At 70.5% G+C, this 52,838-nt stretch carries 53 protein-coding genes, 2 tRNA genes and 1 pseudogene; 19 read left to right on the top strand and 37 right to left on the bottom strand.

From position 1 onward, the window contains the following. Window positions 1-91: 91 nt before the first annotated feature. From AB0J97_RS47180 to AB0J97_RS47165, 4 genes are all read right to left on the bottom strand, one after another. The gene (locus tag AB0J97_RS47180; protein ID WP_357706345.1) at window positions 92-937 is read right to left on the bottom strand and encodes an aldehyde dehydrogenase family protein; all 846 of its coding nucleotides are present in this window, start codon (window positions 935-937) and stop codon (window positions 92-94) included. Window positions 938-1,116: 179 nt separating this feature from the next. Then, window positions 1,117-2,535, bottom strand: coding sequence for an aldehyde dehydrogenase family protein (locus AB0J97_RS47175; RefSeq protein WP_364102631.1), 1,419 nt, complete (start codon window positions 2,533-2,535; stop codon window positions 1,117-1,119). 84 nt (window positions 2,536-2,619) lie between these two features. Further along, complete coding sequence (locus tag AB0J97_RS47170) at window positions 2,620-5,475, bottom strand: AAA family ATPase (protein ID WP_364102628.1); 2,856 nt, start codon at window positions 5,473-5,475, stop codon at window positions 2,620-2,622. Window positions 5,476-5,579: 104 nt separating this feature from the next. Further along, window positions 5,580-5,726 (bottom strand): hypothetical protein, encoded by a 147-nt coding sequence (locus AB0J97_RS47165; RefSeq protein WP_357706342.1) that lies wholly within the window; start codon window positions 5,724-5,726, stop codon window positions 5,580-5,582. Between the two features lie 209 nt (window positions 5,727-5,935). Here AB0J97_RS47165 and deoC point away from each other — a divergent pair, with 209 nt between their 5' ends. Beyond that, a complete protein-coding gene (deoC, locus tag AB0J97_RS47160) occupies window positions 5,936-6,865 on the top strand; it encodes a deoxyribose-phosphate aldolase (protein ID WP_357706341.1) in 930 nt (309 codons plus the stop codon). A 2-nt stretch (window positions 6,866-6,867) separates the two neighbouring features. Further along, window positions 6,868-7,563 (top strand): hypothetical protein, encoded by a 696-nt coding sequence (locus tag AB0J97_RS47155; protein WP_364102625.1) that lies wholly within the window; start codon window positions 6,868-6,870, stop codon window positions 7,561-7,563. Here AB0J97_RS47155 and AB0J97_RS47150 read toward each other — a convergent pair. From AB0J97_RS47150 to AB0J97_RS47115, 8 genes are all read right to left on the bottom strand, one after another. Continuing rightward, entirely contained in the window at window positions 7,560-8,126 is a 567-nt protein-coding gene (locus AB0J97_RS47150; RefSeq protein ID WP_357706339.1) for a TMEM165/GDT1 family protein, read from the bottom strand. The two genes, AB0J97_RS47155 and AB0J97_RS47150, sit on opposite strands and share 4 nt — an antisense overlap. 226 nt (window positions 8,127-8,352) lie before the next feature. After that, complete coding sequence (locus tag AB0J97_RS47145) at window positions 8,353-9,405, bottom strand: UDP-N-acetylmuramate dehydrogenase (RefSeq protein WP_357706338.1); 1,053 nt, start codon at window positions 9,403-9,405, stop codon at window positions 8,353-8,355. Between the two features lie 282 nt (window positions 9,406-9,687). Next, a complete protein-coding gene (locus AB0J97_RS47140; RefSeq protein WP_357706337.1) occupies window positions 9,688-10,593 on the bottom strand; it encodes a hypothetical protein in 906 nt (301 codons plus the stop codon). 99 nt (window positions 10,594-10,692) lie between these two features. After that, the gene (locus tag AB0J97_RS47135; RefSeq protein ID WP_357706336.1) at window positions 10,693-11,121 is read right to left on the bottom strand and encodes a MaoC family dehydratase; all 429 of its coding nucleotides are present in this window, start codon (window positions 11,119-11,121) and stop codon (window positions 10,693-10,695) included. A gap of 1 nt (window position 11,122) precedes the next feature. Next, entirely contained in the window at window positions 11,123-11,572 is a 450-nt protein-coding gene (locus AB0J97_RS47130; RefSeq protein ID WP_357706335.1) for a MaoC family dehydratase N-terminal domain-containing protein, read from the bottom strand. A gap of 231 nt (window positions 11,573-11,803) precedes the next feature. Further along, complete coding sequence (gene rpmG, locus AB0J97_RS47125; RefSeq protein WP_019632658.1) at window positions 11,804-11,968, bottom strand: 50S ribosomal protein L33; 165 nt, start codon at window positions 11,966-11,968, stop codon at window positions 11,804-11,806. A gap of 71 nt (window positions 11,969-12,039) precedes the next feature. Continuing rightward, window positions 12,040-12,113: transfer RNA gene (locus tag AB0J97_RS47120), tRNA-Met, on the bottom strand. Between the two features lie 732 nt (window positions 12,114-12,845). Next, window positions 12,846-13,166, bottom strand: a complete 321-nt coding sequence (locus AB0J97_RS47115) for a hypothetical protein (RefSeq protein ID WP_364102619.1) — start codon at window positions 13,164-13,166, stop codon at window positions 12,846-12,848. 1,981 nt (window positions 13,167-15,147) lie between these two features. Here AB0J97_RS47115 and AB0J97_RS47110 point away from each other — a divergent pair. Continuing rightward, window positions 15,148-15,714 carry a hypothetical protein gene (locus tag AB0J97_RS47110; protein WP_364102616.1) on the top strand — a complete coding sequence of 189 codons (567 nt, stop codon included), beginning with the start codon at window positions 15,148-15,150 and terminating at the stop codon, window positions 15,712-15,714. Between the two features lie 321 nt (window positions 15,715-16,035). On the opposite strand, the gene AB0J97_RS47105 is transcribed toward AB0J97_RS47110, so the two are convergent. Continuing rightward, window positions 16,036-16,800: a GntR family transcriptional regulator gene (locus tag AB0J97_RS47105; protein ID WP_364102613.1), complete on the bottom strand. Its 765-nt coding sequence runs from the start codon at window positions 16,798-16,800 to the stop codon at window positions 16,036-16,038. Window positions 16,801-17,626: 826 nt separating this feature from the next. Between AB0J97_RS47105 and AB0J97_RS47100 the strand changes: the two genes are divergently transcribed. Further along, complete coding sequence (locus AB0J97_RS47100; protein ID WP_364102643.1) at window positions 17,627-18,313, top strand: phosphotransferase; 687 nt, start codon at window positions 17,627-17,629, stop codon at window positions 18,311-18,313. A 65-nt stretch (window positions 18,314-18,378) separates the two neighbouring features. Here the strand turns inward: AB0J97_RS47100 and AB0J97_RS47095 are convergent, their stop codons facing one another. After that, window positions 18,379-18,609 carry a hypothetical protein gene (locus AB0J97_RS47095; RefSeq protein WP_364102609.1) on the bottom strand — a complete coding sequence of 77 codons (231 nt, stop codon included), beginning with the start codon at window positions 18,607-18,609 and terminating at the stop codon, window positions 18,379-18,381. A gap of 415 nt (window positions 18,610-19,024) precedes the next feature. On the opposite strand from AB0J97_RS47095, the gene AB0J97_RS47090 reads away from it, so the two are divergent. Continuing rightward, on the top strand, window positions 19,025-19,435 hold the full coding sequence (locus AB0J97_RS47090; RefSeq protein WP_364102607.1) for a hypothetical protein: 411 nt from the start codon (window positions 19,025-19,027) through the stop codon (window positions 19,433-19,435). Between the two features lie 185 nt (window positions 19,436-19,620). On the opposite strand, the gene AB0J97_RS47085 is transcribed toward AB0J97_RS47090, so the two are convergent. Beyond that, a tRNA-Thr gene (locus tag AB0J97_RS47085) sits at window positions 19,621-19,693 on the bottom strand. Window positions 19,694-19,733: 40 nt separating this feature from the next. Next, on the bottom strand, window positions 19,734-19,964 hold the full coding sequence (locus AB0J97_RS47080) for a transposase (protein WP_364102604.1): 231 nt from the start codon (window positions 19,962-19,964) through the stop codon (window positions 19,734-19,736). A gap of 144 nt (window positions 19,965-20,108) precedes the next feature. On the opposite strand from AB0J97_RS47080, the gene AB0J97_RS47075 reads away from it, so the two are divergent. Beyond that, the gene (locus AB0J97_RS47075) at window positions 20,109-20,744 is read left to right on the top strand and encodes a hemerythrin domain-containing protein (protein ID WP_364102601.1); all 636 of its coding nucleotides are present in this window, start codon (window positions 20,109-20,111) and stop codon (window positions 20,742-20,744) included. An 86-nt stretch (window positions 20,745-20,830) separates the two neighbouring features. Here the strand turns inward: AB0J97_RS47075 and AB0J97_RS47070 are convergent, their stop codons facing one another. The 3 genes from AB0J97_RS47070 to AB0J97_RS47060 all read right to left on the bottom strand — a co-directional run bounded on the left by AB0J97_RS47070 (window position 20,831) and on the right by AB0J97_RS47060 (window position 25,667). Then, entirely contained in the window at window positions 20,831-24,037 is a 3,207-nt protein-coding gene (locus AB0J97_RS47070) for a BTAD domain-containing putative transcriptional regulator (RefSeq protein WP_364102598.1), read from the bottom strand. Window positions 24,038-24,048: 11 nt separating this feature from the next. Next, window positions 24,049-24,582 (bottom strand): NlpC/P60 family protein, encoded by a 534-nt coding sequence (locus tag AB0J97_RS47065; RefSeq protein ID WP_364102640.1) that lies wholly within the window; start codon window positions 24,580-24,582, stop codon window positions 24,049-24,051. A gap of 74 nt (window positions 24,583-24,656) precedes the next feature. After that, window positions 24,657-25,667: a lysozyme gene (locus tag AB0J97_RS47060; RefSeq protein WP_364102595.1), complete on the bottom strand. Its 1,011-nt coding sequence runs from the start codon at window positions 25,665-25,667 to the stop codon at window positions 24,657-24,659. Window positions 25,668-25,919: 252 nt separating this feature from the next. On the opposite strand from AB0J97_RS47060, the gene AB0J97_RS47055 reads away from it, so the two are divergent. The 3 genes from AB0J97_RS47055 to AB0J97_RS47045 are packed head-to-tail and all read left to right on the top strand — an operon-like array spanning window position 25,920 to window position 28,101. Next, window positions 25,920-26,861 (top strand): ATP-binding cassette domain-containing protein, encoded by a 942-nt coding sequence (locus AB0J97_RS47055; protein WP_364102592.1) that lies wholly within the window; start codon window positions 25,920-25,922, stop codon window positions 26,859-26,861. Then, entirely contained in the window at window positions 26,842-27,585 is a 744-nt protein-coding gene (locus AB0J97_RS47050; protein ID WP_357706322.1) for an ABC transporter permease, read from the top strand. The genes AB0J97_RS47055 and AB0J97_RS47050 overlap by 20 nt, the downstream gene beginning before the upstream one ends. 9 nt (window positions 27,586-27,594) lie before the next feature. Next, complete coding sequence (locus AB0J97_RS47045; RefSeq protein WP_364102588.1) at window positions 27,595-28,101, top strand: NUDIX hydrolase; 507 nt, start codon at window positions 27,595-27,597, stop codon at window positions 28,099-28,101. On the opposite strand, the gene AB0J97_RS47040 is transcribed toward AB0J97_RS47045, so the two are convergent. From AB0J97_RS47040 to AB0J97_RS47030, 3 genes are all read right to left on the bottom strand, one after another. After that, window positions 28,098-28,763, bottom strand: a complete 666-nt coding sequence (locus tag AB0J97_RS47040; protein ID WP_357706320.1) for a flavin reductase family protein — start codon at window positions 28,761-28,763, stop codon at window positions 28,098-28,100. The genes AB0J97_RS47045 and AB0J97_RS47040 overlap by 4 nt on opposite strands. 69 nt (window positions 28,764-28,832) lie before the next feature. Further along, entirely contained in the window at window positions 28,833-29,210 is a 378-nt protein-coding gene (locus tag AB0J97_RS47035) for a DUF2255 family protein (RefSeq protein ID WP_364102584.1), read from the bottom strand. A 72-nt stretch (window positions 29,211-29,282) separates the two neighbouring features. Continuing rightward, entirely contained in the window at window positions 29,283-30,158 is an 876-nt protein-coding gene (locus AB0J97_RS47030; RefSeq protein WP_357706318.1) for a LuxR C-terminal-related transcriptional regulator, read from the bottom strand. An 86-nt stretch (window positions 30,159-30,244) separates the two neighbouring features. Between AB0J97_RS47030 and AB0J97_RS47025 the strand changes: the two genes are divergently transcribed. Continuing rightward, a complete protein-coding gene (locus AB0J97_RS47025; RefSeq protein ID WP_364102580.1) occupies window positions 30,245-31,861 on the top strand; it encodes an AMP-binding protein in 1,617 nt (538 codons plus the stop codon). 178 nt (window positions 31,862-32,039) lie between these two features. Next, the gene (locus AB0J97_RS47020) at window positions 32,040-34,529 is read left to right on the top strand and encodes a cytochrome c oxidase assembly protein (RefSeq protein WP_364102577.1); all 2,490 of its coding nucleotides are present in this window, start codon (window positions 32,040-32,042) and stop codon (window positions 34,527-34,529) included. A gap of 31 nt (window positions 34,530-34,560) precedes the next feature. Here AB0J97_RS47020 and AB0J97_RS47015 read toward each other — a convergent pair whose 3' ends face one another. The 10 genes and pseudogenes from AB0J97_RS47015 to AB0J97_RS46970 form a co-directional block, all read right to left on the bottom strand. Further along, window positions 34,561-34,872: a gas vesicle protein K gene (locus AB0J97_RS47015; protein WP_364102574.1), complete on the bottom strand. Its 312-nt coding sequence runs from the start codon at window positions 34,870-34,872 to the stop codon at window positions 34,561-34,563. Continuing rightward, the gene (locus tag AB0J97_RS47010; RefSeq protein ID WP_357706314.1) at window positions 34,856-35,095 is read right to left on the bottom strand and encodes a gas vesicle protein; all 240 of its coding nucleotides are present in this window, start codon (window positions 35,093-35,095) and stop codon (window positions 34,856-34,858) included. Before AB0J97_RS47010 ends, AB0J97_RS47015 begins: the two co-directional genes overlap by 17 nt. Next, window positions 35,082-35,888 carry a GvpL/GvpF family gas vesicle protein gene (locus AB0J97_RS47005; RefSeq protein WP_364102571.1) on the bottom strand — a complete coding sequence of 269 codons (807 nt, stop codon included), beginning with the start codon at window positions 35,886-35,888 and terminating at the stop codon, window positions 35,082-35,084. Before AB0J97_RS47005 ends, AB0J97_RS47010 begins: the two co-directional genes overlap by 14 nt. Next, the gene (gene gvpJ, locus AB0J97_RS47000; RefSeq protein ID WP_357706443.1) at window positions 35,878-36,237 is read right to left on the bottom strand and encodes a gas vesicle protein GvpJ; all 360 of its coding nucleotides are present in this window, start codon (window positions 36,235-36,237) and stop codon (window positions 35,878-35,880) included. Before gvpJ (AB0J97_RS47000) ends, AB0J97_RS47005 begins: the two co-directional genes overlap by 11 nt. Window positions 36,238-36,278: 41 nt before the next feature. Beyond that, window positions 36,279-36,641 (bottom strand): gas vesicle protein, encoded by a 363-nt coding sequence (locus tag AB0J97_RS46995; protein WP_357706312.1) that lies wholly within the window; start codon window positions 36,639-36,641, stop codon window positions 36,279-36,281. A 39-nt stretch (window positions 36,642-36,680) separates the two neighbouring features. Then, window positions 36,681-36,869 carry a gas vesicle protein GvpG gene (locus AB0J97_RS46990; RefSeq protein WP_357706311.1) on the bottom strand — a complete coding sequence of 63 codons (189 nt, stop codon included), beginning with the start codon at window positions 36,867-36,869 and terminating at the stop codon, window positions 36,681-36,683. Between the two features lie 104 nt (window positions 36,870-36,973). Then, window positions 36,974-37,768, bottom strand: a complete 795-nt coding sequence (locus tag AB0J97_RS46985) for a GvpL/GvpF family gas vesicle protein (protein ID WP_364102567.1) — start codon at window positions 37,766-37,768, stop codon at window positions 36,974-36,976. A gap of 214 nt (window positions 37,769-37,982) precedes the next feature. After that, a pseudogene (gvpJ, locus tag AB0J97_RS46980) lies at window positions 37,983-38,189 on the bottom strand (gas vesicle protein GvpJ); the annotation flags it as partial. A gap of 56 nt (window positions 38,190-38,245) precedes the next feature. Beyond that, window positions 38,246-39,541 (bottom strand): SRPBCC family protein, encoded by a 1,296-nt coding sequence (locus tag AB0J97_RS46975; protein WP_364102564.1) that lies wholly within the window; start codon window positions 39,539-39,541, stop codon window positions 38,246-38,248. A 56-nt stretch (window positions 39,542-39,597) separates the two neighbouring features. Then, complete coding sequence (locus tag AB0J97_RS46970; RefSeq protein WP_364102561.1) at window positions 39,598-40,116, bottom strand: hypothetical protein; 519 nt, start codon at window positions 40,114-40,116, stop codon at window positions 39,598-39,600. A gap of 344 nt (window positions 40,117-40,460) precedes the next feature. On the opposite strand from AB0J97_RS46970, the gene AB0J97_RS46965 reads away from it, so the two are divergent. After that, entirely contained in the window at window positions 40,461-41,858 is a 1,398-nt protein-coding gene (locus AB0J97_RS46965) for a glutamate decarboxylase (RefSeq protein ID WP_357706307.1), read from the top strand. A 251-nt stretch (window positions 41,859-42,109) separates the two neighbouring features. On the opposite strand, the gene AB0J97_RS46960 is transcribed toward AB0J97_RS46965, so the two are convergent. Together AB0J97_RS46960 and AB0J97_RS46955 are read right to left on the bottom strand one after the other, a co-directional pair. After that, window positions 42,110-42,772, bottom strand: coding sequence for a DUF4097 family beta strand repeat-containing protein (locus AB0J97_RS46960; RefSeq protein ID WP_364102637.1), 663 nt, complete (start codon window positions 42,770-42,772; stop codon window positions 42,110-42,112). 178 nt (window positions 42,773-42,950) lie between these two features. Then, a complete protein-coding gene (locus AB0J97_RS46955) occupies window positions 42,951-43,769 on the bottom strand; it encodes a hypothetical protein (RefSeq protein ID WP_364102557.1) in 819 nt (272 codons plus the stop codon). Window positions 43,770-43,893: 124 nt separating this feature from the next. Between AB0J97_RS46955 and AB0J97_RS46950 the strand changes: the two genes are divergently transcribed. Beyond that, window positions 43,894-44,466 carry a hypothetical protein gene (locus AB0J97_RS46950; protein WP_364102554.1) on the top strand — a complete coding sequence of 191 codons (573 nt, stop codon included), beginning with the start codon at window positions 43,894-43,896 and terminating at the stop codon, window positions 44,464-44,466. Window positions 44,467-44,523: 57 nt separating this feature from the next. On the opposite strand, the gene AB0J97_RS46945 is transcribed toward AB0J97_RS46950, so the two are convergent. Continuing rightward, window positions 44,524-45,579: a CU044_5270 family protein gene (locus AB0J97_RS46945; RefSeq protein WP_364102551.1), complete on the bottom strand. Its 1,056-nt coding sequence runs from the start codon at window positions 45,577-45,579 to the stop codon at window positions 44,524-44,526. A gap of 205 nt (window positions 45,580-45,784) precedes the next feature. Here AB0J97_RS46945 and AB0J97_RS46940 point away from each other — a divergent pair, with 205 nt between their 5' ends. Then, window positions 45,785-46,273, top strand: coding sequence for a GtrA family protein (locus AB0J97_RS46940; RefSeq protein ID WP_357706302.1), 489 nt, complete (start codon window positions 45,785-45,787; stop codon window positions 46,271-46,273). A 16-nt stretch (window positions 46,274-46,289) separates the two neighbouring features. Here AB0J97_RS46940 and AB0J97_RS46935 read toward each other — a convergent pair whose 3' ends face one another. Further along, complete coding sequence (locus tag AB0J97_RS46935) at window positions 46,290-48,452, bottom strand: hypothetical protein (protein ID WP_364102547.1); 2,163 nt, start codon at window positions 48,450-48,452, stop codon at window positions 46,290-46,292. A 227-nt stretch (window positions 48,453-48,679) separates the two neighbouring features. Between AB0J97_RS46935 and AB0J97_RS46930 the strand changes: the two genes are divergently transcribed. The 3 genes from AB0J97_RS46930 to AB0J97_RS46920 all read left to right on the top strand — a co-directional run bounded on the left by AB0J97_RS46930 (window position 48,680) and on the right by AB0J97_RS46920 (window position 51,020). Then, window positions 48,680-49,405 (top strand): class I SAM-dependent methyltransferase, encoded by a 726-nt coding sequence (locus AB0J97_RS46930; protein ID WP_364102544.1) that lies wholly within the window; start codon window positions 48,680-48,682, stop codon window positions 49,403-49,405. A 110-nt stretch (window positions 49,406-49,515) separates the two neighbouring features. Continuing rightward, window positions 49,516-50,079, top strand: a complete 564-nt coding sequence (locus tag AB0J97_RS46925; RefSeq protein WP_364102541.1) for a dihydrofolate reductase family protein — start codon at window positions 49,516-49,518, stop codon at window positions 50,077-50,079. Between the two features lie 497 nt (window positions 50,080-50,576). After that, entirely contained in the window at window positions 50,577-51,020 is a 444-nt protein-coding gene (locus AB0J97_RS46920; protein WP_364102634.1) for a GNAT family N-acetyltransferase, read from the top strand. Window positions 51,021-51,153: 133 nt separating this feature from the next. Here AB0J97_RS46920 and AB0J97_RS46915 read toward each other — a convergent pair whose 3' ends face one another. After that, entirely contained in the window at window positions 51,154-51,288 is a 135-nt protein-coding gene (locus AB0J97_RS46915; RefSeq protein WP_364102538.1) for a hypothetical protein, read from the bottom strand. 52 nt (window positions 51,289-51,340) lie between these two features. Between AB0J97_RS46915 and AB0J97_RS46910 the strand changes: the two genes are divergently transcribed. Next, window positions 51,341-51,910 carry a helix-turn-helix domain-containing protein gene (locus tag AB0J97_RS46910; protein ID WP_364102535.1) on the top strand — a complete coding sequence of 190 codons (570 nt, stop codon included), beginning with the start codon at window positions 51,341-51,343 and terminating at the stop codon, window positions 51,908-51,910. A 321-nt stretch (window positions 51,911-52,231) separates the two neighbouring features. Continuing rightward, entirely contained in the window at window positions 52,232-52,744 is a 513-nt protein-coding gene (locus AB0J97_RS46905) for a DUF6461 domain-containing protein (RefSeq protein WP_364102532.1), read from the top strand. Window positions 52,745-52,838: the final 94 nt, after the last annotated feature.

Raw genomic sequence — 52,838 nt, 5'->3', positions numbered from 1 at the left:
TATCTGGCACAACGATCACACCGGCCAGCCGGTCAAGAGGTCACTCACTCGCTACGACCACTGATCACCCGGACCCCTTGGACTCAACCATCTAGACGCCGGCCGGATGCCAGACGGTCTTGGTCTCCAGGAACCGCGTCATGCGCCCGAGCCCCGGATCGGCCGTCCAGTCCTCGCGCACGGGACGCAGCACGCGCTTGAGGTTCTCGGCCGCCTCCTGCTCGCAGCGCAGCGCCAGGTCGGCGTCCTCGACGCCGGTCAGGTCGAGGCCGTTGACGTCCATGTGCGCGGCCAGCCAGGGCGCCAGCTCGGCCTGCCGTCCGGTCAGGATGTTGACCACCCCGCCCGGCAGGTCGGACGTGGCCAGCACCTCGGCCAGCGTGATCGAGGCGAGCGGTGAGGGCTCGGAGGCGACCACGACGCACGTGTTCCCGGTGACGATCACCGGCGCGACCACGGACACCAGCCCGAGCAGCGGATCGGCGGGCGCCACCACGGCCACGACCCCGGTCGGCTCCGGCGAGGACAGGTTGAGGTACGGCCCCGCCACCGGGTTCGCCGACCCGCGCACCGACGTGATCTTGTCCGACCAGCCCGCGTACCAGACCAGCCGGTCGACCGCCGCGTCCACCGACTCAAGGGCGGCCTTCTTGCCCGTGCCCAGCTCCTCGGCGAACTGCCCGCGCCGCCCCTCCAGCATCTCGGCGACGCGGTAGAGGATCTGCCCCCTGTTGTAGGGGGTCGCGCCGGACCAGCCGGGGAACGCCTTGCGCGCGGCCACCACGGCGTCACGCGCGTCCTTGCGTGAGGCGCGCGAGGCGTTGGCGAGGAAGTCGCCCTTGGGCGAGGTCACGGGATAGGACCTCCCACTCTCCGAGCGCGGGAAGGCCCCGCCGATGTACAGCTTGTAGGTCTTTCTGACGGACAACCTACTCATCGCCCCGACCTCTCCACGTGGACTCCTGCGTCGTCTGAACCGGGGCGAACACCTGGCCGCACCTGCTGACGCCGCAGCGGTGGGCGAACCAGCCGACGCGTACGGGCCGGCCGGCACGGGCGAAGGCGTGGCCGCCGGTGGCCTGGGCACGCCGCCCGGACCGCCGGGCACGGCGATGATCACACGTCAAGGTAGGCCTCCAGCCCCGCGAGACCGCCTTCACGGCCGTACCCCGACTCCTTGTAGCCGCCGAACGGCGAGGTGGGGTCGAACTTGTTGAACGTGTTGGCCCAGACGACCCCGGCCCGCAGCCGGTCGGCCATCCACAGGATGCGCGAGCCCTTCTCCGTCCAGATGCCGGCAGAGAGCCCGTACGGGGTGTTGTTGGCCTTCTCCACGGCCTCCGCGGGGGTACGGAAGGTCAGCACGGACAACACCGGCCCGAAGATCTCCTCCCGGGCGATCCGGTGGGACTGGGCGACCCCGGTGAACAGGGTGGGCGGGAACCAGTAGCCCCGGTCGGGCAGCTCGCACGCGGGCGACCAGCGCTCGGCGCCCTCGTCGGCCCCGGCCTCGGACAGCTCGCGGATCTTGGCGAGCTGCTCGGCCGAGTTGATCGCGCCGATGTCGGTGTTCTTGTCGAGCGGGTCGCCGAGCCGCAGCGTGCCGAGCCGCCGCTTCAGCGACTCCAGCAGCTCGTCGTGGACGGACTCCTGCACCAGCAGCCGGGAGCCCGCGCAGCAGACGTGGCCCTGGTTGAAGAAGATGCCGTTGACGATGCCCTCGACCGCCTGGTCGATGGCGGCGTCCTCGAAGACGATGTTCGCGGCCTTGCCGCCGAGCTCCAGCGTGAGCTTCTTGCCGGTGCCCGCGACCGTGCGGGCGATGATCCGGCCGACCTCTGTGGAGCCGGTGAAGGCCACCTTGTTGACGTCGGGATGGGCCACCAGCGCGGCGCCGGTGTCGCCCGCGCCGGTCACGATGTTGACCACGCCCGGCGGCAGCTCGGCCTGCTGGCAGATCTCCGCGAACAGCAGCGCGGTCAGCGGCGTGGTCTCGGCCGGCTTGAGCACGACCGTGTTGCCGCAGGCCAGCGCGGGAGCGATCTTCCAGGCCAGCATGAGCAGCGGGAAGTTCCACGGGATGACCTGACCGGCCACACCGAGCGGCTTGGTACCGAACCCGGCGTAGGCCAGCTTGTCGGACCAGCCCGCGTAGTAGAAGAAGTGGGCCGCGACCAGCGGCAGGTCGACGTCGCGCGACTCGCGGATCGGCTTGCCGTTGTCGAGCGACTCCAGGACGGCCAGCTCGCGGGCCCGCTCCTGGATCAGGCGCGCGATGCGGAACAGGTACTTGGCCCGCTCGGCGCCCGGCAGGGCGCTCCACACGCCGAACGCCTTGCGCGCCGCCTGCACGGCCCGGTCGACGTCGTCGGAGGAGGCGGAGGCGACTTCCGCCAGCTTCTCCTCCGTCGCCGGGTTGACCGTCTTGAAGGGAGAGCCGGAGCCGTCCACGAACTCACCGTTGATGAACAACCCGTACGACGGCTTGAGGTCGACAATGTCGCGCGACTCTGGCGCGGGTGCGTAGTCGAACATCGCCGTCAGCCCAGGGTGAGGTATAGGGACATCACCTTGCCAGCGTAGACGGTCGGTCCGAGTGCTCCGAGGGGCCTGGAGCTCCTACGTGAGGAGGGACAGGCGATGCGCCGCCGCGGCGGCCTCTCCGCGCGTGGTGACACCCAGCTTGGCCAGGATGTTCGACACGTGCACGCTGACCGTCTTCGCCGAGATGAACAGTTGGGCGGCGATGTCCCTGTTGGTGCGGCCCTGGGTCACCAGGCGCAGAACCTCCAGCTCACGCGGCGTCAGCAGCTCCGACGCCGTCTCCTGGGCCTGCTGGCCGCCGCCCACGCGGCGCGACAACGCCTCGATCTCCTCGACCAGCGGGGTGGCGCGCAGCTCGACGGCGAGCGGGCGCGCCTGCCGGAGCCGGGTCGCCGCGCCCTCCCTGTCGCCGCTCCTGGCCGCGGCGCCGGCCGCGCGCAGCAGGGCCTTGGCCTGGTTGTGCGGGCGCATCAGCCGCTCCCACGCCGCCGCCGAGGCGTCGAAGTCACCGCTGTAGGACAGCCGGTACGCATCCGCCACCGGCCCGCTGATCGTCAGCTCGGCCGCCAGCTCGGCGGCGTGCGCCCGGACCGCGGCGGTCCGGTCGGGTTCGAGGTCTTCCGCCGCGTCGCAGACCGTGCGCAGCAGGGAGAGCAGCCGCCAGCCCAGCATGGCCTTGCTCGGCAGCCGCGGATGCGACAGCGCCCGCTCGGCCACGGCCAGCGCCGCCCACGGCTCGCCCTTGAGCAGGTGCCAGCCGATGTGCAGGCGCGCGTTGCTGATGACGTCCTGGACGAAGTCCTCAGGGCGGTCCTTGAGCACGCCGATCTCCGACAGGATGCCCTCGACGAGCTGCACCTCGCCCCTGGCCAGCCCGATGTCGGCCCGGACGCGCAGCACGGCGTACCGGGTGCGCAGGACCGGCCCGTAGTTGAGCGTGCTCTCCACGCGGTCGAGCGCCTCGTCCCAGCGGCCGAGGGACTCCAGCGCCTCGGCCCAGTTGTTGAGGATGAACAGCCCGCTGCCGCGCAGCCGACCGTACTTCTTGGCGTAGCGCCAGGCCTCCTCCGACAGGCGCAGGGCCTCCTCGGCGCGGCCCATGTCGATCAGGGAGTCGATGTTGTTGCCGAGCGCCCTGATGATGATCCGGCCCGAACCCTCGTCCTTGCCGAGGCCGATCGCCTGCTCGTTGACGGCGATGACCCGCTCCAGCTCACCCCGCAGCGAGTGGCCGAGCGCCATGTTCATCAGCAGGTCGGCTTCGAGGCACCGGTCGCCGGACCGCCTGACCAGGTCGAGGCCCTCGACGATCAGCTCGTCGGCCTCGGCGACGTGGCCGCGCAGCATGAGCTGCCTGCTCAGCGTCATGACGACCTCCGCGCGCACCGGGCACGGCTCGGGCACCAGTCGCAGGGCGTGCCGGAGCAACTCGATGACGCCCATCTGGCCCTTGGACACCTTGAACGACGCCTGGCGGACGATGAGCTGGGCCACCCGGTCCGGTTCCTCGTTCTCGTCCAGCTCGGCGAGGGCGGCCTTGACGAACTTCACGCCCTTGTCCACCTCGCCGCCGGCGTTCGCGGCCTCGGAGGCGCGTTCGAGCACGGCGGTGTGGTCCACGCCGATGCGCCGGGCGGCGTCGGGGACCCGGTCCCAGAGCATGAGCACACGTTCCAGCAGCGGCACGGCCTCGGTGTAGGCGTACGCCTTGAACGACTTCTGCGCGGCCTCCCAGGCCGACACCAGGGCCCAGAGGTCGTTGCGGGCCCCGTACCAGTGGTGGGCCAGCTCGACGGCGGCGCGACCGGGCGGGACGAGCGAGCGGTCCTTGGAGATCTCCTCGGCGTACCTGGAGTGCAGGCGCTGGTGTTCGCCCGGCAGCAGTTCCTCGTGCACGGCCTCCCGGATCAGCGCGTGCCGGAAGACGTAGGCGCGGTTGTCGGCGATCTGCAGCACGTTCCCGGCGATGGCGGGGCGCAGGGCCGCCTCCAGCTCGATCTCCGACAGCCCGCTGACGGCGGCCAGCAGCGCGTGACCGACCCGGTTGCCGCCCGCCGCGGCCATGCGCAGGACGCGCTGGGTCTCCTCGGGCAACCGTTCGACGGCGTTGAGGATGAGGTCCTGCATCGACTCGGGGAACGTGCAGTCCTCGCCGCTGTCGAGCAGGGCCTCCACGAACAGCGGAATGCCCTCGCTGCGTTCGTAGACCTTCTGGACCTTCACGTATTCGGGGGCGGCGCCGAGGATGCCGGCCATCTGGGCGGCCACCTCGTCGCGCGACAGGCGGGGCAGGTCCAGGCGGTGGACGCCGTTGACGCGTCCGAGCTCGGCCAGCACCGGGCGCAGCGGATGCTGCCGGTGCAGGTCGTCGGAGCGGTAGGTCATGACGATGAGCACCTGCGGGGCGTGCAGGTTGCGGCTGAGAAAGGCGATCAGGTCGCGGCTGGACCGGTCGGCCCAGTGGATGTCCTCGATGACGAGGATCGTGGGGCGGCTGTCCGCGAGGCGTTCGAGGAGGGTGAGGAACTGCTCGAAGAGCCGGGCGCGGCCCGTGTCGGTCTCGCCGTCGCCGCTGGGCTCGCCGAACTCCGGCAGCAGCCTGGCCAGATCGCGCTGGCCCCCTTCGGGCAGCAGCGCGGCCACCGCGGCGGGGCCCTGCTCTCTGACGAGCTGCCTGAGCGCGGCGGTGAAGGGCGCGTACGCCAGACCCTCGGCCGACAACTCCACGCAGCCACCGACCAGCACCTGCGCGCCATCGGCCACGCAGGTCTCGGCGAAGCGCTGCACGAGCCGGCTCTTGCCGACCCCAGCCTCTCCGCCCATGAGCACGGACGTCACCGTGCCCTTACGCGCCTCGTCGAAGCTCTCTCCGAGAGCGACGAGCTCCTCCGCCCGCCCGACGAAGACGGGACTCACCGAACGTCCCAGCATGTCGTTCAGCATGCCATGCCCTATCAATCGCATTCGACGGGTTTAGGGGGGTGCAGAGGCCCGGCCGCCACATGCGATGACGCGGCCGGGCACTCTTGGGGCGGTCATGACGAACGGCGCTTGCCGAAGACCGAGCGCCGCTCGGTCTTGTTTCCCTTCATGGCCTCGCGTACTCGGCGGTGCTCGGCGGCGGCCTGCCGGAGCTCGCTGGCGTAGGACTTCATGAGCTCGTACTCGAGTTCGGGGTTCATCTTGTTCTCCTGAACATGTGCTGCTTTTCCCTGACATCTTCAATGTTCGGCCTAAGGCCCGGCCCGGCACATCGGGTGGATGCCCTATCTGCGGGCGCACCCAGGGCGGGACATACCTAGATCGGGGCCCGTCCCGCCTTAGGCGGCGTTCCCGTCCGTCCGGTTTGGAGGTAGTGGCCCTGGTCGGCGATGCTGTGAAGGTGTCAACTGTGACTACCTCGCTCGCGGACGTCGCCTCGTCCCACGCGACGCTGCGCGCCTTCCTGCACGGCCTTCCCGGAGTCGACCGGGTGGGCGCCGACCAGCGGGCGGCCATGCTCGGCACCCGTTCCATCAAGACCACGGCCAAGGCCCAGGCCATCGACCTGGCCATCTCCATGGTCGACCTGACGACGCTCGAAGGCGCCGACACGGCGGGCAAGGTCCGGGCCATGTGCACCAAGGCCGTGCACCCGGGCGGCGGCGCCCCCAGGGTGGCGGCGGTGTGCGTCTATCCCGACATGGTGCCGGTGGCCGTCCAGGCGGTGGCCGGGTCGGGGGTCAAGGTGGCCTCGGTCGCCACCGCGTTCCCCAGCGGGCGCTCCTCGCTGGAGGTCAAGGTGAGCGACACGGCGCTGGCCGTGGGCGCGGGCGCCGACGAGATCGACATGGTGATCGACCGCGGCGCGTTCCTGTCCGGCGACTACATGAAGGTCTACGACGAGATCGTCGCGATCAAGGCCGCCTGCGGTCCCGCGCACCTGAAGGTGATCCTGGAGACGGGCGAGCTGGCGACGTACGACAACGTGCGCCGGGCGTCCTGGCTGGCCATGATCGCGGGCGCCGACTTCATCAAGACCTCGACCGGCAAGGTGTCCCCGGCGGCCACGCTGCCGGTGACGCTGATCATGCTGGAGGCGGTGCGCGACTTCCGCGACGCGACCGGCCGCCAGGTGGGCGTCAAGCCGGCCGGCGGCATCCGCACGACCAAGGACGCCATCAAGAACCTGGTGCTGGTCAACGAGACGGCGGGCGACGACTGGCTCTCCCCCGACTGGTTCAGGCTGGGCGCGTCCTCGCTGCTCAACGACCTGCTCATGCAGCGCGAGAAGCTCGCCACGGGCCGCTACGCGGGCCCCGACTACTTCACCCTCGACTGAGGGTGACGGCCCTCGGGCGGCTCTACGAGGTGTTCGGAGCCGTCGGCCGGCCCGCGAGCGTGTCCGGCTGTCCCCATTGCGTGGAGCCGGGCGAGGAGGCGTGCCTGCTGTCCGGGCCGGTCTCGGCGATCGAGGCCGGCTCGCTGGCCCGTTACGCGGCCAAGGCGCTCACCACGTGGGGTGACGTCCCCGAGTTCCGCTACTTCCTCCCGCGCCTGCTCGAATGCGCGGCGGCCGACGCCTTCTCCTATCCCGACCCGGAGATCGTCCTCGGCAAGCTCGCCGTCGCGGGCTGGCACGACTGGCCGGCCGCCGAACGCACGGCCGTCACCGCGTTCCTGCACGAGTGGTGGCACGACACGCTGCACCGCCATCCGTCCCGCCCGCCGGCCGACACCGTGCTGTGCGCCGTCGCCGCCACCGGCGTGGACCTCGCGCCCTTCCTCGACGCCTGGGCCGGGCTGGAGAGCGACGCGGCGATCGCCCACCTGCACGACTTCGTCACCGGCGGCCTGTCCGGGCGGCGGCTGACCAACGCCTTCTGGGACCGCGACGCCCCCGCCCACGCCCAGGTCCTCGCCTGGCTCGCCGGCGGGCCCGCGGCGCGCGCGGTGGAGGCCGCCTTCGCCCGGGAGAGCAGGGAGCCCGTGCTCGGCCTGCTCGCCGACGTCCACCAGGCGCTGCCGCCGCGCTCCTAGAGGATCGCGTCGACGAGCAGCACGATGCCGAAGACCGCGAACGCGGCGGCGGCGCCGTACCGGATGACCTTCTCGGGGAGGTGCTTGCCGAGCAGGCGGCCCACGAGGATGGCCAGGGCGTCGGCGGCGACCATGCCGACAGTCGAGCCGATCCACGTGCCGAACCAGCCGTGCTGCGTGGCCAGGGTGATCGTGGCGAGCATCGTCTTGTCGCCCAGCTCGCTCAGGAAGAACGCCACGGTCACCGCGACCAGGACGTTCCTGGTCGTACGGCGGGCCTTGTCCTCCTCCTCCTTGGTCAGCTCGTCGCCCCGCAACGTCCACAGGGCGAACCCGAGGAAGGCGATGCCGGCCACGATCGAGATGGCCGTCGTCGGCAGCGCCTTCCCGACCAGCTCGCCCACACCCACGCTCAGCAGGTGCACGACCGTGGTGGCGATGGTGATGCCCGCGAGCACGGGCCAAGGCTTGAAACGGGTGGCGAACGTCATCGCCATGAGCTGGCTCTTGTCACCGAGCTCGGCCACGAAAATGACCGCGAGACTGATCCAGAACGCGTCCAACCGGTCCTCTTCCGCGCGACCAGACCGGAAGCAGGCACCCGGGGGATCTTCGGGCACGACTTTCGGCCCGGCAGCGTCTTTGTGTCATGACTGCCAGGCCGAAGGTCTCGTCCGCCCGTTCAGGCCCGTGTGACCGGGCGCGATCACGCGCCAGTATGTCGATCACACGATTGGGACTACTCCCCTTCGGAATTACCAACACACCATAACAGCCCACGCAGAGCCGTCATTCCCCCAGGTCGTCCGCCAGCGTGCAGCCGACCAGCACCGGCTCGTTGACGAGCGTGACGCCGAACTTCTCCCGCACCCCGTCGCGCACCTCCGCGGCCAGCGCCAGCAGGTCGGCCGTGGTGGCGGCGCCCACCGGGTTGGTGAGGGCCAGCGTGTGCTTGGTGGAGATGCGCACCGGGCCGCGCTCGTAGCCCTTGGGGAAGCCCGCCTGCTCGATCAGCCAGGCGGCCGGCACCTTGACGCGGCCGTCGGGCATGTCCCAGCGCGGGTGGCCGGGCGCGCGTCCGGCCAGCTCGTCGGCGTGCTCGGCGGTCAGGATCGGGTTGGTGAAGAACGAGCCCGCGCTGCGGCTGTCGGGGTCGGACGCCGGGTCGAAGACCATGCCCTTGCCCCGCCGCAGCCCCAGGACGCCCTCACGGGCCAGGCCGAGGGGCACGCGGCCGCCGAGCTCCACCCCGAGCCGCCCGGCCAGCTCCTGGTAGGCCACCGGCCCGGACAGGTCCGACACGTCCAGCGCGTACGTCACCGCGAGCACCACGTGCCGCGACAGGTCCCGCTTGAAGGCGCTGTCGCGGTAGGAGAACCCGCACTGGCGCGCCTCCAGGTCGACCACCTGCCGGGTGAGCCGGTCGTAGGCCCGTACGCACCTGATGGTCTGCGCCACCTCCTGGCCGTACGCGCCGACGTTCTGGATCGGGGTCGAGCCCACCAGGCCCGGAATGCCGGACATGCACTCGATGCCGGACCATCCCTCGGCCACGGCCCGCTCGACCAGCACATCCCAGTCCTGGCCCGCCTCGACCGTGAGCAGCACCTGCTCGCCGTCCCTGGAGACCGTCACGCCCTCGGTGGCCACCTTGACGACCAGCCCGTCGAAGCCGTCGTCACCGATCACCACGTTGCTGCCACCGCCGAGCACCAGGGTCGGCACCCCGTTCATGTCGGCCTCGGCGACGAGGGACACGAGCTGCTCCGCCGTGACTGCCTCGGCGAAGTCGCGGGCGGGGCCGCCCAGGCCCAGGGTGGTGTGCGGCGCGAGCATCTCCATGAGCCCCAAGCTTATGAGCCCCCCAGCCCACCCAGCACCCCCTCCACCGCCCCCTCCACCCGAACAGCATCCTGTCCGGGCAGCACTCCCACCCGGGCAGCACCCCGTCCGGGTGGCATTCCCAGCCGGGCAGCACCCCCTCCGGGCAGCACTCCCTCCGGGTGGCATTCCCAGCCGGGCAGCACCCCACCCGAGCCGCACCCCCATCCGGGAGGCTCCCCTTCCCGTGGGTGCGTCCGCCCGTTCGGGGGGCTTTCGCAGGTTGGGGGGCTTGGGGTGGGCTCAGCCGTGGAGGGCCTGCTCGCCGTGGTGCTCGGAGTCGAGCCGGAGGACCGGGAGCGGACCTTCGGGCACCACGAGGCTGCCCTCAAGCGCGTGGGAGAACTCCAGGTCGGCGTCCTCGCCGCGCTCCGCGTCCTCGGGGAACGCGCCCAGCGCCGCCGCCCTGCGCACCGCCATCAGGTCGCAGCGCAACGCCTGGACCCTGCCGGGCTCCTCGGCCTCGGCCGCCCGCCAGCCCGCCGCCACCGCCCCTTCCACGATGGCCGCCACCAGCGGCGTCACCGCGTCGCCGGTCAGCGCGAGCGAGGTCTCCATCAGCACGTGCACCTCGGACTCGTCCAGCCGCAACAGCTTGGTACGCCCCTCACCCCACCCCGCCGTGCCCCCGTCCGCCCGCGAGGTCTCGGCAACGTGCCACACCGCGATCCGCTCCGGGTACCGCGCGGCCAGCTCGTCCAGGACGTCTCCCGCGCCGTCGACGTTCCCCAGGTCGAGGGCCAGGATCCGGGTGTGCGTGTGGTCGATCACCGACTGAACGCACGCCAGCACGTCCTCAGGCCGGCCATCCACGAGCAGCCCGACGGAGACCGTCACGTCCCTGGTCTCGACGCGCTGGCGCTCGGTGTTGACGCCCAGGTCGTCCATGCGGTTCGTGGCGAGGGTGGCGTCCCAGACGCGCTGGGCGTGCAGCATCGTGTCGTCGGGGTCGCCGTGCTGGCCGGGGTCGCCCGAGAAGCCCAGCGCGGCGGCGGGGTTCCCGTGCGCGCCCACGCCTCTGGGCCGGGCCCGTCCGGTGCCGACCCCGGTGGCGGAGCCGCCGGTGGTGTCCCGTCCGCTGCCGCTGCTGCCTCCCACCTGCTCAGGGGACGCGGGACGCAGGTGAGCGGGCGGCTTGGTGTCGGTCACGGACGACACGGGGATGGAACGGACGGTGGGCCAGACCTGTCGCGCAACTTCACTCATAACAACACGGGCTACCCGCGACCTGCCCGACATATCACGGCATCAGGAGAGCTGTATCACCGCGCGCGCCTTCGACAGGACCTCCGCGTCGCCCGCCTTGGCCGTCAGCCCGACGACCACCCGCTTGTCCTCAAGCTTCTCCTCCACGACCCCGCCGACCGAGATCGTCGCCCCGTGGTCGTCGTCCGGCACGATCACCATCGACGAGAACCGCACGCCGAAGTCCACCACGGCGCCCGGATCGCCCGCCCAGTCCGTGACGTACCGGCCCGCCTGCGCCATTGTGAACATGCCGTGCGCGATCACGTCGGGCAGCCCGACCGTCCTGGCGAAGCGCTCGTTCCAGTGGATCTGGTTGAAGTCGCCGGAGGCGCCGGCGTACATGACCAGGTTCAGCCGCCGGACGTTGTAGTCCACGACGGGGAGCTCCTGCCCGACCTCGACCTCGTCGTACCTCACCGTGGCCGCCATCTCAGCCCGCCCCTCCGCGCTCGACGATCGTGTTGTAGGTGGTGCAGACCGGCTCTCCGGCGGCCGTCGTCACGTCGCTCCTGATCGTCAGCAGCTCGTTGCGTCCCGCGCTCCGGATGTCGGTGATCGTCGCGGTGGTGACCAGCTCGTCGCCCGCGCAGATGGGCCTGACGTACTCGAACCGCTGCTCGCCGTGGACCACCATCGCCAGGTTCAGACCCAGCTCGGGATCGACCAGCGCCTCGCCGCCCGCCTGCAGGCTGAACACGATGGGGAACGTGGGCGGCGCGATCACGTCGGGGTATCCGGCGGCCCTGGCGGCCTCCCTGTCGCGGTAGACCGGGTTGTGGTCGCCGATCGCGGCCGCGAACTCCTTGATCTTCCCCCGGCTGACCTCGTACGGGGCGGCGGATGGGTAGGTCCTGCCCACGAAGTCACGGTTCAAGGCCATCAGTGCTCCCTCGTATGTCTTCAACGAGCGCTGCTGAGGCAGACGGTAACAGAACAAGGTTCGGCTGTCGCCGCTCATGGCGTGCTTTTTGCCGGGGCCTGGGTCAGTGCCCAGGATGGGCGCCCATACCAGGGCGAAAGCGCCCAGGAAGGACGCTCAAGGCAGTGAGAACACGACAAACCGGCGCCCCAGACGGGACGCCGGTTGTGCGATGTGGAGGCAGAAGTACCGCTAGCGGGTCTCGCGGTGCGCGCGGTGGCAGCGGCAGTTCGGGCAGTACTTCTTCAGCTCAAGCCGATCCGGGTCGTTGCGCCGGTTCTTCCGCGTGATGTAGTTGCGGTGCTTGCACTCCTGGCAGGCCAGCGTGATCTTCGGCCTAACGTCGGTGGCAGCCACTTGGGAGTGCCTTTCTACGTTCGGGACATGGACACACCCGTACCCAGGCCGACTGACCTGGGATTGGGTAGTAGCGGAGGCCGGACTTGAACCGGCGACACAACGATTATGAGCCGTTTGCTCTGCCTGACTGAGCTACTCCGCCTTGGCCGGAAACTCCCGGCCCGTAGAGGATACCCGAAGCTGGGAGCACATTAGTAACTCACCTGATCGGGCGGGTGCCACCAGTATGCCCCAGGTACCTCCGACAATCGAAATCCGATCATGCCACCTAGGTCTCGCCTGGGGAATCACCTGCGGAGGCTCTCGCCACAGTAGCAGCCGTCCTTTGCCCACGCGAACGCCTGGACCAGGCACGCAACGAGGGAAAGGCCGCCCGGCTTCGGGCATTCGCGCAGTCGACGGAGGGGTGTCCGCGGCGGACGCCGGCGCAGCGGCAGAGGGGGTCCGTCGCGGACGTCTGCGCACCACCAGAGGGGGTGACGCGCAGTCGGCGCCAGCGCAGTGACGAGATGGACAGAGCGGGTAGCTCTGGGGCAGACAAAGGGAGCGTGGCGGACACCCGTCCACCACATAAGGAGAACGCGGACACCCGCGCGCCACGCAAAGGAACGCGGTGACCCGCGCGCCACACGAAGGAACGCGGTGACCCGCGAAGGAACGCGGTGCGCACCCGTGCGCGGCGCAAGGGGAACGCGGTGGACACCCGCGCGCCACGCAAGGGGGGCGCTTCGCGCGGATGTCCGGCGAGGTGCCGCCCACCTCGACCGCGTCCCGGCTCTTGCACGACGAAACCGGTCCCCCGCCCGTCGCGCTTCATGGCGGCCGCGTCAGACCGGGCCGGGCGGGCCTGGCGAAGGGTGCTGGTTCGTCGGGGTCAGGCCTGGCGTTCGTCGACGCCGACAGCGCCGACGCCGCTGCCCCAGCTTGCGCATTTGCCCTCGGACCTGCCCGAGCCGCCGGGGCCGAGAGTGACCCACGGGCCGACGACGTCCGGGCTCCAGCCGCAGGTGATCACGGCGCGGTACACCCAGGTCTGCCCGGTGGGGTTGTGGCAGTCGGCCCGGCCGACGTAGCCGTCCTCCGGGGCCCGGCCGCTGTTGCACTGGAGGCTGCCGGCCGAGGCGGGGGCGGACGGGATGACAAGGCCGGAAAGGGCGGCGGCAACACCGGCGACGAGGGCCAGTTTCCTGTTCATGTCGTCTTCCTCTTCTGCTCGTACTGCTCGGGGTTTCGGCGCTGTTCTGCGCTCGAATGCCAGGAAAGCCATCGGGCGCCGGTGTCCAACAGCAGGGCGGACAGGCTCGTCCGGAGTCGTCCACATGCGAGCCTGACTCGGACGCCACTGAAATCCCCCCGGACACGTACGGTCATCGTTCGTACACTGTCGGACAGGACACGGCCGGTCGGGGAGAGGGGCGATGGGCGAGGACCAGGAAGGCGCGGAACCCGGCGTGGAGTCGGTGAACTGTCATGAGGGCCTCGTGAGGCTCCTGGCCGAGCAGTTCGCGCGAGCCGACGTGTCGCTGCGGGAGCTCCAGGCGCGGGCGGACAGGGCGGGCGGGCCCCGGCTTCCCCGGGCGACCTGCGCGGACATGCTGGCCGGGCGACGGTTTCCGAAGAAGGCGGTGATGGTGACGTTCCTGCGGGCTTGCGGGGTGCCCGATCATCGGGTCCCGGAGTGGGAACGGGCCTGGGAACGCGTACGGATCGCCCGCATGCCCCCCAACGGCTTCCAACTCGCCGCAACAACCTTCTCCCCCGAAAACCCCACTCTCCCGGCCCCCGCCGCCTCTCCCACCGCCCCCACCCAGCCGACCCCCGGCCCCCTGGTGGACGCGCACCCGCCGCACATGCCGCCTCTTGAGGGGATGGGCCACCCGGGCACCACAGCCCTCACGGAACTGGGCCAGCCAGGCACCACAACCCCCGCGGGACTGGGCCAGCCAGGCACCCCAGCTCACACGGGACTGGGCCAACCTGGTGCCACGCCTCACACGGGGCCGGGCCAACCGGATACCGCGGCTCTCATGGGGCCGGGCCAACCGGGTGCCGTGCTCGTCGGGAACTTCGCCGAGCCTGGCGCGCCTCCCGGAGGGCCCGTCCAAGGCGCCGCGTCTTTCGGTGGGCCCAGTGGTAGCACCGCAGCGCTCGGGGGACCGGGCCAAGGCGCCACGCCCCTTGGAGAGCCTGGTCAGGGCCCTGCGCTCCCCGGCAGGCTCGGCGAGGTCGTCGCGCCTTCTGGAGGGACGTCTCTGCCGGATGCTGAGCCTCCTGGAGGCTTCGCCCAAGCCGGCTCCCAGCATGTCGGAAGTGCTACACCGCCTGGGGCCGTTGCCCCACCTTTCGGAGCCGCCATTCCGTCCGAAGGAATTGCAACCCCGCCTGGCGGAGCCGCTGACGCGCCGCTTGGAGGCGCTGCCCTGCCTACCGAGGGGCTCTCCGCCCACCCCGCCGGAGGCTTCACCGAGCCTCATGACGGGACAGGCCGCTCGACAGATGCTCAGATGGCGTGGAGTGGGCTGCCTCCGGCCGGTGCCCCTTCTGTCGGCGCGCCCGTCAGCGGCGGTCAACCATCAGCTACCCCCCCGACCGGCGGTCTCCCAGTCGAGAGCCTGTCGAGCGGGGGGCTTACGGTGGGCGGCCTCCCCAGCGGTGCACTCCCGGTTGTTTCCGGCGGCGGGTTGGGGGGCGACAGGCGTCCCTGCAGTTTGGCTTTCGGCGGGCTTTCTGGTGGTTCGGCGGTCGGTGGCCTTCCTTGCGCCGCATCCCCGATGGGCGCTTTGCCCGTCGGGGGGCATTCCGCCGCCAGGCCTCCTGGTGAGGGAACTCCTGGTGGCGAGCCGTCGGCCGGCGAGCACACGCCGAAGGCGTCCGCGGAGGGTGTTCCCGCCCTCGGCAGGGCCCACGCCGCCGCTCCTCTGCCTCTTGTTCTCCCTGCCAACGCTTCTCTGCCCGATGCTCTCCCCGCCGACGCTTCCCCGGTCGGCGGGGGGCCGGGCGGTCCGGCGGCGGGTGGGGTGGCGGCCTCGCCAGGCGGGGTCGCGACTCCGCCGGCCGGAATGGCGGCTCCGGCAGGCAGGGTGGCGACCTCGGCGGATGGGGTGGCGACCGCTCCAGGCGGGGTGGGGGCTTCGGCGGGTGGGGCGCGGGGGTCGGGGCGGTGGAGGGTGATCGGGGTGGCGGCGGTGGTGCTGGCCGGGGCCGTCGGGGTCGGGGTGGCGGTCGGATTGTGGATGGCGCCGCGGCAGGTGGAGCCACTCACCCTGGGCCGGCCGGTCTCGGACGACGGGCGCGCGTTCGGCCCCGGAGGTTCGAGCCGGTTCACGGTGACCGTGGACCCCGCCAACACCGGCGTACGCCTGATCCGCCGCCTGGACGCCGGCATCTCCATGCAGCAGGCGGCCATCACCGTGAACGGCGCCCCCGCCGGCATGTGGCACCCGTTGCCCGTCGAGAACACCTACCGCTGGCGGGACCAGGCCGTCGACCTGCCGCTGGCGCTGACCGCGGGCCGTCGTTCGCTCACCGTGGTCAACACCTTCGTCTCCTCCTCCCTCGACTTCAACGAGTTCCTCTACGTCGTCAGGCAGCAGGTGAAGGGCGTCTGGTCGATCGCGGACACCGTGGACGTGGGGCCGTACCACACCACCAGCGAGGCGGCCCACGGCTACCGGCTCACCGGCCCCCAGACGTTCGCCGACACCCGCCACTTCGCCTACCCGCCCCTGGACGAGACCGCCTAGCGACGGAACCCCGGACACGCGAAAGCTCCGGACGCTTCCCCACGTCCGGAGCTTTCGTGGATGGGCAACCAACCCTCACCGGCCTACTGCCCACCAGTCCACCTTCTATGCTTTTGTCCGTTTTGCGCAGAGTTGTGGCGTGACACGCCGGCACGGCCCCCGCGGCCTCCTCGGGGCGAGACAACGCCTCAAGGCCACCCAGACCGCGAACAGCCGCCCCCCTCAGCCACTACGGCACCATCGGCCAGATCGTGCAGCACGTCGACCTGGCGATGAGTCCCGCTCACCGGAATCCCGGCCACAGAGAGCCAGGACCACCAGTCACGAAGGGTCCGCAGGGTAGCGGTAGCGCAGATTCCACTGATATGTCGGCATCACATAGGTGGTGACCTTGACGGCCCGACCGTTGGCCGTCCACCCGATATGGAAGATCTCGTACACCCACTGATCAGGGATCATCCGCAAAAAGCGCGCCTCATCGGGCGTAGGCGGCCGGACCCGGACGTTCTCCTCAAGCTCGACCTGCGCATGCCCCAGTTCGGCCAGGCGGCTGCTGATTCCGCCGACTCCCGGGTCGACTTCGGCGATCGGCGTCCCATCGGCGATGTCCCGCGGGATGTAGCTGATGGCGATCTGAATGGGGACGTCGTCGGCCTTCATGCGTCGCGCGCGGATGATGACGCTGTCGGTGCCGGCGTCGACGCCCAGGACATCGGCTACGTCCAGTGGGGGGCGGCCGGGGCCGACCGTGTTGGCAGAGTTCAACTCGTGGCCGAGCTGGGCAAGCTCGCTCGCCAAGGATCCCCGAACATCTCCACGTTCACGGTGATCACGGCTATGCCGTACAGCGGCGTCACGCAACAGAGGCGGCAGAGCATGAACATAGGTGCCCACACCCATGTGCACATAGACCAGCCCCTCCCCCTTCAAGATGCGCAGAGCCTTGTTGACGGTGGCCCGGTTCACGTGGAGTTCTTCGGCAAGCTGATCTTCATTGGGAAGCAGAGAGCCACGCGGATAGACGCCGTCATGGATGGCCTGACGGATTGTGGCCGCCACGTCGCGATAGCCGCCTGATGTGATCACCACCTCACCTTAGCGGAAGTATGTACTACATACTCGTTGACCATGTCTCGGTCTAGACCTACGAAGTATGTAGTACACACTTCGCTGACCAGTAAGAACAACTAGAGGCCGCAGCCGCACAAAGTGCGGACTGCCGAAAGTGTGTGCTGCCGAAGCCGCCCCGGCCCGGGGCGCATCCCAAATCCCTGTGGGAGGACGACATGACCATCACCATCGAACGCCCCACCCTGGCCGACGCCACGATGCTGGTCACGCCGCAGCTCTTCGACCGGCCCACCGCGCGCATCCGCGCCGACCACCCCGAGCACGCCCACCAGGCCGAGAACATCATGGCGGAGGCGCTCGCGTTCCTCGCCGCCTGCGCCGCCAACCCCGGCGCCGGCCTCGGTTCGTCCGAGCTGGTCGACATCGGCTGGCACACCTTCCTGATGTACACGGAGGAGTACGCTCGGTTCAGCGCCCGGGTCGCGGGCAGGTTCATCCACCACCAGCCGGACGACGTCCCCGGCCAGACCAGTGGCGCGGCCGGCCTCGCCGCCACCGTCAAGGCGATAAGGCCGCGGGTTACCGGGTCAACCCGGCGCTGTGGCCGACGGCCGCTGAATGCAGCGGCGACAAGTGCCACCAGTGTCACGAGGGGTGTTATGACTCGCCGAAGAAGGTGGGCTGATCTGCCGGAGCAGGCCCGCGCAGCCGTGGAGGCACAGACCGGTCCCGTGGCCGTCACGCGGTCAGCGGAGATCGGGCTGACCTCCGGGCTTGCGGCCAGCATCAGCAGCACTGAGGGTGCCGTCTTCTTCGTGAAGGCGGCCCCGCCGCCGCCCCCATCGCTGGACATCTGCTCAAGGAGCGCGCCGCCGCCCATGCCCTGCAGTCGAGCGTGCCGGCTCCGCGCCTGCTGTGGACTGACGATGTCGAAGGCTGGCACCTCCTGCTGTTCGATCACGTCGACGGCACCCCGGCAGACCTGTCCCCTGGCTCCGCCGACCTCGCCGGCGTCATGGAAGCCGTCGCGTCCATCGCCAGGCCCTGCACGTGGCCGGCGCCCCCAGCCACCAGGAAGATCGGCGGCCTCCTCCGGGTCGCCCAAGAGCACCTCGCCGAATCGCCAACCAACGACCTGGAGCCGCTCGTCAAGGCCCTGGACGTGGCAGCCTTCGACGGCGACATCCTCGTCCACGGCGATCTCCATCAGGACAACCTCCTCGCCCACCACGGCAGGGTCCAGATTGTCGACTGGTCGATGGCGTGCCGTGGATCTGCCTGGCTGGACGTTGCACTGCTGGTGCCGCGGCTCGTCGACGCAGGGCACACGGCCGCCGAGGCCGAGCAGGTGGCCGCGTTGGTACCTGCGTGGGCGGACGCCCCTAGGGAGCAGGTCACTGCTCTGGCCGCAGTTCGCAGCCTCTTCGCCAGCCGGATGGCCGAGGTCGGCCCACAGCACCTGACAGCGAAGCGCCGGTGGACAGCGGAGGCTTGCCGTGCCTGGGTCGAGTACCGCACCGAGCTGTAGTCGTACAACAACCCGCCGCTGTACCGCTTACGTGGGTGCCACGGTCTCCCGTGGCGGAGACGGGATCACGCCTGACGCTTACCAGCCAGCATTGCCATGGCAACCCCTCCCATCATCGTCCCCGCCCCGGCCAACACCAGAAACAAGGGCTTCGCCAACGCATGTAACGCCATCGCCACCTGGAACGGGCCGCCTTCGGAGACGATGTAGCCCTGCACTTGGAAGAGAGCTACATACAGGCCCCATGCGACAAGCGAAGTTCCTGCGGCCACGAACAGAGAAGTAATCAGTCGCATTCGCCGAATGGTAGGCCGGAAGGGGCGGGTCGCCCATCGGCGACCCCGGCGCCGTACAGCGATGGTTCACGCCGTCTTAGGCACGCTGATCTGCCGCACGAGCACCGCCACGGCGGCGCCCGCCTGCGACATCAAGACCGCGGTTTGCTCAGGCGAGGCTTCCCCTGCGAAGGGGACCGCCGCGGACATTGCCGCCTGGGCGAGCCCAGGATGGCCGCCTTGACGCCGCCATCCGTGCTCTTGGCAGTGAACGCCACCCGCACGCCAGCCGCAGCGATCACAGCCGCGTTCACGCCCGCCGCCATGGCATCCGTCCCCGGCAGCCAGAACGAGTGTCCGGATGCGGACAAGGTCAGGGGCAACCAAACGGAGAGCGGCGACGTCTCATAGGGGCCGATGTCTCAGGAGTCGCCCCATGACCTATCCGCCCCAGCCGCCCCAGGACCCGTACGGGCAGCCCTATGGGCCGTCAGGGCCGCAGGACCCGCAGGTGTACGGGCAGCAGGGGCCGCACCACTACCTGCCTCAGCCGTACAGCCAGCCCTACCAGGTGCGGCCCTACGCGCAGCCGTACCAGCAGGCGTGGCAGGCACCCCAGGTCGGGCCGGTGCAGTGGGTCACGGTGCGCGAGCGCGGGTTCAACCCGACGGCGTTCATCGTGCACCTCTGCCTGTGGCTGTTCGTGCACTGGTGGCTGGCAGGGTGCAGCATGGGGATCTGGTTGCTCGCCGCGATCCCGCTCACGTTCATCGGCTGGAATGTCACCAGGACGTATCCGATCCAGAACGTCTACCAGCCGCCTTATCCGCCGATGTATCCGAGATGAGGGTGTTGCCGGCTCCGTTCGTGGCGGAGAGCGGGAGCCGAACGCCCCGATGGGGGTTCGCGGGGAGGCGAATTTCCGACTTCGCGTGCGGAATCAATGGGCTCTCATGGCGGATGGCTCTGGACAACGAGAAACGCCCGGCCCCAAGTCACCTTGGTCCGGGCGTCGCGCCTGCTCACTACAAGAGCCCCCAAACGGAATCGAACCGTTGACCTTCTCCTTACCATGGAGACGCTCTGCCGACTGAGCTATAGGGGCCTGTCCGCTCGCTGCGGACAGGTGTAACCATACACGGCACTCAGCCATGATGCGAACTCGTACGGACCTCCGTCGCGGTGGCGGATCGGCGGCGCGCGGCAAGATCGACGACCTCGCACAGATCGGCCAGGTCGACGTGTCCGGCCACCTCCTCGACCGAACGGCAGTCGGCGACGAGCCACCCGTTCCTGAGCACCCGCAGCACCTGCCGGCCCGCTCGCATCGCCGGCACGATCTCGACGCCGTCGAGGCCGACCCATCGCCTGTCCATAGCGGCACACCTTAGCCCGCGGGTCTCTCAATTTCCGTCCGGCCACACGTGTTACAGCCATGCCAAGTCGGCACAAGTCGGCACCAAGAAGTGTCTAAGAGCGGTCGCCCACGCTGGTGCCCACACGACAAGAGGAGCACCGAAATGGCACCCAACATGCTCGGCTTCCGCATCACGCACCGGGCCATGCGCGGGGACACCCGCCGTCTGGCCGAGGTGATGAGCGCGATCGCCGCCGGCGAACAGCGGGCCGGTCAGGAACGGCTGCGGGCGATCGCGACGTTCACCGCGAAGCTCTGCGCGGGCATCCACCACCATCACCAGGCGGAGGACAACGTGCTCTGGCCGGTCATCGTCCGCTCGGCGGGCGCCGAGGTGGACCTGAGCGACCTGACCGACGACCACGCGGCGCTCGACCCGCTGCTGGAGGAGATCACGACGGCCGCGGCGCAGCTCGGCGCAGACGGGCAGGCGGCCCGGCGCATGGCCAAGTCCCTGGCCGCGCTGGCCGACCTCCTGGACGAGCACATCGAGGAGGAGGAACGGCTGATCTTCCCGGTCGTCGCCAAATACGTCTCGGAGGCCGACTGGCAGAAGGTCGAGACCGAGGTGCGGAAGGGCGGGGACGCCCGGTTCGACCTGCCCAGGATCGCCCAGTACGCCGAGCCGGCGGAGCTGGCCGAACTGCGGCGTCTGGCCGGGCCGGTGCTCGTGGTGCTGCTCGCGCTCATGCGGCGCGGTCACCAGCGCCGCCAGGCCCTCATCTTCGGCACACCATGAGCCTTCCCGGCCGGCCAGAAGGCCGCCCGGCGGCAAGCCCTCCAGGCCGGTCAGGAGATCGCCCGGCGGCAAGCCCGCCAGATCGGTCAGGGGGTCGTCCGGCGGCGGGCCGCCTCCGCCCAGTGGGGTGAGCCGACGCGTTCGGCCACCTTCAGGGCCTGGGCGTAGTGGCCGTCGGCGGGCAGCCCGAGCAGCTCGGCCAGGTCACCGAGCACCAGCGCGACCGGCCCGAGCGTGATCGACCCGCTGCTCATCCCGGCCAGCTCGTCCGCCCACGGCAGCAGGACGCGGTAGGAGCGTCCGGCCACCTCGCGGTCCCGCAGGGCGACGGCGGTCTGGCCGCGCAGCGCCTGCCACATCAGCCAGTAGTAGTTGCGCGGCAACCACGACTCGGGCCGCCACACCCGCCGGGCCGCGTCGAGCTCGCCCGCGGCCGCCAGCGCCCCGGCGTAGATCTCGTGCACGGTGTCGCTGTTCACGCGTTCCCGGATGGCGGCCAGCTCGTCGAGGGAGTCGCGGACGTTCCCGCGGGCCATCCGGACGGCGAACCTGCACAGCGCACCCATGGCCCGCGCGTTGACGCCGCCGCGCTCGGCCATCTGCTCGGTGAGCCCGGTGTAGACGGCCTCCGCCTCGTCGAACTCGCCCTCGACGAGCTTCCGCAGCGCGCCGAACAGCGTCAGGATGGCCAGCGACATGCCGAGCTGACCGCTGGTGGAGACCGCCACGCCGCTGTCGGCGTGGCGCCTGGCCGCGTCCAGGTCGGTGCGTCCGAGCGCGGCCATGAGCAGCGCGCAGTGGCCCAGCGTGAGGTAGCCGACGAGGCGGTGGGTGCGGCCCAGCTCCAGCAGTTCGGCGCCGACGGCCTCCAGCTCGTCCCGCCGTTCGGGGCTGAGCAGCGCGAAGTAGCGGGCGTTGAGCGCCAGGCAGAGCAGGTCGGGACGGCCGAGGCGGCGGGCCAGGGCCACGGCTTCGGCACCGGCGGCGTCCACGCGGTCGTCGTCGTGCCCCTCCAGTTCGAACACGAGGGCGGCCAGCAGCCGGCAGCGGGTCTCGTCGTCGGGTCCGGCGGCCAGCTCGCGTTCCACGGCCTCCATGAACTCCCGGTTGTAGCGGGAGTCCACCTGGATCGTCCAGACCACGGGGGCTTCGTAGGAGGTCAGCGCGCGGGCGAGCGCGCCGCGGGCGGCGGCGAGCTCGACGGCCCGCGCCCTGGCGGCCAGCGCGCCCAGGACGTCGCCCGCGTGTCCCAGCGCCGACACCAGTCCGCACAGCAGGTCGAGCCTGGTCCCGTCGTCGGTGGCGAACTCCAGCGCGGCGCGCCACAGCGCCGCCGCCTCGCGGTGCGCGTGCAGGCCCGACGCCTGTACGGCCGCCGCCCTGGCGTACCGCACCGCGCTCGGCGCGGCCGCCTCCAGCGCGTGGTGCGCCAGGGCCGCCACGTCGTTCGGCCGCAGCCGCTCCAGCACCGACACCACGCGCCCGTGCAGCCTGGTACGCCGGATCCGCGCGGTGTCCTCGTACAGGGCCTGCCTGACCAGGACGTGCGTGAACCTGACGCGGCCGGGTCCCGGCTCGGCCAGCAGGCCCGTCATGACGCCCGCCTCCAGGCCGTCCAAGACGGTGTCCTCGTCGCCGTCGTGCAGCGCGATCAGCACGTCCACGTCGGCGTCCCTGCCGACGACGGCGGCGTTGCGCAGCACGGTCTGGGCGGTCGCGGGCAGGCGGGTGATGCGGCGGCGGATGAGGTCGCGCACGCCGGGCGGCAGCGCCTCGGCGGCCTGCGGCCCCTCCGAGGCCAGGAGGCGGGCGATCTCGCAGACGAACAGCGGGTTGCCGAGCGATCGCTCCAGGACCGTGCGGACGGTGGCGGGGTCGAGGCCCGTGTGCTGGGAGTGGCGTTCGAGCAGCGTGGCGACGGCGTCCTCGTCGAGCCCGGCGAGCTCGACGTGCCTGCTGCCGGTGGCGAGCGCGGCCAGGGTGGCGGTCAGGTCCTCGGTGGTCTCGGCCGGGCGGTAGGTGGCGACGACCATGATCCGCGCGGCGGGGTCCAGGTGCCGCAGCAGGTGCAGGGTCTCACCGTCGGCCCGGTGGACGTCTTCCAGCACCACGAGCAGGGGCGCGCAGCCCGCCAGGTAGCCGGCCACGGCCCTGGCGAGCTGGAACTGGTTCTGGATGGCGACGCCGTCGTTCAGGAGGGGCGCCAGGCGGGCCGCGTCGGCGGCGGACGGCGGCCGGACGGCGGCGAGCTGCCGGACGATCTCGCTCCACGCCCAGGCGGGCGGCGCGTCGCCGTCGATCTCCGGGCAGCGTCCGAACGCGACCCGCCACCCGCGCTCGGTCAGCTCGGCCGCGAACGCCTCGGCCAGCGCGCTCTTGCCCGCGCCCGGCTCGCCGCCCAGCCAGACCGTGCGCCGGGCCGGTCGCGCGGCCTCCTCCCGCAGCACGGCCAGCTCGCGCGTCCGGCCCACGATCGAGGGCTCCTGCGTGACCACGTGCCGTTCCTGGACGCGTTCGACGACCTCGGGCGCGTGCAGGGACTCGGATTGGCGGAGGATGTCCTGTTCGAGCGCGCGCAGGGCCGGGCCGGGATCGACGCCGAGCTCCTCTGCCAGGCTCTCGCGGGCCTGGCGCAGCACGGCCAGCGCCTCGGCCTGGCTGCCCGCGCGGTAATGGGCCAGGGCCAGCAGGCGGACGGCGTTCTCGCGCAGCGGATGGGCGTCGGCGTGGACGCGCAGCTCCGGCACGGCCTCGGCGTGGCGGCCCCTCAGCAGCGCGGCCTCGGCGCGGTACTCGACGGCGACGAGCCTGAGCTCGGCCAGCCTGGCCGCCTCGGGCGCGGCCCACTCCTCGGCGAACTCGGCGTAGGCGGGGCCCGTCCACAGGTCGAGCGCCTGGTCGAGCAGGTCGTGCGCGACGGCTCCCGCGCCCCGCTTCAGGGCGGCGCCGGCCGCGTCGATGAGTCCGGGCAGCCGCCAGGCGTCCACGGCCTCGTCGGGCAGGCAGAGCCGGTAACCGGGCGGGGCGCTGACGATGACGCGGGCGGGGGCGCGCGGCGGCCGGTCGGGTTCGAGGGCGCGGCGCAGGTTCGAGACGTAGACCTGGAGGGCGGCCAGTGCCTTGGGCGGGGGCTGTCCCTGCCACAGATCTTCGATGAACCGGTCGGTCGAGACGACCTGGCCGTCGGCGGCGACCAGGCGGGCGAGCACGGCGCGCTGTCTGGCGGATCCGAGGTCGAGGCGGCGGCCGTCCAGGGTGGCGTGGAGCGGTCCAAGGAGGTGTAACTGGATCATGGCACCCTTTTTCAGTACCGGTAGAAGCCCGCGAAGTCCGATCTTCGCCCGATATCGTCAATACGCACCAGAGCCCCCGTCTCAGGTGCGTTCATCATCTTCCCACGGCCCAGATAGATGCCCACATGATGCGTCTTGATCTTATTTTTCGTGATTTTTCCGAAGAAGACTAAGTCGCCGGGCAGTGCCCGCTCGACCCGCCGCATCCTGCGCACGTGGTCGTCGGTGTTGCCGGGGCCGAGCACGTCCGTGCCGTTGGCCAGGGCGTACACCCATCGGGCCAGGCCGGAGCAGTCGAGGCCGCGGGTCCGGGCGGCCGGGCAGGGCTTGATCCGGCCACTGTAACCCTGGCAGGTGCCCTTCGTGGGGCCGGGCCGCTCGCCGTGGCCGCCGCCCCACGAGTACGTGATGTCGTACCGCTCGATCTCGTACGCGATGCGGACGATCCTGGACGGCACGAACGTCGACAACGGCATGGACGCCGTACCGGCCAGCAGGACGACGAGCAGCACGACCAGCGGCACGACCGGGCCGGTCACCAACACGCTCAACCGCCGCCGCGCCACCCGTTTCCCCTTTAAGCCGAGATCCCGGGATTTATCCTACCTATCGCGATTTATCAGCTTTTGAGGTTAAGCGTGACTGTTCCTACCTTGACGACCACCCCGACCTGGCCCGTCGGCTTCGGCTTGGTGGTGAACGTGAAGGCGGCCTTCTGACCGCGTTCCAGCTTCTCGATCGCGCAGCGCACCGCCGTGCCGCTGAACTTGCAGCCCGGGGCCTTGACCACCTTCTGCCCGCCGTACGCGCGCCCGGAGATCACGATGTTCTCGACGGGGTGCGGGCCGGTGTTCGTGACGGTGACCCGGTAGAGCTTCCTGCCCTTGACCAGGCCGGAGACCGACACCCGGGCGGGCGGGTTGGCCAGCGACCTGAGCTGGGACTCCGTGCCGTTGAAGGAGTTCTGGCCGCCGGCCAGCGAGCCCTTCTCCGCCGACTGCCAGAATGTGTGCCTCTTCCAGCCCTTCGGCAGCTCACCGGGGTCGCCGCCCCAGCGGGCGAGCCAGAGGGGGTTGGCCTTGAACGCCGCGGAGTTGCCGGTGCAGGTCTGCCACCAGCTCGTGGTGGTGTAGATGATCGCGTCCCGGCCGGTCTGCTGCCGGTACTTCTTGGCGAAGTCCTTGATCCAGGTGACCATGTCCTCGGCGGACAGGTCGTAACAGTTGTTCTTGCCGTTCTTGTCCTTGTACGGGTTGTCCTCGATATCGAGGACGCCGGGCAGCGTTTGACCGTCGCTGGTCCAGTTTCCGCCGTTCTGCAGGAAATACTCGGCCTGCGCTGTCCCGTCGGATTCATGCGGTTGCGCAAAGTGATAAGCGCCGCGCAGAAGACCGGCCGTCGCGGCTCCGGCGAACTGTGCGTCGAACCGTGGATTGCGGTAGTTCGTGCCCTCGGTGGCCTGCACGAACGCGAACTTGCCGCCGCCGGAGGCCACGCTCGCCCAGTCCACGTCGCCCGTCCAGTTGCTGACGTCGACGCCGGGAACACCGTCGGCCGCCTCCGCGACCCCTGTCATGCCGACTGCGGCAATTACCGCAATTAACCACAGACTTTTCACGCCGGAGATCATGACGGAGCCACCACATACACCGCAAGACCTGAAATATTGCGTCTCTTCGCGAAAAATCGCAAAACCCCATGTCGCGGCCCGGAAATCAGCCTCCCGCGGCCACCTCCCAGGACGACGTTTCCGCAGGTCAGAGCCGTACATGAACGTCACATTCGCGTTTGCCAAATCGATATCACCCGGCTCAAACTGAACCGATCCCCGAAAGGGCCCCTGACCAGGGGCTTCTTCGCCATGCCCAGGAGGCGACCACCCATGATCCACACCCGGGGTCTCACCCGAGTGTTCACGCTGAAGAAGGAGACCGTCGAAGCCGTACGCGGCATCGACCTCGACGTCGAACCCGGCCGGCTCGTCGCCTTCCTAGGCCCCAACGGCGCCGGGAAGTCCACCACCCTGCGCCTGCTCACGACCCTGCTGCCGCCCACCTCCGGCACCGCCGTCGTCGCCGGTCACGACGTGACCCGCGACCCGGCCGGTGTGCGCTCCCGCATCGGCTACGTCGGCCAGAAGAACAGCTCGGGCGAGAACTTCCGCGTCCGGGACGAGCTCGTCACGCAGGGCCGCTGCTACGGCCTGAACGTCTCCGACGCCGTCGCCCGGGCCGGCGAGCTGATGCGCCTGCTCGACCTCGAAGACCTGGCCGGCCGCAGGCCGGGCACGCTCTCCGGCGGCCAGCGCCGCCGCCTGGACATCGCGCTCGGCCTCATCCACCGCCCCGACCTGCTCTTCCTCGACGAACCCTCGACCGGCCTCGACCCGAAGAGCCGCGCCGACATCTGGCGGCACATCCTGCGCCTGCGCGAGGCGTACGGGACCACGCTCTTCCTCACCACCCACTACCTGGAGGAGGCCGACGACATGGCCGAACGGGTGGTGATCATCGACAACGGCACGATCATCGCCGACGGCACGGCCGAGCAGCTCAAGAACGACCTGGCCGGCGACACCGTCACGGTCACCGCCGAAACCGCCCAGGACGCCGCCAGGGCCGCCGAGCTGACCGGCGGCCACGCCGAGGGCCTCACCATGCGCCTGCGGGTGGCGAACGCGCCCGCCGCGCTCCCCGGCTGCCTGCGGGCGCTGGACGCCGCCGGGATCAAGGTGACCGCAGCCGAGACCGCCCGCCCCACCCTCGACGACGTGTTCCTCACTCTCACCGGGAGAAGCCTGACCGATGACGACTTTCCTGCGTGACACCGCCACCGTCTTCACCCGCGAGTTCCGGCCGGTCCTGCGCGAGCCGGTCGCGCTGCTGTTCGAGATGGGCCAGCCGCTGCTGTTCCTGTTCCTGTTCGGCGCGCTGCTGGACGGCGCGGTGGGCTCGTCGTGGCAGTGGTTCGTGCCGGGCATTTTGGTCATGATGTGCCTGACCGGGCCGATGTCCGCCGGTTACACGCTGCTGGTGGAGCTGATCGGCGGCTCACTGGAGCGCATGCTGGTCACCCCGCTGAACCGGACGGCGATGCTGGTGGGCCGGGCGCTGAAGGCGATGGTCGTCCTGCTGGCGCAGGCCGTGCTGATCATCGTGCTGGCCGTGCCGCTGGGGTTCGAGCTGTATCCGGCGGGCGTGCTGGCGGGGCTGGCGCAGCTCACCGTCTTCGGGGTGGGGCTGGGGGCGTTCTCGTTCGTCCTGGCCATCCGGTCGGCGCCCGGCGGGACGCTGTTCTACATCGTCAGCCAGTCGATCCTGTTCCCCCTGCTCCTGCTGTCGGGCGTGCTGCTCCCGCTGGACACCGCGCCGGGCTGGCTGCGGGCGGTCGGCACGGCGAACCCGGTCACGTACATCGTCGAGGCCCAGCGCGCGCTGTTCTCCGGCGACCTCGCGAACCCCTCCGTCCTGTACGGCACCGCGTCGGCCTGCCTGGTCGCCGCGATCGGGCTGTACCTGGGCAACCGGGCCATGCGCAAAGGCGTGTGAAATAGGGGCATGACACATGTGGTGGCCTCCTGCGTCGTGCCGTGGATCCCCGTCGACCACCGCCTCGACGTGATCCTCTCCTCGGCCCTCCCGCCCGCCGGCAGCACGACTTCGGCGTTCGCGTTCGTCTCCGACAGCATCGGCAGGGCGCTGCTGACGTGCGTCGACCGGGTCGGGCGCGGCTGGGACATCCCGGGCGGCCACCTGGAGGCCGGTGAGAGCGCCACCGAGGCCGTGGTCCGTGAGCTCCAGGAGGAGACCGGTCTTCTCCTGGAGCCGTCGGCCCTGTCGGTCTTCGCGTGGCAGCGCGTCGAGCTTCTGGCCCCGGCCCCCGCCGGCTACCGGTACGCGGGGCTGACGCACATGGTGATGTTCCGGGCCCGGCTGGCCACGCCCGGCGCCGCGACCGCGCCGCCGACGGGGTCGGAGAGCACGGGCGCGGAGTGGCTGCCCCCGGCGCGGATCAAGGAGCTGTGCGCCGGGCGCACCTGGCTGCCGCTGCTGGAGAGCCTCTAGAGGGTGCGCGCCCGTTCGAGGTCGGCGCTGCGGTAGTGCCGCTCCGGGATGCTGGCCAGCGTGGACGGGTGCACCTGCGGGCCCAGCCCGTACAGCTTCTGGAAGCTCATCATGAGCGGACGCCAGGCGTCGGGGTCGATGTGGTCGTCGGTGCCCTTCAGGCGGATGTCCTCGTGCACCCAGACCCGCTGCACCCGCACCTCGAACGTGAGCACCCCGCCGTCGCCCATCGGATGCGTCTCCTCCACCACGACCTCCATGGCGACCGGGCACTCGGCCACCCTGGGCGCGGCCACCGTCTCCGACGGGACGGCGGTCAGCCCGGCCCGGCCGAACTTGTCCGGCACGAACCGGTAACCGCGCTGGTGCTTGCGCTCGGGCACCGGGTCGCTCCCGGTGGTCAGCGCCAGCCGGTCCACCTGCGGGGCGAGGGCGTCGGAAGGCAGGTTGAGCACGCCTTCGCCGGTCCGCAACAGGTTCTGGGACGTCTTCGACCTGGCCCCGAGCCCCAGCATGCCGCGCCAGCCCAGCCAGAAGACCGACGACATGGGGGCGAGGTTCGGGGTGCCGTCCTCGTTCAGGGTGGAGATCAGGACGACGGGGGTGCCGAAGTAGAGAATATTGGGCTCAATCCGGACGTGCTCATCCACGACAGTGTTCATGCCTTCCACTGTCGCGGCCGGTGGCGGCCGGGCGCTGGCGGCCTTCGGACCTCTCGTTGCCGGGCGGGGTCAGGAGCGCGGCACGAGCCTGATCGTGGCGGCGCGGGCCTGCCCGCTGACCACCGAGTCCACGATGCTCTCCGAGTAGTGGCGGTACTTGTCCCGGTACGCGGCGTCGATCCGGTCGTTGAGCTCCTGGTCGGCGTCGGCGAACGTGACGCCCTTGTCGACGCCCCCGGCCTGGATCCGGCCCCTGCCCCGCTCCTGGGCGCCGCGGAACCAGGCGCCGTCGCGCCCGTTCACGGCCCGGACGTACAGGTCGTCGTCGAGGCGGACGACCCAGATCGTCACCGGGCGGCGCAGCTCGCCGTCGCCGCGCAGGGACGCGATCTCCAGTTCGTCGGCGGCGGCGATCCGGTCGAGTTCGTCGTTCGTCCAAGCAGTCATGGTGGGGGCCTACCCGGAACCGGTCGACGGCGCTGATGGGCATCGTCCGTTGTTGGTAAATCCGCCGGGGGCTCAGGGGAGGTAGCCGGCGCGCCTGGCCGAGACCACGCTCTCCATCCGGGTGTGGGTGCCGAGCTTGCGCATCGCGCTGCGCAGGTAGCTCTTGACCGTCTCCGGCTTCAGGTCGAGCCGCCGGCCGACCTCGGCGTTGCCGCAGCCGACCGCGACGAGGGAGAGCACGTCGAGCTCCCGGGGCGACAGCGGGTTGGCCGGGACGGGCCCGACGTTCGGCGAGCTCAGCCGGTCGCAGACGCCCTGCAACCGCTCGCGCAGGACCGGGTCGGCGACCTCCTGGGCGATCGAGCGCAGCTCGGCGTGCGCCTCGCGCAGTTGCTCCCATTCGGGGCCGGCGGGCCGTTCGCGGGCGGCGCCGGTGATCGCGGCCGTCTCCAGCGCGGCCACCCGCCGCTCCACCTCGGCGCGTACGGCCAGCTCGACGCCGAGCCGGGCGGCGATCTGGTTCATGCCGTCGAGGACGCGGGTGCCGAGCGGAAGCGGCTCGCGGACGCCGCCGTAGAGCAGGCCGTAGACCGTCTCCCCCACCACGACGGGGACGGCCGCGATCGCGCGCAGCCCCTCCACCGCCACCGGCTTGTCGTATTCGTGGCTGATGCGGGAGTCGGTGACGTAGTCCTCGACGCTGCCCGGCCGGGCGGTGACCAGCACCCGGCCGCCCAGGCCGGTGCCGGTGTGGATGGCCAGCCCGCGCAGCACGTCCGTGCGGACGCCCGTCAGCTCGGTGAGCCGCACGGCCCCGCCCGGGGTCGACACCGCGCCGCCGAACAGGACGGGCAGCCCGACCACGTGCCGCATCCGGGTGAGGGCGGCCCGCAGGAGCACGGCGGCCTGCGGGGCCAGGGCACTCGACGGAAGGTGTGTCACCGCCATGTCACCAGCATGGCACGCGGCCGGCCTCCCGCGGCTACCCCTGAACGGGGGTAGCGTGCCTCACCGCCCTGGCGGATGCTTCCGGCATGGGTGACTCACTGCTCTCCTACGCGTCCGGCGTATCCTCGCTCCCCCTGCTGGGCGAGACGATCGGGGAGAACCTGGAACGCGCCGCGGCCCGGTACGCCGACCGCGAGGCGCTGGTCGAGATGGCGAGCGGGCGGCGCTGGACGTACGCGGAGTTCGACGCCGCGGTGGACGAGGTGGCGCTCGGCCTGCTGGCCAGGGGCATCGCCAAGGGCGACCGGGTCGGCATCTGGGCTCCCAACTGCGCCGAATGGGTGCTGACGCAGTACGCCACCGCCAAGATCGGCGCGATCCTGGTCAACATCAACCCGGCCTACCGCGCCCACGAGCTGGACTACGTGGTCCGCCAGTCGGGCATGCGGCTGCTGGTCAGCGCCGTCGAGCACAAGACGAGCGACTACCGCGCGATGCTCGCCGAGATCGGCTTCACGCAGGTGGTGTTCATCGGCGAGCCCGGCTGGGACGAACTGGTCGAGACCGGTCGCCGCGCCGACCCCGACGCGCTGCGCGTACGGGCGGCCACGCTGTCCTTCGACGACCCGATCAACATCCAGTACACCTCGGGCACGACCGGCTTCCCCAAGGGCGCGACGCTGTCGCATCACAACATCCTCAACAACGGCTACTTCGTCGGCGAGGGCGTCGGCTACACCGAGACCGACCGCGTCTGCCTGCCGGTGCCGCTCTACCACTGCTTCGGCATGGTCATGGGCAACCTGGGCGCGACCTCGCACGGCGCCTGCGTGGTGCTGCCCGCGCCCGGCTTCGACGCCGAGGCCACGCTGCGGGCCGTGGAGGCCGAGCGGTGCACGTCCCTGTACGGCGTGCCGACCATGTTCATCGCCGAGCTGGGCCATCCGCGTTTCGCCGAGTTCGACCTGTCGTCGCTGCGCACCGGCATCATGGCGGGCTCGCCGTGCCCGGTCGAGGTGATGAAGCGGGTGATCGGGGAGATGCACATGAGCGAGGTGGCGATCTGTTATGGCATGACCGAGACGTCGCCCGTGTCCACGATGACCCGCCGCGACGACGGCCTGGTTCGGCGCACCGAGACGGTCGGCCAGGTGATGCCGCACCTGGAGGTGAAGATCGTGCACCCGGAGACCGGGCTCGCGGTGCCCCGGGGCGAGCCGGGCGAGCTGTGCACCCGCGGCTACTCGGTGATGCTCGGCTACTGGAACGAGCCGGACAGGACGGCCGAGTCGATCGACGAGGCCCGCTGGATGCACACCGGCGACCTGGCCACCATGGACGCCGAGGGCTACGTCAACATCGTGGGCCGGATCAAGGACATGGTGATCCGCGGCGGCGAGAACGTCTATCCGCGCGAGGTCGAGGAGTACCTGTACACGCATCCCGACATCGCCGACGTCCAGGTGATCGGCGTGCCGGACGAGAAGTACGGCGAGGAGCTGATGGCCTGGATCGTCATGCGCCCGGACACCGAGCCGCTGACCGCCGAGGCGGTCAGGCGCTTCTGCTCCGGCCGCCTGGCCCACTACAAGGTCCCCCGCTACGTCCACCTGGTCAACGGGTTCCCGATGACGGTCACGGGCAAGATCCGCAAGGTCGAGATGCGCGAACAGGCCGTCACCCTCCTGGGCCTGCACGACTGACCCGCGCCCCGGACGGCTGAACCGGGGCCGGTCGGGCTGCGTACCTTCGCTTGTGCGCCGGAAGCAGACGATCACCGCGCCTGGCCCGGGTACGGCCCCTGTGGGAGCATGTGGGGACCGCGCCCGCCCCGGCCGGCGCGGCCGGGTTTCTGGCCTCGGACGACGTGGCGGGTGGCCTATGAGAGCTTCCGCACGGACGTACGCCGTGTTCGCGGTCGGCGTGGGCGTCCTGGTGCTGGTCGCGGTGCTGCGCTTCGGCGGCGGCGCCGGCACGGTGGAGGTCTTCGGGCTGCCCACCGCCGGGCCGGTCACCGACTGGGGCCTGCCGCTGGCCCGCCTCGCCCTCGACCTGTGCGCGGTGGCCTGCGTGGGGACGTTGCTGGCGGCGTCCGTGCTGGCCCCTGGCGGCTCGCCGGAGTCGGAGCGGTGCCTGCGCGCGGCGGGCTGGTGGGCGCTGGGATGGGCGGTCGCCGCCCTGGCCGGTTACGTGTTCACCCTGTCCAGCTTCATCCCGATGCCGGTGGCGAACCTGCTCGCCGAGCCCGGCATGCTCGACTTCGGCACGTCACTGCCGCAGACGCAGGCGCTGCTGGTGGTGCTGGTCACGACGTTCGCGGTGGCGCTGACCACGCTCGTACGGCGGCTGCCCGCCTGGGTCCCACTGGCCGTGGCGGCGTTCGGGCTGCTGCCGCCCGCCTACGTGGGCCATGCCGCCTCGGCGGCCGACCACGACATCGCCGTGTCCGCGCTGATGGCCCACCTGCTGGGGGTGTCGGTGTGGGTGGGCGGCCTGGGCGCGGTGCTGCTGCACTTCCGGCGCTCGGCGGACCTGCGGGTCGTCCTGCCGCGGTTCAGCACGATCGCGTTGTGCTGCTTCGCCGCGGTCGCCTTCTCCGGCCTGGTCAGCGCCTGGGTGCGGCTCGACAGCCTCTCCGACCTGTGGCTGAGCCGGTACGGCCTGCTCCTGCTGGCCAAGGTCGCGGCCCTGGCGGTGCTGGCCTGGTTCGGCCGGCGGCATCGTCTGCGTACCGTCGCCGGGGTGGCCGATCGCGGGGTGCGCCGCACGTTCGTCCGCCTGGCCGTGGGCGAGGTGACGGTGATGGTGGCGGCGACCGGGCTGGCCGTCGGCCTGTCCCGTACCCCGCCGCCGCCCGGCGCGGGTGGCGGGCACGACCATCCCGTCCTGGAGTACGCCCTCGCGCCCTTCTCGCCCGGCGCCCTCCTCAGCGAGGTGCGGCTCGACCCGCTCGTCCTGCTGCTGCTGGCGCTGCCCGCCGCCGGCTACCTGGCCGGCCTGCGCCGGGTGCCCGGCTGGCCGGTCCTCCGCACGCTCTCCTGGCACGCCGGGCTGGCCCTGGCCGCGGTCGCGTTGCTCGGCGGGGTGGGCGGCTACGCGCGGGCGATGGCGTCGGCCCAGGCCGTGCAGCACGTCGTCCTCGCCGTCGTCGCGCCGCTGCTGCTGTGCGCGGGCGCGCCGCTCACCCTCGCCGCGCGGGCCACCGGCCCCGGCTCCCGGTACGGCCCGCTCGGCGACCGCGCCTTCGGGCGGCGTCTCACCCGTCCCGCCTTCCTGACGGCCGCCGTCCCGCTGCTGCTCCTGCTGCTGTACGGGACGGCGTGGCTGCCCTGGTCGCTCGCCGGGTACGCGCCCCACCTGGTCACCATGGCCGGGTCCGCCGGGGTCGGCCTGCTGGTCGCCTGGGCGGTGCTCGACCTCGACCCGTTGCCCAGGCCGTTCCCGTGGGCCGCGCGGGTCCGGCTGCTGGCGGTGGCCGCCGTCGCGTACCTGGGGCTCGGGACGTACCTGCTGGTGGGACCGGCGGTCGCGGCGGACTGGTTCTCCCTGGCGGCCCCGCTCGGGGTGCCCGATCCGCTGGCCGACCAGCGCGTGGCCGGGGCGGTGTTCCTGCTGGTGCCGCTGGCCGCCTTCGCGTTCCCGGCCGTGCGCCTGGCCCTGCGGCGGCAGGCCGCCCGCGCGCGGCGCCCCCGGCCCGTCCTAGACTCCTCCCTTATGGGCGATCTCCCGGTCTACGACGTTGTCCTGCTGCCTCCGCACGACGTCAACGCTCAGTCCGTACACCTGAGCCGGCGCTGCGCGGAGGCCACCGCGACCGAGTTCGTCCTGCGAGAGGACGGCCTCTACCCGCACATCTCGCTCTACATGGCCAACTTCACCCCCGACGGGCTCGAAGAGGCCGTCGCGCTGCTGCACGAGCTCAGCCGGCGCACCTCCGCGATGCGCCTGGAAGGCGAGTCCTTCGCCGCCAACGAGCACGGCATGGTCGAGCTGTTCTTCCGGAAGACGGACGCGATCACCCGGCTCCAGGAGGACGTCGTCACCGCGCTCGGCCCGTTGCGCACGGGCCTGCGCCACCTCGACCCGGTCGGCCGCGTCCTGGCCGACCACCGGCTCACCGCGCCGCCCACGGCCCGCGCCAACCTCGACCTGCACGGCTACGACGAGATCGGCGACCTGTTCCGCCCGCACATCACCCTCACCCGGCTCCAGCGGCCGGACCACCCGCTCGACCTGGGTCTCCTGGCCGAGCCCGCGGCCTTCACCGCCACCTACCAGACCCTGGCGCTGTGCGTGATGGGCGAGCACGGCACCTGCACCGAGATCGTCGAGACCTTCACTCTGGACACCGCCCCCGTCACCCCGTACTGAACGGTCCGCCTCCTCGGCCTGCGCGCCTGCGTCAGTCCGTGGGGAGCAGGGTACCCAGGGGGCCGAGGTCGAGGTTGAGGTCGGCGGGGGACAGGCCGAAGCGTTCGCAGAGCTCGGCCATGGCCTCCTCCAGCCGCATCAGGGTCAGCCCCACCGCCTCAAGCTGCTCCTCCGACAGGTCGCCGTTGTCCATCCGCCGCACGCACTGACGTTCGACGAGCTGGCGGATCAGCTCGACCAGCGTCAGCACCAGCCGGCTCAGGTCGCGCTCCACCGAGTCGGCGTCCGTCTCCAGCCGCCATTCGCCGCGTCTCGCCGTCCGCCCGTCACTCCTGCCCGTCACGTCGCATCCCTCCTTCGACCGCGTCGCCCTCCCTGACGCTCACCAGCAGGGCCCTCAGGGAGATCCGTACGAGGTCGATGCCAGAGATGGACAGCACGACGTCGCCGATCACCACCGCCCCACCCGCCAGCAGGCGGTCCAGCAGGTCGACGAGCGCCACCCGCTGCTCGGGAAGGCGGCCCTCGGCGGCGAGCCGGCCTCCTCTCGGCTCAGGAAGCGTCACCGTGGGCCGCCTCACCCTCCTGGTCGAGCGTGGCGAAGGAGTAAGGCGCCCAGGGGCCGACGAGTTCCACGGCGACGCCCTGCCCGACGATGTCCTCGATCACCCGGGTGAACTCGGCGGCGCGTTCCTCGTCCACCAGGTAGGCGCCGTTGAGGACCATCTGCTCCCGGCGTCCGGACAGCTGCGGGTCCTGGGCGCGGTGGCGACGGCCGACGACGGCGACGTGCATCAGCGCCTCGTGCACGGCCTGGGCGTGCTCGGCGGCCCGGCGCCAGTCGGCCTCCCGCCCGCGCAGGGCCGCCCGGCGGCGGTTCAGGTACGCCGCCCCCGGCGACGCGCCCCGCGGACCGTCCACCGGCTCGGCCGCCGGCTCGGCCGCCGGCTCGGCGGGGACCGGGACGGCGTACGCCTTGACGCCCCACTCCTGCCGGCCCGTCACCCGCGACAACACCGCGTCGAACTGCTCGTGCCGCTCGTCGAGAAGCTCCCGTACCTGCGCCTCTCCCGTGTAGACGGTGACCAGCCGCACCGGGGCCGTGGACCGCAGGCCGGCGATGGCCTCCACCACCCGGTGATGGGTGCGCGCGGTCTCCTCCAGCCAGGCCAGGTCCTCCATCGAGCGCCGCAGCGCCTCCTCGCCGAACTCCTCCAGCGAGACCGTACTGAGGAAGGCGGCCAGGCCCGCGTGCACGAGACGGCGCACGGGCGCGCCCGCCACGCCGGTCAGGCCGTCGGGCCCCTCGCCCTCCGCACGCGTGACCGCGTACAGGTAGACGCCCTGATCAGTGGCCACGCTCGACCGCCTCAGGCCCGTGACCGGACACGTGCCCGGCGTCGCCGCTCGGCACCACCCGCGCGGACACCATCTCCTCCAGCGCCGCGAGACGGCGGCGCAGCTTGCGGTTCTCCTTGGCCAGCTCCTGGGTGCCGCCGGTGAGCCACGGATCGTGCTCCCACCAGTCGATGCCCATCTCACGGGCGGTGTCCACCGAGGCGATGAGCAGCCGCAGCTTGATCGTCAGCAGTTCGATGTCGAGCAGGTTCACCTGGATGTCGCCGGCGATCACCACGCCCCGGTCGAGCACGCGCTCCAGGATGTCGCCGAGGTTGGCCGACTCCCGGCCGCCGTGGCCGGACTGCATCGAGGACCCGGGAAGGTACGGACTCGGCCGCACGTTGGCGCTCACCGCGCCCCCTCGGCCAGGTCACCGCTGCCCCGCTTGTAGCGGCGCACCCGGCGGTAGGACAGAAGGTCGCCCGCCATGTCGAGCTCGATCTCGTACAGGGCCAGGGTGTCCCCGGACGACGGGATGCGCCGGTCCTCCACGATCTCCACGCCGACCAGCCACCCGTCCTCCGCCGGCTCGACCAGCGTGACGGACTCGGCCTCCTTGCCGGTCAGCTCGGTCATCATGCGCAGCCCCACCCCGGCCACCGCGGCGGCCGGGAGGTCCGCCGAGCGCGTACGAGGCGGCCCCTCGCCGCTGATGTCCGCGCTTCCCGTTCCTGGCGCGTGCTTGCTCCCGGTTCCCTGCCTGGCAGGCACGAAATCACCCCCGTACTCCCCCGATGCGGCGCGGGCGCCTCACCAGCCGACCATCCCCTGCAAGATCTCCTCGACCGCCCGCTCCTCCTCCTCCTCGGAGATCCGGCCGGCGGCCCTGGCCTGCTCCACCTCCTCCAGGCGGCGCCGGACCACGGCCGGATCGTGCAGCTCCCGCTCGACCTGGTCGCGCAGGAGCTCCCCGAGTTTGACGACCGCATAAACCGGCATAAGTGGCCAGCCAAAAAGCAACGTCCCCAGTCCCAAGGATGTTCACTCCTCTCTGACGTCGCTGTCCGCGCCGAGCCGTCAGCTCGTGCCGTCAGCTCGTGCCGTCAGCTCGTGCCGACGAAGTCGTACGGCGCCATCGGCCCCAGCAGGCGTACCTCGACCCGGCCCGACCAGCGGCGGGTCAGCTCGTCCACCGCCTGCTCGATCTCGGCCTTCTTGCCCCGCTCCACCAGCGCGGCCACGTGCGCGGCGTCCCGTTCGTGGGCGGGCTCGCGCACGACCAGTTGCTCGCAGACGTCGGAGAGCTCGTCCACGACGGCCGCCGTGTCCACCTCGCGTTTGTCCGCGATCGTGCCTTCGATGATCTCCCCCAGGCGCATGCGCTCGTTGCGCGTCGCGTCCTCGGGCAGGCCGGCGATCTGCTGCCGGAGGTCCGCGGCCTCGCCGTTCTCCCGCAGGATCTCGCGCAGGATCGCCTGCTCGTCGTACCGGCCGTTGACGACGTACTGCGTCCGGCCCTCCACCTCCTGCAGGGCGTCGGCGAACTGGTCGTGGTACGGCTTCAGCAGCTCCTCCACCACGGCGTCGGAGTCGGTCAGCACCGCCCCGAACCGGAACGGCAGCACCGGCACCTCCGCCGCGGTCTGGTCGAGCAGCCGCTGGTGCGCCTGGAGATCCTTCGGCCGGCCCAGCGGGCGGTCCACCTCGACGTCGCTCACCAGAGCGGCGATCTGGCCGAACGGCACCAGCCGCACCTCCCCGGCCGGCTGCCCGACCCCCTCGGTCCCGGGCTCCACCTCGACATCCGTCGGCACGATCCCGTACACGTAGGACGCGCTGCCGTTCACGCTCGCCGGCGAGGTCTCCTCGGCCTCGGCGGCCCTGTCACGTGGCGACATCTCAGCCATCCTCTCTACGACGTGCCCGGCGCGGTTCTTCCTCGCGTTCCACGACGTCACCCGCGATCTCCTGGATCTCGTCCGTCTCCTCGGACGGGGCTTCCAGCGCTCCGCCGGCAGGCTCGTTCGCCTGGCTGACGGCCCTCGCCTGCGTCACTCCCTCGACGACCTCCGGCAGTCCCTTCTCCGTGGCCGACAGGTCGAGCCGGTTGGCCGCCTCCGCGAAGCGCAGGTACGTGTCCACGCTGGCCACGACGATCCGGCTGTCGATCGTCAGCACCTCGATGCCGACGAGCGAGACGCGGACGAAGGCGTCGATGACGAGGCCCTTGTCGAGGATGGTGTCGATGACGTCCGCCAGGCTTGTCCCCGCGGTGCCGCTGCTGGCCGGCGTGCCGCGACCGGCAGGCTGAACGGTCATGTCGTTCCCCCTGTTACTGGCTGGCCGGGCCTTCGGCGACAGGCCCTGACGAGTGGCTACTCGGCTCGGATCCGGCGCCGGCGTACCGGCCGGTCCTGCTCGGCGGCCCGGCGGGTGGGCGCTCCGGCCCGACGCCGCGCAACCGGAGCCGCGGGACGCTCCTCCTCGGGCTCCTCTTCCTCTTCCTCCTCGGGCTCCTCTTCCTCTTCCTCCTCGGGCTCCTCTTCCTCTTCCTCTTCCTCTTCGGGCTCCTCCTCTTCGGGCTCTTCTTCCTCTTCCTCTTCCTCGGGCTCGCCCTCGCTCAGCTCGTCCTCGTCCTCGAACTCTTCCTCTTCGGCCCTCTCGCCCTCCTCGGGCTCCTCGCCCTCCTCGGGCTCCTCTTCCTCGGCGCCCTGCCGGTCCTGTTCCTCCTGGACGGCGGTCTGGTGATCCTTGACGACCTCGCTGTCGTGGATCTCACCGCGCCAGCCCTCCAGTTCGTCGGGCTTCAGCAGCAGGTGCGCCATCACGTGCCGTCTGAAGTGCTTGAGCTCCAGCCGTACGCGTCGCCCCTGCGCGCGCCACAGGTTGCCGGTCCGCTCGAACAGGCCCTGCGGGTGGTACTCCAGGACGACCAGGACCCGGGTCAGGTCGGGAGTGACCTCGTGGAAGGTCACGGCTCCGTCGACATACCCCTTCTGTCCCTCTGACCGCCAGATGATCCGCTGATCCGGGATCTGCTCGACGATGTGCGCCTTCCAGCTCCTGTGCGACCAGAAGACCTGGGCCTTCCAGGAAAGCTCCTCGTCGCTGTCCTGCTTGACGGTCTCGACCTTCTTCATGAACGTCGGGAAGTCCTGGAACTGGGTCCACTGGTCGTACACCAGACGCCGTGGCGCGCCGACGTCGATCGACTCCACGATGTTGGTGATCTTCTCGTGGCCCGCCTTCCCGCCGCCACCGCCGGTGAGCTTCTGGAAGATGCCCTTCAGACCCCCCTTGAGGCCGCCCTTCAGGCCACCGGTCAGGCCGCCCTTCAGGGCTCCGCTGACGAACCCGCCCGGCTTGTCCGAGCCCGTGACCGCGCTCATCAGGCCCTTCCCGCCGTGTTCCACGTAGTCGGAGAGACGGCCGGTCAGGCCTTCGAGCTTGTCCCCCGCGGAGGACAGCACCCGCGAGCCCGCGGCCTGCAGCAGCCCCTGTGCGGACTGGACGAGCCGGTCCATCGGCAGGCTGTCGGCAATTCCGTGACCGGCCTCCCCCGCCTTCCCCGCGGCCTCACCGGCCTTTCCCACGGCTTCCCCTGCCTGGTCCTCGACCTTGCCCTTCGCGGCCTGGCCGGCGCGACGGGCCGTGCCGGTGGCTTTGCCCAAGGCTCTCCCACCGGCTCCTGTCGCCTTCTTCGCTGCCTCTGCCTCAGTCACCGCACTCACCTCCGCGACTGGCTGACCCGCCGGACAGGACGCGTTCGCCGCTGTCCTCGATGACCCTCGGGTTGCTGCCCGGCCTGCTCCGGTTCCTCGGTCGCCTCTTCGTCCTCGTCCTCGTCGTAACGATCGCTTTCGTCGTAGTCCTCTTCGTCGTAGTCCGCTTCCTCGCCTCTGGGCGCCTGCTGCTTCGCGGGCTTGGCCTCGTCCTGCTCGGCGTGGGACTTCCCGCCGTGCTCCTGGAGCTTGTGGGTCAGGGAGTCGATCTGCCTGCTGGCCGCCGACACGGCCGCCGCCTTGCCGACCTCCATGAGCTCGCCCCGGAGGCGGCCGGTCATCCGCTGCAGCTCCGGATTGGAGCTGAGGGCCTTGACGCCCTGCGCCAGCAGGCCGCCCTCGCCACAGCTGGCACGTCCGGCCAGCCCCGCCGCCGCCAGTGCCGCCGCCATGCGCAACTTGTGGCGCCGTCCGAGGTAGTACCCGGCGAGTACGGCAAAGGCCACCTGCAACCTGTTCGACATGATCAGCACTCCTTCCCGCTCACTCACCACCTCGGCCCGCCCTGGGCCTGGTACGCGCGTACAGACCCCGGACGTGCCGGCGCCTGCTCGCGCGGCATGACCTACCCGCAAATCCGACAAAGGACCACATTGGCGGAAAAAAGGGACGCGGAGTTGGCGCGGAGCCGCGAATCCGACCCACCCCATCAGCGCCCGTTTAGCCCCAACTGGCCCCGACCGAGACCCCACACCTACCCGCAGCCATCGCAGGACTCCGGACCTCGGTATGAAAGTCGTTGACGGACAGTAAAAACTTGCCTACTGTGAGTGCTCGACATCACTCAACGCATCGAGAGGTGAAGCTCATGCTCAGACGAGTCGAATCCGACCGGTGGCAGGAAGCGCTCGATGTCAATCCCCTCTACAACGGGCTGGTCCCCGAAGGGGGCGTCCCCCGCTTCAAGATGCCGACCAACCCGATGAACCCCAGCGCGGCCCAGGCGCTCATCCGCGACGAGCTCCTCCTCGACGGCAACGCCCGGCTCAACCTGGCCACGTTCTGCACCACCTGGATGGAGCCCCAGGCCCGCGAGCTCATCGCCGAGACCCTCGACCGCAACATCGTCGACCACGACCAGTACCCGCAGACGGCCGACATCGAGTCGCGCTGCGTCAACATGCTCGACCACCTGTGGAGCGACCCCAACGGCGCCAGCGTCGGCTGCTCCACCGGCGGCTCCAGCGAGGCGGCCATGCTCGGCGCGCTGGCGATGAAGTTCCAGTGGCGCGAGCGGCGCCGGGCGGCCGGGCTGCCCGTCGACAGGCCCAACCTGGTGATGGGCACGGCCGTCCACACCTGCTGGCCCAAGTTCTGCCAGTACTGGGACGTCGAGCCGCGCTGGATCCCGATCGAGGAGCCCGCCTACACCCTGTCCCCCGCCCGGCTCAGGGAGTTCTGCGACGAGAACACCATCGGCGTCGTCGGTGTGCTCGGCTCCACGCAATGCGGCAAGTACGACCCGATCGAGCAGATGTCGGCCGAGCTCGACCGGCTGGAGGCCGAGCGCGGCCTGAAGATCCCGCTGCACGTCGACGCCGCCGTGGGCGGCTTCATCACCCCGTTCCTGGAGCCCGACAGGGTGTGGGACTTCCGGCTCCCCCGGGTGCAGTCGATCAACACCTCGGGCCACAAGTTCGGCCTGGTCTACCCGGGCGTCGGCTGGATCGTCTGGCAGGAGCCGGACGCGCTGCCCGAAGACCTGGTGCTCTCCTGCGACCTGCTCGGCGGCAGCATAGACACCTTCACCCTCAACTTCTCCCGTTCCGGCGCGCCGGTCGTCGCCCAGTACTACAACTTCCTGCGGCTCGGCTTCGAGGGCTACCGGGCCGTCCAGCAGACCTGCCGTGACGTGGCGACCTACCTCGGCGAGGAGATCGCGAAGCTCCCCGAGCTCTCGCTCATCGCCGACGGCTCGGAACTACCGGTGCTCGCCGTACGGACGGCTCCCGGCTTCGACGGTTTCACCGTCTTCGACCTGGCCGACCGGCTGAAGATCCACGGCTGGCAGGCCCCGACGTACTACCTGCCGCCCAACCTGGAACACATCGCCGTCATCCGCTTCGTCATCCGCAACGGCTTCAGCCAGGACATCGCGGGCAAGCTGCTGGCGAACCTGCGTACCGAGGTCGAGTACCTGCGCAACAACCGGGTTCCGCGTCCCCGCACGGCTGCCGACGGCACCGGCGTACCGACCGGACGATAGGAACGATCCACAGCCTAAGTCGAAGGCGGCCCCCACAGCTGGGGGCCGCCTTCGCCGTGTCCCGGCCGCAGCCGATGAAACGCAGAAGAGGCCCCGAAGGGCCTCTGGTCTGCCTTCAACTACAAAGTACGAACCGCGCAGGCTGGGCCGATCTCCCAGTCCTGCCGACAAGAGCGCCGGGTTCTCCGGATCGGGCGCGACTTCGTGACGACCTCCGCAACTTGGTCCGCCTCCCTTCTGGAGGCCGCGGGTCACAGGCTGCGGGCGGTGATGTCGCCGCTGGAGGTGGTGGCGTGGATGTCGAGCTCGACAGCGCCGTCGTTCTTGAGGGCGTTGGTGATGCGGCCGTGGTCGGTGCCGGCGTCCAGGGCCGCCGAGACCCCGGTGGCGGCGGCGATCGAGATGTCACCGGACTGGGTGCGGAGCACGACCTTGCCGCCCGCGGCCTCGGCGATACGGATGTCACCCCGTGCAGTGGTGATCTCCGCTGCGCCGCCCAGTCGGCCGATCTCGACGTCGCCGTCGACCGCGGTGAGGCGGAGGCTTGCGGCCTCTTCGATCTTGATCTGGCTGTACGCGCCGTCGAAGGTGACGTCGCCGAGGCGGCCGGCGGTCCGCAGTTCGGCGCTGGCCGCCTTGGCCTCGACGTGGGAGCCGGCGGGCAGCTTGACCGTCACCTCGATGGCTCCGGACGGGCCGAGGTACTGGTTCTTCACCGGGGTCACGACGCGCAGCACGCCGTCGGCGTAGTCGATCGTGGTCTGCTCCGCGGCCTGCGCGTCGCGGCTCTTCGAGGCGTTCGAGGGCACGACCTCGACCGTGGTCTCGGCCTGGTCGGCGGCGACGAAGTGCACGCGTCCCGCGGGGATGTCGAGGATGGCGCGGATGGCGGCGGGGGTGGCGAACGTCTGCATGATGGTCTCCTGCGACTCATGGTTCTCGGGTAGGTGGCCCAGTTCGCGGCCCGGAGGCCGCATCGCTGAACCGTTCATGCATTCAGCATGTCCGTCCGCTCTGATACGGGGCTGTCGCCGCCCTGACACCACAACTGACATGGGGACGCCCTGGTCGCCGCGCGGGCGGGGCAACTTGTCAGTGGTCTTGGCCGCTGCTCCACACAGTCGATCCGGCCTCGGCCGGTTGGTCGCGCGGGGCGGCAAGGTCGTGGGCGGAGCGGGCCAGCCAGATCATGATCAGGACGCTGGAGACCACGCCGAGAGCCTCGACGGCGCTTCCCTCTTCCGCGAACGGCAACGCCGCCAGCATCAGGAGGATCGGCACCACCAGGGCGGCGACACCGTACTTGACGGTCGCCGTCCGCCAGCGGTCGTCGTCCCATTGGGCCCGCAGGATCAGAATCGTCCAGGCCAGGACGGCCAGGCCGCAGACCAGCTCCATACTGTCCGGGACAGGCAGGCCGACGAGGCCGAGCACATCCATGAGGGTCAATCCGCCGTACCCCAGCACCCCCGCGCCCCGCATGTACTGCCGGCCGGGGCCCAGCACCCGCATGAACAGCAGCACCAGCACGTACATCGCCGCAGAGTCGATCACCGCGACATCCACCGGGAGCCACGCGGTGACGTGGAGCAGCCACGTCGTGGCCGTCGCGACGTAGAGCGCCACGCGCAGCCGCAGGATGTCGCGGTCCTGCCGGGGCGGCGGGCCCGCGAGCGGCCCGCGCAGGACCTCCCAGATCCCCCATGTCCAAGACAGCCCGGCCACGATCAGGAGGAGCAGGTTCCCCCCTGTCACCGTGACGTCGTCGGTCACGGCCGAGAACACCGTCAGCCCCCACAACGGGCCGAGGTCGCCGGAGATCAGGGTGACGACGGCGGCTGCCGTCAGCGCGGCACCGTACAGACCGGCGACGAGCAGGGCGGGCAGGGCTGAGCGGTGACGACGTAACACGAGAGGCTTCCTTGGGGGGGCGGAAGGACGGGGGTGAACGCCTCACCCTACAAGCGATCATGGAGAGTGGCGTCAGGCCGGAACACAATGAACTTTCTTCACGTCCGTCACCTCTAACCCGGATGTGAACAAGCTCCAGAAGTTAGTCGCCCTGTCCGCGCTGCCGGTCGTCGCGGCGCTCATGCCGCTCCCGGCCCAGGCGGCGGCTCGGCCGTCCTGTCCCGTCCCGTCCAAGGCCGAAGTGAAGCGGTCAGCCGACACCAGGATCGACAAGCCGCCGCGAGGGGCCGCCGCCATCAAGGGGGTCCGTGTCGGCCATGTCCCGAAGGGGTTCACGTCCGGGCAGGTCCTCGTCAACAAGCACGACAGCATCACCGAGTACGGCTACCAGTGGACCGACGACCGCGACGACGTGGACCGCCGACATCGGTCGCTGTGGATCAGGGTGGTGTGCTGGCCGAAGGCCAAGTCGCTGGCACAGCTCAAGAACGGCCCGTTCGACCTCGGGACGTTCTCCGGAGACACCAGCACCGTGAAGATCGGCGACCGTCAGGTGCTCACCCAGGAGGGCGACGGCGCACTGGGCCACGGGCGGTACGCGGGCTGGGTCGAGCGCAAGGGAGTCGTGGTCACCGTCATGGCCAGCCAACCTCTCGTACCCGAGCTCACGAAGATCATCAGGAGCATCCGACTCTGAGCCCGCACGGGCACCGGCCTTCCACGACGCCTACGGATCCCCCGGCGGAACATCGCGTCAGCAGAACAGCGGCTTGCCGGCGTTCTTGGGGACCTCCGGCATCGAGTCGACGACCTTCACCGTCATCACCGCCATGCTGGAACGCGGGGTCTCCTTGACCTGTCCGCCCTGGGGTTGTCCGAGCCAGCTCCGACAACCGAGGAACCGGTACGTGCCCGGCTCGAAGATGAGCTCCCCGCGCTCCCAGCCGCCGTCGGGGGTCGCGAGCTTGAGGGAGGCGCCCACCCCGTGCCGTCCGGCGGAGTCGGTGAGGTCCGGGACGATGGTCACATTGGGCATCCTGGACAGCGCGCCGAAGACCGTGGACCTGGTCCCGGAGGAGGCGAGCGGGTTCTCCACCAGCCTGAACAGCTGGCTCCCCACGGTCTTCTCGACCCGCATCTCGATCTCGTCCGCGCCCAGGTTCGTCTCTGCGCGTCTGCTCTGGTCCGAACGGACGAACGCCTCCGCGTCCTGGCGGACCTTCGCCAGGGCCTGATCGGGGTCGACGGGAAGCTCGTCGGCCTGAGGAAGCCGGGCCGATCCGCCTGTGCGGCACTGTCCCGCGCGTTCGTACTCCACCGTTCCGGGAGACTGGAGGTGCATCGGGTCCCGTCCGTCGGTGACGTGTGTCTGGCCGTACGTCGAGCGCGTCAGAGCCTTGTCGGCGTTCCCGCCCGGCAGCCACAGCTCGCGGCGCACGTCCTGGGTGTATTCACCCTCGGAACCGGAGCCCCGGGTGACGGCCTTCTGGTCGACGTAGAGGAACTGTCCCCCTGGTCGCGTCTCCTCCCGTACCGCGACGAGGGCCGCGTTCCGCAGCAGCTCGGCGGCGCCGGCCGGGGCCGCCCCGAACGGAGCGGAGTCGTGATCGCCCCGGACCACCACGAGCCCCGCGGTCACCGCCGCGGCGAGGCCCATGGCCGCGCCGACTCTCATCGTCCACCTGCCGCCCGGGAGACCGTGAAGAGGCCGCCGAGGTGACCGCGCCGGCCGAGGGAGGCCGGCCCGGTCGCCCTCGATCTCCTCGGAGCCAGGGACGGGCGCTGGGACAGGTGAGGTCGAAGCGGTCACGGCTGCGAAAGGCGTGCCTTTCAGGTGGTTACGTCGAACACACCTGGTTCGGCGAACCCCCGATCCTTCTTCACGGTTTCTCGCGATCTCCACGGCCGTCCGAAAAGTATGGATTTACCAAGGTGATCGACTGGTGAGAAGATCGGGGGTGCGCAGAACAGCTAGAGCAGTACTCGCGAGGTTGCCGAAACCGCTGCACGCACTCGTGCTGAAGCACCGTGAGCTGCTGAAGTTCGTGGTCGTGGGCGGAGCCGCGTTCCTGGTGGACAACGCGACGTTCTACGGGCTGAAGCTGACCGTCCTGGAACCGAAGCCGGTGACCGCAAAGATCATCGCGGTGCTCGTGGCGACGATCGCGTCCTACGTGCTGAACCGCGAATGGTCGTTCCGGACCAGGGGCGGCCGCGAACGCCGTCATGAGGCGGCGCTGTTCTTCCTGGTCAGCGGCATCGGTCTGGTGCTCAGCACCGCACCGCTCTGGATCTCCCGGTACGTGTTCCATCTGGAGACCCCGGACGTGAGCGTGCTCACCCAGGAGGTGGCCGACTTCATGAGCGCCCAGATCATCGGCACGCTGGTCGCCATGGTCTTCCGCTTCTGGGCGTTCCGGAAGTGGGTCTTCCCCGACGAGAAGGCCGGGTCCGGCAGGATGCGACTGCTTTCCGTTCCCGATTCCACGGACGAGGCGGCCTGACCGCGCCCCTCATGGCTCACGGGGAGGGAAGGTTGAGCGGGTTGGTCACGACCAGGTCGAAGGAGTAGGAGTCGTCGATCCAGGCGATCACCGGCCGGCCGCGGCCGTCCAGGGCCATGGCGAGGCCCGGGCCGGGAGTGTGTTCGCTCTTGGCCACGGGGGTGTGCGTGCAACGGGTACCCCTGCAGGTGGCGACGACGATCTGGTCGCGGTCGAGGTCCTGGTAGGCCACCACGGTCCGGCCGGTCTCGTCCACCGCCAGCGCCGGGGGCAGGTGGTCGTCCCCCGGGGTGGACAGGACGACGGTGTCGGCCTGCGAGCACGAGGGGTTGCGGCAGTCGAGCAGCCTGACCGACCCGTCGGCCGAGTCCCGGTAGGCGATCAGCGGGCGGCCGTCCTCCCTGAGCGCCATGGTCGCGCCGGTGGGGCCGTCGTTCTTGCCCGAAGCCCACGTGAAGCCGCCCTGGACCGGATGTTCGACGTGCACGGGGTCGCAGGTGTCGTCCTCGCAGGTGATCACGGCCAGGGAGCCGGTGTAGTCGTCGAAGCAGAGGACGACGGGGCGGTCGAGCGGGCCCGCGGCGACGGCCAGGCCCTGATCCTGGTAGCGCGACGTGCGGGAGGGCAGCTTGGCCAGGTCCTTCGTCCGCGGCTTCGTGCAGGCGGGGTCCTCGCGGGTGGTGACGGAGAGGATCTCGCCGTCCCCGTTCCGGCGTACCTGGGCGATCATCAGGCCGCCGTAGTGGCTCGGCGCCAGGGCCACCAGCCTGTTCTCGTCCTTCACCTCGCCCAGGGACCGGCCGCCGGCCGCGGGCAGGCAGCCTTTCGCGTCGCACATCAGCAGTCCGAGCCTGGCCCGCCAGGTCTCGTCCTTGCCCTGTGGGGTCCAGGTGGTCAGCACGATCCGGCCGTCGGGCAGCCGGGTGCCGGCCGACCGGGGATCCTCGTCGGCCTGGGCGGGCTCGGCCCACGCGTACCGGTAGTGGGCGCAGGCGCTGTCGGCGCAGGTCAGCAGCTTCGCCTGGTCGAACCCGTCCATGAGCATGACCATGCTCGATCCCTGGCCGGCGAACACGGCCCGCAGATCCCGCGTGCCGAGCGTCGGGGCGGGGCGCCCGTCCTTCCGTATCGGCGGCTCACGACGTGTCCAGGACGCCGTGACGACCGTCTGGTCCACCTCCAGCCAGCCGAACGGGTTGACCAGCATCGTGCCCCCGTACAGCAGGCCGGGCAGCAGCAACGCCGCGAGCACCGGCACCGGCCTGGCCGGGGACGGCTCGCTCTCGGGCAGGCGCTCGACGAGCCCGTCGAACTCGGTGGCCGTGCCGCGCAGCGCCAGCCGCCGCAGGTACAGGCGGGCGATCACCGTCGCCTGGAACGCGGGGAAGGCCAGCCCCAGGACCGAGGTCGCGACGCCGCCGACGAGGGGATGTCCCGAGGCCGCCCACTCCACCGCCTGCCGCGCCGCGACCGGAAGAGCCAGCACGCCGAGGGCCAGCGTGAACGAGCTGGACCAGAAGCCGCTCTGGGCCGGTCCCGCCGCGCACGCCAGCCGGTACCCGCGGGCGATCGCGCTTCCCGGCGACCGGCCTTCCAGCACCACGGCCGCCATGCCCAGCAGGCACGGCATCGCGATCAGCAGGAGAAGGCCCATCACGAAGAACGCCCCCGGCAACGGCCCGTGCCACAGCAGCACGCCGATCCCCGCCGCCGCGATCACCGCGCACACCAGCACGGCCAGCAGCGCCAGCGCCAGCATCGCGGGCAACCTCCGCGCCGCGGCACGCATCGCGTCCGGCACCCGGACGCGCCTGCCGGTCAGCAGCCCGGCGGCGAGCACCACCGTGGCGGGCAGGACCACGGCCTGGGCGGCCAGCACGAGCGCGGTCGCCGCCGCCGTCCACGCCAGCAGCGGCCCGACCGGCGGGTCGAACAGCTCGAACGAGCCGTTGACCAGCGCCGCCGACCCGTCCACGACGGGCGCCAGCCCCAGCAGGGCCAGCAGGCCGAGCGGCACGAACACCAGCGCGGCCGGTGTCGCCAGCCGGATCAGGTGCCGGGCCGTGGCGGCGTAGGCGAACCAGACCACCCAGCCTCGCCGCATGCCCTCGCGCGGGTCCTCCACGCGGTCGGTGCTGCTGGGGACGTCTGCGCGGGGTGGCGCCTCAAGCTCGGCCATGGGAGCTCCTGAGGGGGGAAGGGTTCCCACGAGCCTAGGTTTCACCCGACGCCCGGACCGGGCCGCAGACTCCATCGGCATCGGATCGAACCCACGGCGGGACACGTTCCGTACTCCAAGAACGCGACGGCCCCCCTGGACGGAGGCGTCTCGCGGACGTGAAGACGTGCGTTCCCGCCTCGATACTCGGTGGCCGTTCGGTCTTGGCCCCGCATACGTTCGGCCGCATGGCTGACGAATGTTTCGGGGATCCACGCCTCGCCGTGCTCTACGACCCGCTCGACCCCGACCGCCGCGATCTCGACGCCTACCTCCGGATGGCGGAGGAGTTCGAGGCTCGCCGGGTGCTGGACATCGGCTGCGGCACAGGCGTGTTCGCACTTCTTCTGGCCGGCCGCGGGATCGAGGTCGTCGGCGTCGATCCCGCTCAGGCCTCCATCGACGTCGCCCAGGCCAAACCGGGCAGCGAGCGAGTGCGCTGGATCTGCGGTGACGCGACGGACCTCCCGCCGCTGCAGGTCGACCTGGCGACGATGACGGCGAACGTCGCCCAGGCCATCGCCGATCCGCCGACCTGGCAGAGGACGCTGCGGGGAGCCCGCGAAGCGCTGCGGCCCGGAGGGCGGCTGGTCTTCGAGACCCGCGATCCGGCCAGACGCGCCTGGGAGGAGTGGACCCGCGAGTCCTCCCACGACGTGACGGAGATCCCGGGCGTCGGCTCCGTCGAGAGCTGGGTCGAGCTGATCGAGGTGAGCCTGCCCCTGGTGACGTTCCGCTGGACCTACGTCCTCGCCGCGGACGGGCAGGTGCTCACGTCGGACTCGACGTTGCGTTTCCGGGAGCGGGAAGAGGTCGAGAGGGATCTGGTCGCCCACGGCTATGTGGTGGAGGACGTTCGCGATGCGCCTGACCGGCCAGGAAGGGAGTTCGTCTTCCTGGCAAGGCGTTCGTGATCGCCCAGCGATGACTTCCGGGTGGCGTCGGTGTCCAACCGCATGGACGACAGGCCGCGACGCCCACACGCACGTCCCTCCATCAGGCAGAGACCCCCGGAGATCTGATCATGCGGAAGCTGATAGCGACAGTCTTCAACTACTCCCTCGACGGCCTTCTCGCCGACGAGGGCACCGAGTTCTCGACGTTCTGCTTCGACCTGCCCGAAAACCGTCAGCCCGACGAGCCCGCGCACCTCGACTTCCTCCGGAGCGCCCACGCGCACATCATGGGCCGAACCGCCTACGAGAGCATCGCCCCGGCCATGACGACCTCCACCGACCACCCGTTCGCCGACATCCTGAACCCCGCGCGCAAGGTCGTCTTCTCCCGGACCCTGAAGACGGCCGACTGGGCCAACACCACCATCGCCGCCGGCGACACGACAGAAGAGATCGACAAGCTCAGGTTGGGCGGCGACGGCCACGTCATCGTCTGGGGCGGCGTCAGCCTCTGGCGGTCGCTCATGCGGCTCGACCTGATCGACGAACTCCGGCTGAGCATGTTCCCCTACGTCGCGGGCGAGGGCACCCGGCTGTTCGACGGCGTCCCCAAGTCCTACCGGCTCGACCTGGTCTCCAGCACCGCCTCCGGCAACGGGATCGTCTATCTGCAGTACCGGCGACACCGCTGACCTGCGACAGGCTTTGGGGCGGGGTTCAGCTGGTGAGCAGGAGACTGTCGACGAGGCCGGTGGCCGAGGAGATGGGGGCGGTGCCGAGCAGGCAGCCGGGCGGGCTGCCGTAGTAGCTGATACCGCTGGTGACGCGGGTGGCGGCGTCGCCGAGGTAGCGTCCCGAGGTGACGGTGCCGGTGAAGACGCTCTCGGCGCCGGTGCCGTCCGAGGCGACCGCGCAGGTGTCGTAGGAGTAGCCGCCGGTGACGGTGATGGTCTGCGCGGTCGTGGTGGCGGGAGGTGAGAAGGTACGGGCGAAGCTGCCGACGCATTCGACGTCGATGCCGGCCGCGTACGCCTGGGATGAGAGCGTGCAGGCGGCCAGGGCCGGCAGCAGTGCTGCGGCCCAGCGGCCGAGGACGGAGCGATGGCCAGGGCTCCTCGGACGCCGATGACGCTGCCTCGATGGACCGCCGCTCGACCGTGCTCAGCTGCCTGGCATGCTCTGTGGCGTGATGATTCGTACTGCGACGCGCCGGGATCTGCCCGCGATCATTGCCCTCCTGGCTGATGAGGACACTGTGATTGATCCCCGGACCGTTGAAGTCGACGAGGCGTACGAGCGGGCCTTCAAGGCCGTCGACACCGATGAGCGAAACGAAATGCTCGTTCTCGACGAGGGAGGCGGCACGGTCCTTGGCTGCCTCCAACTGACGTACATCCCTGGCCTGGGACGACACGGACAGGAGCGGGCTCTGATCGAGGCAGTCCGAGTGCGTGCCGATCGACGTGGGGCGGGACTTGGACGCGAACTGCTCACCTGGGCGATCGAACGTGCACGCGCCCGCGGATGCACCCTGGTGCAGCTGACCAGCAACAAGCAGCGCACCGAGGCCCATCGCTTCTACGACTCCCTCGGCTTCGTCCGCAGCCACGACGGGTTCAAGCTGTCGTTCTAGCCAGAGTGCGAGCCCGCGCCGGCCCCTTGTCCCGGCGGTCCAGCGGTCCAGCGGTCCAGCGGTCCAGCGGTGGCGATGGTCCGCAGGGCGGCATTGCCGGTGGAACTCCATGCAGGTGGGTACTGCTGCGGGGTCAGATGCTGCCCTTGCGTTCGATGACCAGGATCCTCGCCTCCTGCACGGGGTGCGCGACGTGTTCGTCACCTGGCTCGGCGTAGCAGACGCGGCCGGGCGTGAGCCGCTCTCCGCAGAACCGCCGTGTTTTCAAGATCCAGTAGATGCCTTGAGCAATTTCACCTGCCGGTCATACCGTCGTGCTCATGCGACATATCGATGACCCGGACGTCCTCAAGGTCTTGACCAGCCGCTTTCGGATGAAGCTCTTCGGCCGCCTCTGCCGGATCGGCCCGATCACGGTGAGCGAGCTGGCCAGACGGATGGAGGCCGACCCCGGCCAGGTCAGCTATCACCTGCGGCAAATGCAGAAACACGGCTTGATCGAGGACGTGCCGGAGCTGGCCCGGGACAGCCGGGAACGCTGGGTGCGGGCATCCATGGGCGGGTGGGCATTGGTGAGGGACTTCGAAGCCCCGGAAGCACGAGCCGCGGCGCAGGCGTGGACTTCACAATGGGTGATCGACCAGTTCGAGCGGCTGCGCGATTTCGAGCGTACTCACATGACGCTTCCCGAGGACTGGCGCAACGCGGCCTTCGGCGGCAGCCACCACCTGAGGCTCACCAAGGACGAGCTCGCGCAACTCGCCGACCAGCTCTATGCCGTGTTGCAGCCGTGGCGTGAGCTGGCCAAATCGCGCGTCGAATCGAGCGAGGCGCCGCCGGACACTCGGCCGATTTTCATTTTCTACCACGCATTCCCCGAAGAACCCTGAGGAGCCTTCCGTGTATGCCATGTATGAGGAGTGGGGCCGCGCCTGCCTCGCCGAGCAGCGAGCAGAGGCCGCGCGGTTACGCATGATCCCGCCGCGTTCGCGCCGGCCTGTTCTTCTGCGCCTTCGCGGCCGGTTCGCAATCACCCTCCGCCGCCTCGCCAACCGCCTCGAACCTGCCTGATGGTCCCTACGGGTATTTGTCGACGGAGATCTCCAGGGCACATGGCAGGGGGCCCGGTTCCACCACTCGAAGTAGAGCCACTTTTCGTCGGACTCACATGCCATTCTCTTCGTGATCTGTCCCACGAGAAGAGGATCCCCGTGAGCGGCTACGACTGGCTTGAGGACGACGCTTTCTGTGCAACCTTCGTCCGCGGTCTCACCCCGCGCGAGGCGCTGGCCCGCCTCGGCATTGACGTGTTCGACGGGGATGACGAGGAAGGCGATTTCGAAGAAGGGCTGATCTGCGCGCGGTCGGCCAAGGGCGGGACCATTCTGAGCGAGTGGAACGGCTTCGCCGGAACGCTGCCCGAGGTGCTGCGGCTCTTGTCGGCCGGGACGGTCACCGCGAGTGTCTTCGTCAACGTGAACCGGGACGCGTCCTTCGACCATTACGCCGACGGTCGCGTCATCCTGACCTTCGATCCGCTGTTCGGCGGCAACGAGGACGATCTCCCGGACGACTACCTGGCCGACCGGATCGAACTCGGGCTGACCGGCGACAATGCGGAGGGCGGGCTCGCCGCTGCGCTGCTGCTGGCCGAGCGCATCACCGAGGTGCGGCCGAACGCGTCAAGTGACGTGGTGGCCGCCCATGGCGTTTTCGAGTACTGAGAGTGCAGTTTGCGAGCCTATGCCCGTGATGCCGCAGTGTGATCGTAGGGATTTGTAGCGTTACCGCCGTTGGCGGGTCCGGTCGTGCTGTGAT

The sequence above is a fragment of the Nonomuraea sp. NPDC049607 genome (assembly GCF_040675375.1).
In the GTDB taxonomy this organism is placed as follows: domain Bacteria; phylum Actinomycetota; class Actinomycetes; order Streptosporangiales; family Streptosporangiaceae; genus Nonomuraea.
The sequence above is the reverse complement of the archived record's forward strand: the minus strand, read 5'-3'. Positions and strand labels throughout refer to the sequence as shown.

Excerpts from the sequence above, each read along its gene's own strand:
- AB0J97_RS47115 (WP_364102619.1), bottom strand. The coding sequence starts at position 13,166 with ATGAACAGGAAACTGGCCCTCGTCGCCGGTGTTGCCGCCGCCCTTTCC.
- AB0J97_RS46930 (WP_364102544.1), top strand. The coding sequence starts at position 48,680 with ATGGCTGACGAATGTTTCGGGGATCCACGCCTCGCCGTGCTCTACGAC.
- AB0J97_RS47170 (WP_364102628.1), bottom strand. The coding sequence starts at position 5,475 with ATGCTGGGACGTTCGGTGAGTCCCGTCTTCGTCGGGCGGGCGGAGGAG.
- AB0J97_RS47075 (WP_364102601.1), top strand. The coding sequence starts at position 20,109 with ATGGCACCCAACATGCTCGGCTTCCGCATCACGCACCGGGCCATGCGC.
- AB0J97_RS46935 (WP_364102547.1), bottom strand. The coding sequence starts at position 48,452 with ATGGCCGAGCTTGAGGCGCCACCCCGCGCAGACGTCCCCAGCAGCACC.
- AB0J97_RS47035 (WP_364102584.1), bottom strand. The coding sequence starts at position 29,210 with ATGACTGCTTGGACGAACGACGAACTCGACCGGATCGCCGCCGCCGAC.
- AB0J97_RS46990 (WP_357706311.1), bottom strand. The coding sequence starts at position 36,869 with ATGCCGGTTTATGCGGTCGTCAAACTCGGGGAGCTCCTGCGCGACCAG.
- AB0J97_RS46985 (WP_364102567.1), bottom strand. The coding sequence starts at position 37,768 with ATGTCGCCACGTGACAGGGCCGCCGAGGCCGAGGAGACCTCGCCGGCG.
- AB0J97_RS47025 (WP_364102580.1), top strand. The coding sequence starts at position 30,245 with ATGGGTGACTCACTGCTCTCCTACGCGTCCGGCGTATCCTCGCTCCCC.
- gvpJ (WP_357706443.1), bottom strand. The coding sequence starts at position 36,237 with ATGCAGTCCGGCCACGGCGGCCGGGAGTCGGCCAACCTCGGCGACATC.
- AB0J97_RS47180 (WP_357706345.1), bottom strand. The coding sequence starts at position 937 with ATGAGTAGGTTGTCCGTCAGAAAGACCTACAAGCTGTACATCGGCGGG.
- AB0J97_RS46970 (WP_364102561.1), bottom strand. The coding sequence starts at position 40,116 with ATGTCGAACAGGTTGCAGGTGGCCTTTGCCGTACTCGCCGGGTACTAC.
- AB0J97_RS47130 (WP_357706335.1), bottom strand. The coding sequence starts at position 11,572 with ATGGCCTTGAACCGTGACTTCGTGGGCAGGACCTACCCATCCGCCGCC.
- AB0J97_RS46920 (WP_364102634.1), top strand. The coding sequence starts at position 50,577 with ATGATTCGTACTGCGACGCGCCGGGATCTGCCCGCGATCATTGCCCTC.
- AB0J97_RS47135 (WP_357706336.1), bottom strand. The coding sequence starts at position 11,121 with ATGGCGGCCACGGTGAGGTACGACGAGGTCGAGGTCGGGCAGGAGCTC.
- AB0J97_RS47145 (WP_357706338.1), bottom strand. The coding sequence starts at position 9,405 with ATGGAGATGCTCGCGCCGCACACCACCCTGGGCCTGGGCGGCCCCGCC.
- AB0J97_RS47090 (WP_364102607.1), top strand. The coding sequence starts at position 19,025 with ATGACCTATCCGCCCCAGCCGCCCCAGGACCCGTACGGGCAGCCCTAT.
- AB0J97_RS47165 (WP_357706342.1), bottom strand. The coding sequence starts at position 5,726 with ATGAACCCCGAACTCGAGTACGAGCTCATGAAGTCCTACGCCAGCGAG.
- AB0J97_RS47030 (WP_357706318.1), bottom strand. The coding sequence starts at position 30,158 with ATGGCGGTGACACACCTTCCGTCGAGTGCCCTGGCCCCGCAGGCCGCC.
- AB0J97_RS47020 (WP_364102577.1), top strand. The coding sequence starts at position 32,040 with ATGAGAGCTTCCGCACGGACGTACGCCGTGTTCGCGGTCGGCGTGGGC.
- AB0J97_RS47045 (WP_364102588.1), top strand. The coding sequence starts at position 27,595 with ATGACACATGTGGTGGCCTCCTGCGTCGTGCCGTGGATCCCCGTCGAC.
- AB0J97_RS47070 (WP_364102598.1), bottom strand. The coding sequence starts at position 24,037 with ATGATCCAGTTACACCTCCTTGGACCGCTCCACGCCACCCTGGACGGC.
- AB0J97_RS47040 (WP_357706320.1), bottom strand. The coding sequence starts at position 28,763 with ATGAACACTGTCGTGGATGAGCACGTCCGGATTGAGCCCAATATTCTC.
- AB0J97_RS47080 (WP_364102604.1), bottom strand. The coding sequence starts at position 19,964 with ATGGACAGGCGATGGGTCGGCCTCGACGGCGTCGAGATCGTGCCGGCG.
- AB0J97_RS46965 (WP_357706307.1), top strand. The coding sequence starts at position 40,461 with ATGCTCAGACGAGTCGAATCCGACCGGTGGCAGGAAGCGCTCGATGTC.
- AB0J97_RS47060 (WP_364102595.1), bottom strand. The coding sequence starts at position 25,667 with ATGATCTCCGGCGTGAAAAGTCTGTGGTTAATTGCGGTAATTGCCGCA.
- AB0J97_RS47175 (WP_364102631.1), bottom strand. The coding sequence starts at position 2,535 with ATGTTCGACTACGCACCCGCGCCAGAGTCGCGCGACATTGTCGACCTC.
- AB0J97_RS47050 (WP_357706322.1), top strand. The coding sequence starts at position 26,842 with ATGACGACTTTCCTGCGTGACACCGCCACCGTCTTCACCCGCGAGTTC.
- AB0J97_RS46925 (WP_364102541.1), top strand. The coding sequence starts at position 49,516 with ATGCGGAAGCTGATAGCGACAGTCTTCAACTACTCCCTCGACGGCCTT.
- AB0J97_RS46960 (WP_364102637.1), bottom strand. The coding sequence starts at position 42,772 with ATGCAGACGTTCGCCACCCCCGCCGCCATCCGCGCCATCCTCGACATC.
- AB0J97_RS46910 (WP_364102535.1), top strand. The coding sequence starts at position 51,341 with ATGCGACATATCGATGACCCGGACGTCCTCAAGGTCTTGACCAGCCGC.
- AB0J97_RS47055 (WP_364102592.1), top strand. The coding sequence starts at position 25,920 with ATGATCCACACCCGGGGTCTCACCCGAGTGTTCACGCTGAAGAAGGAG.
- AB0J97_RS47095 (WP_364102609.1), bottom strand. The coding sequence starts at position 18,609 with ATGCGACTGATTACTTCTCTGTTCGTGGCCGCAGGAACTTCGCTTGTC.